General features: G+C 39.2%; 46 protein-coding genes (1 of these 46 running past the window's edge). 19 read left to right on the forward strand and 27 right to left on the reverse strand.

Annotated features, from left to right (window positions below):
* The 4 genes in view from BMY70_RS22630 to BMY70_RS22645 are tightly spaced (at most 56 nt apart) and all read left to right on the forward strand, a layout consistent with a single transcriptional unit that may run on beyond the window.
* On the forward strand, positions 1–954 hold the 3' portion of the coding sequence (locus BMY70_RS22630; RefSeq protein WP_090338563.1) for a hypothetical protein. It extends 420 nt beyond the left edge of the window; the window shows 954 of its 1,374 coding nt (coding positions 421–1,374); its start codon lies beyond the left edge, outside the window; the stop codon is at positions 952–954.
* Positions 955–1,005: 51 nt separating this feature from the next.
* Positions 1,006–1,587 carry a papain-like cysteine protease family protein gene (locus BMY70_RS22635; RefSeq protein ID WP_090338564.1) on the forward strand — a complete coding sequence of 194 codons (582 nt, stop codon included), beginning with the start codon at positions 1,006–1,008 and terminating at the stop codon, positions 1,585–1,587.
* 2 nt (positions 1,588–1,589) lie between these two features.
* Positions 1,590–2,162, forward strand: a complete 573-nt coding sequence (locus BMY70_RS22640; RefSeq protein ID WP_090338565.1) for a hypothetical protein — start codon at positions 1,590–1,592, stop codon at positions 2,160–2,162.
* 56 nt (positions 2,163–2,218) lie between these two features.
* Positions 2,219–3,511 (forward strand): hypothetical protein, encoded by a 1,293-nt coding sequence (locus BMY70_RS22645; RefSeq protein ID WP_090338566.1) that lies wholly within the window; start codon positions 2,219–2,221, stop codon positions 3,509–3,511.
* 183 nt (positions 3,512–3,694) lie between these two features.
* Here the strand turns inward: BMY70_RS22645 and BMY70_RS22650 are convergent, their stop codons facing one another.
* The 8 genes from BMY70_RS22650 to BMY70_RS22685 form a co-directional block, all read right to left on the reverse strand.
* Positions 3,695–4,198, reverse strand: coding sequence for a hypothetical protein (locus BMY70_RS22650; protein WP_090338567.1), 504 nt, complete (start codon positions 4,196–4,198; stop codon positions 3,695–3,697).
* 47 nt (positions 4,199–4,245) lie between these two features.
* Positions 4,246–6,324, reverse strand: coding sequence for a DUF262 and DUF1524 domain-containing protein (locus tag BMY70_RS22655; RefSeq protein ID WP_090338568.1), 2,079 nt, complete (start codon positions 6,322–6,324; stop codon positions 4,246–4,248).
* Between the two features lie 109 nt (positions 6,325–6,433).
* Positions 6,434–9,430 (reverse strand): type I restriction endonuclease subunit R, encoded by a 2,997-nt coding sequence (locus BMY70_RS22660; RefSeq protein ID WP_090338569.1) that lies wholly within the window; start codon positions 9,428–9,430, stop codon positions 6,434–6,436.
* 2 nt (positions 9,431–9,432) lie between these two features.
* Positions 9,433–10,716, reverse strand: coding sequence for a restriction endonuclease subunit S (locus BMY70_RS22665; protein WP_090338570.1), 1,284 nt, complete (start codon positions 10,714–10,716; stop codon positions 9,433–9,435).
* Complete coding sequence (locus BMY70_RS22670; protein ID WP_090338571.1) at positions 10,713–12,494, reverse strand: type I restriction-modification system subunit M; 1,782 nt, start codon at positions 12,492–12,494, stop codon at positions 10,713–10,715. The genes BMY70_RS22665 and BMY70_RS22670 overlap by 4 nt, the downstream gene beginning before the upstream one ends.
* A 66-nt stretch (positions 12,495–12,560) precedes the next feature.
* Entirely contained in the window at positions 12,561–13,613 is a 1,053-nt protein-coding gene (locus tag BMY70_RS22675; RefSeq protein WP_090338572.1) for a hypothetical protein, read from the reverse strand.
* Positions 13,610–15,136, reverse strand: a complete 1,527-nt coding sequence (locus tag BMY70_RS22680) for an AAA family ATPase (protein ID WP_090338573.1) — start codon at positions 15,134–15,136, stop codon at positions 13,610–13,612. The genes BMY70_RS22675 and BMY70_RS22680 overlap by 4 nt, the downstream gene beginning before the upstream one ends.
* Entirely contained in the window at positions 15,129–16,187 is a 1,059-nt protein-coding gene (locus BMY70_RS22685) for a helix-turn-helix transcriptional regulator (protein ID WP_090338574.1), read from the reverse strand. The genes BMY70_RS22680 and BMY70_RS22685 overlap by 8 nt, the downstream gene beginning before the upstream one ends.
* 184 nt (positions 16,188–16,371) lie before the next feature.
* Here BMY70_RS22685 and BMY70_RS22690 point away from each other — a divergent pair, with 184 nt between their 5' ends.
* Entirely contained in the window at positions 16,372–16,755 is a 384-nt protein-coding gene (locus BMY70_RS22690) for a helix-turn-helix domain-containing protein (protein WP_090338575.1), read from the forward strand.
* A gap of 46 nt (positions 16,756–16,801) precedes the next feature.
* Here the strand turns inward: BMY70_RS22690 and BMY70_RS22695 are convergent, their stop codons facing one another.
* Positions 16,802–17,215: a hypothetical protein gene (locus tag BMY70_RS22695; RefSeq protein WP_090338576.1), complete on the reverse strand. Its 414-nt coding sequence runs from the start codon at positions 17,213–17,215 to the stop codon at positions 16,802–16,804.
* Positions 17,216–17,333: 118 nt separating this feature from the next.
* Between BMY70_RS22695 and BMY70_RS31720 the strand changes: the two genes are divergently transcribed.
* Entirely contained in the window at positions 17,334–17,579 is a 246-nt protein-coding gene (locus BMY70_RS31720; protein ID WP_090338577.1) for a helix-turn-helix domain-containing protein, read from the forward strand.
* A gap of 465 nt (positions 17,580–18,044) precedes the next feature.
* Here the strand turns inward: BMY70_RS31720 and BMY70_RS22705 are convergent, their stop codons facing one another.
* From BMY70_RS22705 to mnmE, 10 genes are all read right to left on the reverse strand, one after another.
* The gene (locus tag BMY70_RS22705; RefSeq protein ID WP_090338578.1) at positions 18,045–19,976 is read right to left on the reverse strand and encodes a hypothetical protein; all 1,932 of its coding nucleotides are present in this window, start codon (positions 19,974–19,976) and stop codon (positions 18,045–18,047) included.
* A 533-nt stretch (positions 19,977–20,509) separates the two neighbouring features.
* Complete coding sequence (locus tag BMY70_RS22710; RefSeq protein WP_090338579.1) at positions 20,510–21,061, reverse strand: hypothetical protein; 552 nt, start codon at positions 21,059–21,061, stop codon at positions 20,510–20,512.
* Positions 21,062–21,262: 201 nt separating this feature from the next.
* On the reverse strand, positions 21,263–21,790 hold the full coding sequence (locus tag BMY70_RS22715) for a hypothetical protein (RefSeq protein ID WP_090338580.1): 528 nt from the start codon (positions 21,788–21,790) through the stop codon (positions 21,263–21,265).
* Positions 21,783–22,496, reverse strand: coding sequence for a hypothetical protein (locus BMY70_RS22720; RefSeq protein ID WP_090338581.1), 714 nt, complete (start codon positions 22,494–22,496; stop codon positions 21,783–21,785). Before BMY70_RS22720 ends, BMY70_RS22715 begins: the two co-directional genes overlap by 8 nt.
* Before the next feature lie 2 nt (positions 22,497–22,498).
* The gene (locus BMY70_RS22725; protein ID WP_090338582.1) at positions 22,499–22,861 is read right to left on the reverse strand and encodes a hypothetical protein; all 363 of its coding nucleotides are present in this window, start codon (positions 22,859–22,861) and stop codon (positions 22,499–22,501) included.
* Positions 22,862–23,214: 353 nt separating this feature from the next.
* Positions 23,215–24,417, reverse strand: coding sequence for a primase-helicase family protein (locus BMY70_RS22730; RefSeq protein ID WP_143072150.1), 1,203 nt, complete (start codon positions 24,415–24,417; stop codon positions 23,215–23,217).
* Positions 24,418–24,533: 116 nt separating this feature from the next.
* Positions 24,534–24,812, reverse strand: coding sequence for a helix-turn-helix transcriptional regulator (locus BMY70_RS22735; protein WP_090338584.1), 279 nt, complete (start codon positions 24,810–24,812; stop codon positions 24,534–24,536).
* Positions 24,813–24,934: 122 nt separating this feature from the next.
* Positions 24,935–25,975 carry a hypothetical protein gene (locus BMY70_RS22740; protein WP_090338585.1) on the reverse strand — a complete coding sequence of 347 codons (1,041 nt, stop codon included), beginning with the start codon at positions 25,973–25,975 and terminating at the stop codon, positions 24,935–24,937.
* A 15-nt stretch (positions 25,976–25,990) separates the two neighbouring features.
* On the reverse strand, positions 25,991–27,103 hold the full coding sequence (locus BMY70_RS22745; protein WP_090338586.1) for a site-specific integrase: 1,113 nt from the start codon (positions 27,101–27,103) through the stop codon (positions 25,991–25,993).
* 188 nt (positions 27,104–27,291) lie between these two features.
* Positions 27,292–28,659: a tRNA uridine-5-carboxymethylaminomethyl(34) synthesis GTPase MnmE gene (gene mnmE / locus BMY70_RS22750; protein ID WP_090338587.1), complete on the reverse strand. Its 1,368-nt coding sequence runs from the start codon at positions 28,657–28,659 to the stop codon at positions 27,292–27,294.
* 270 nt (positions 28,660–28,929) lie between these two features.
* On the opposite strand from mnmE, the gene BMY70_RS22755 reads away from it, so the two are divergent.
* From BMY70_RS22755 to BMY70_RS22805, 11 genes are all read left to right on the forward strand, one after another.
* Positions 28,930–29,511 carry a 7-carboxy-7-deazaguanine synthase QueE gene (locus tag BMY70_RS22755; protein WP_090338588.1) on the forward strand — a complete coding sequence of 194 codons (582 nt, stop codon included), beginning with the start codon at positions 28,930–28,932 and terminating at the stop codon, positions 29,509–29,511.
* On the forward strand, positions 29,511–31,409 hold the full coding sequence (locus tag BMY70_RS22760) for an OmpA family protein (RefSeq protein ID WP_090338589.1): 1,899 nt from the start codon (positions 29,511–29,513) through the stop codon (positions 31,407–31,409). Before BMY70_RS22755 ends, BMY70_RS22760 begins: the two co-directional genes overlap by 1 nt.
* A gap of 179 nt (positions 31,410–31,588) precedes the next feature.
* Positions 31,589–32,557: a thioredoxin-disulfide reductase gene (gene trxB / locus BMY70_RS22765; RefSeq protein WP_090338590.1), complete on the forward strand. Its 969-nt coding sequence runs from the start codon at positions 31,589–31,591 to the stop codon at positions 32,555–32,557.
* An 87-nt stretch (positions 32,558–32,644) separates the two neighbouring features.
* A complete protein-coding gene (locus BMY70_RS22770) occupies positions 32,645–33,721 on the forward strand; it encodes a M23 family metallopeptidase (RefSeq protein WP_090338591.1) in 1,077 nt (358 codons plus the stop codon).
* Between the two features lie 55 nt (positions 33,722–33,776).
* Entirely contained in the window at positions 33,777–34,508 is a 732-nt protein-coding gene (gene bshB1 / locus BMY70_RS22775) for a bacillithiol biosynthesis deacetylase BshB1 (RefSeq protein ID WP_090338592.1), read from the forward strand.
* 190 nt (positions 34,509–34,698) lie between these two features.
* Positions 34,699–35,265 (forward strand): peptide-methionine (R)-S-oxide reductase MsrB, encoded by a 567-nt coding sequence (gene msrB, locus BMY70_RS22780; RefSeq protein WP_090338593.1) that lies wholly within the window; start codon positions 34,699–34,701, stop codon positions 35,263–35,265.
* Positions 35,266–35,550: 285 nt separating this feature from the next.
* Positions 35,551–36,747 (forward strand): DUF4856 domain-containing protein, encoded by a 1,197-nt coding sequence (locus tag BMY70_RS22785; RefSeq protein ID WP_177197118.1) that lies wholly within the window; start codon positions 35,551–35,553, stop codon positions 36,745–36,747.
* Positions 36,748–36,826: 79 nt separating this feature from the next.
* A complete protein-coding gene (locus BMY70_RS22790) occupies positions 36,827–37,966 on the forward strand; it encodes an imelysin family protein (protein ID WP_090338594.1) in 1,140 nt (379 codons plus the stop codon).
* 69 nt (positions 37,967–38,035) lie between these two features.
* Complete coding sequence (locus tag BMY70_RS22795; RefSeq protein WP_090338595.1) at positions 38,036–39,385, forward strand: HTTM domain-containing protein; 1,350 nt, start codon at positions 38,036–38,038, stop codon at positions 39,383–39,385.
* Entirely contained in the window at positions 39,366–41,783 is a 2,418-nt protein-coding gene (locus BMY70_RS22800) for a TonB-dependent receptor domain-containing protein (protein ID WP_090338597.1), read from the forward strand. The genes BMY70_RS22795 and BMY70_RS22800 overlap by 20 nt, the downstream gene beginning before the upstream one ends.
* A 201-nt stretch (positions 41,784–41,984) precedes the next feature.
* A complete protein-coding gene (locus BMY70_RS22805) occupies positions 41,985–44,387 on the forward strand; it encodes an ABC transporter permease (protein WP_090338600.1) in 2,403 nt (800 codons plus the stop codon).
* A gap of 31 nt (positions 44,388–44,418) precedes the next feature.
* Here BMY70_RS22805 and BMY70_RS22810 read toward each other — a convergent pair whose 3' ends face one another.
* The 3 genes from BMY70_RS22810 to BMY70_RS22830 all read right to left on the reverse strand — a co-directional run bounded on the left by BMY70_RS22810 (position 44,419) and on the right by BMY70_RS22830 (position 47,852).
* Positions 44,419–45,432, reverse strand: coding sequence for a helix-turn-helix transcriptional regulator (locus tag BMY70_RS22810; RefSeq protein WP_090338602.1), 1,014 nt, complete (start codon positions 45,430–45,432; stop codon positions 44,419–44,421).
* A gap of 870 nt (positions 45,433–46,302) precedes the next feature.
* Positions 46,303–47,181, reverse strand: a complete 879-nt coding sequence (locus BMY70_RS22825) for a c-type cytochrome (RefSeq protein ID WP_090338608.1) — start codon at positions 47,179–47,181, stop codon at positions 46,303–46,305.
* A gap of 50 nt (positions 47,182–47,231) precedes the next feature.
* Positions 47,232–47,852 carry a YceI family protein gene (locus BMY70_RS22830; RefSeq protein WP_090338609.1) on the reverse strand — a complete coding sequence of 207 codons (621 nt, stop codon included), beginning with the start codon at positions 47,850–47,852 and terminating at the stop codon, positions 47,232–47,234.
* 286 nt (positions 47,853–48,138) lie between these two features.
* On the opposite strand from BMY70_RS22830, the gene BMY70_RS22840 reads away from it, so the two are divergent.
* The gene (locus BMY70_RS22840) at positions 48,139–49,146 is read left to right on the forward strand and encodes a helix-turn-helix transcriptional regulator (protein WP_090338615.1); all 1,008 of its coding nucleotides are present in this window, start codon (positions 48,139–48,141) and stop codon (positions 49,144–49,146) included.
* A 46-nt stretch (positions 49,147–49,192) separates the two neighbouring features.
* Here BMY70_RS22840 and BMY70_RS22845 read toward each other — a convergent pair whose 3' ends face one another.
* The 4 genes from BMY70_RS22845 to BMY70_RS22860 all read right to left on the reverse strand — a co-directional run bounded on the left by BMY70_RS22845 (position 49,193) and on the right by BMY70_RS22860 (position 55,105).
* On the reverse strand, positions 49,193–49,684 hold the full coding sequence (locus BMY70_RS22845; protein WP_090338617.1) for an anthrone oxygenase family protein: 492 nt from the start codon (positions 49,682–49,684) through the stop codon (positions 49,193–49,195).
* A 425-nt stretch (positions 49,685–50,109) separates the two neighbouring features.
* Entirely contained in the window at positions 50,110–51,129 is a 1,020-nt protein-coding gene (locus BMY70_RS22850) for a chemotaxis protein CheB (protein ID WP_090338619.1), read from the reverse strand.
* Between the two features lies 1 nt (position 51,130).
* Positions 51,131–54,307, reverse strand: coding sequence for a chemotaxis protein CheB (locus BMY70_RS22855; RefSeq protein ID WP_090338621.1), 3,177 nt, complete (start codon positions 54,305–54,307; stop codon positions 51,131–51,133).
* 273 nt (positions 54,308–54,580) lie between these two features.
* Positions 54,581–55,105, reverse strand: a complete 525-nt coding sequence (locus BMY70_RS22860) for a recombinase family protein (RefSeq protein ID WP_090338623.1) — start codon at positions 55,103–55,105, stop codon at positions 54,581–54,583.
* 406 nt (positions 55,106–55,511) lie between these two features.
* Here BMY70_RS22860 and BMY70_RS22870 point away from each other — a divergent pair, with 406 nt between their 5' ends.
* Positions 55,512–55,817, forward strand: a complete 306-nt coding sequence (locus BMY70_RS22870) for a MoaF-related domain-containing protein (RefSeq protein WP_090338627.1) — start codon at positions 55,512–55,514, stop codon at positions 55,815–55,817.
* Between the two features lie 87 nt (positions 55,818–55,904).
* On the opposite strand, the gene BMY70_RS22875 is transcribed toward BMY70_RS22870, so the two are convergent.
* The gene (locus BMY70_RS22875; protein WP_090338629.1) at positions 55,905–57,200 is read right to left on the reverse strand and encodes a purple acid phosphatase family protein; all 1,296 of its coding nucleotides are present in this window, start codon (positions 57,198–57,200) and stop codon (positions 55,905–55,907) included.
* Between the last annotated feature and the right edge of the window lie 471 nt (positions 57,201–57,671).

The following is a 57,671-nucleotide window of genomic DNA, read 5'->3' on the forward strand; positions in this document are numbered from 1 at the left end:
GACAGCGTAAAATTAATGATCTCTGCTCAACAAAATCTTATTCAAAATCCCCAAAAAAGAAAAAACATTGTTAAGGATCTTAAATATCAAATTGATCAACAAAGATCCGATCAAATTCAATCCTTTATAGAAAATTATGGTGTTGACGATGATGAGCTAAAAATTTTCATGGGCAGTGTAAAAAGAAATGGAAAAGAAATTCGAAATATTTACGGCAGTAGAATTAAGATAATACAAGATAAAAACATTGCTGAAAGGTCAAAAGCAAATAATACTTTTTTTAAGGATAATAAATTTTGGAGACTAAATGTATTTTTACAAGGTGGAATTAAGGCACGACAATTTAAAAGATTTTTAGGAGTTTCCACCCCGGATTTCTCCAATTCATTTAAAGACACGCTTTTCAAAGGAGAGCACTTAGGTATTGGAGTTAATCTCCTGTACAGGAATTTTTGGATAGGTGCAACATACAGTTTAGTCAAAACGGATAATTTTTCAATGCTTACATCCAAAGAATATACTTTAAGACGAACCGATACACTCTCAAATCAGACATTAATCCAAGAAAAAAAGTTGACAGCTTATGGAGGCAAATATTCAAGAGTCAATGTTCATGAGTTAAATATTGACCTAGTTGCTGAATTAAACCTCAATGACACTTCGAAGGTAATTATAAATCCATATTTGCGATCATCTTTATCGAGTAGTGACACGGCATATGTTAAAAATTTCACAAATATCGGCTTAGGGGTATATTTTTTAGGAAAAAAACGCAAATTTCTTGGAGGGCTCTATGTTGAGCTACCCGACATTGCGAATAATATTGAAAAAGCCAAACCGGTCGATGATATGAATCTACGGCCGCCATTGCGCAGACTAAGTTTCGGCATTGTCACTAAATTCAATATTTCCTCAATCTTTAATTTTAAAACAACAAATGCCAAGGCTGATTGATCGATTAAAACCACTCTATTGTAAATTCGAAACACTCAATATTTAACAAAAATGCCAGATATCTTACGTCAAGGGATAGAGAAATTTTCTATCGGATCGTTAGGCCTTATTAATTTAAAACCTGCTGAAAATTTCACCAGCATTTTAGGTGGCTCCACACCAGTGATGTTAACATTTAGCATCCAGAAACAGATTCAGACACAATGGTGTTGGGCTGCAACAGCAGTTAGCATCTCATTGTTCTATGATAATAGTAGTACTTGGACACAATGTTCATTGGCAGAGGCAGCATTAAATTCAGAATGCTGCCAATTCCCTGAACCGTGCAATAAGCCATGGTACTTACACGAAGCTTTAACAATTACGGACAATTTTATCAAATATTCCGATACACTGACTTTCAATGAGGTTGAAGATGAACTAAAAAATGGAAAAGTAATTGGCTGTAGAATTGGCTGGGTAGGTGGTGGCGGACATTTTGTAGTTCTTTACGGCTGTAAGTCAGTTGATGGTGTCAATTACTTTAGTATTGACGATCCAACTGATGGAAAGATAGAAGTTACGGAGGCAGCCTTTCTTTCTGCATATCAAGGTTCAGGCAAATGGACTCATACCTTCATTACAAAACCATAATCATGTTTAAATTCATAGAACTCCCGAATTCCGAACTGGCTAAAATATCACGAATTAGAAGACAAAGTCCAACGGATACTTTACAAATACACAACTTAATAGGTGGAGAAGAAAGTCAGGATTTAAGTTTTCCCCATGCTACATTTACTCTAGGACTTGACGAACTAAAAAATATAAAAAGCCCTGTACCACATCGTACCGGCACTAGGGTAATTGAAACGTCAAGTAGTAAATTTAATTTCATCTATGATCTAAACAATACAGCAGAGGGCTCGGAACCACAAATGTATCAGGACAAACTTTTTGTAAAAAGCTATGAAACTGCGTTCAAGACTATTTTAAATCAGGACACAGAGAACCAAAGTATCCAAGTGCGAACATTGAGAATCCCTGCTCTTCATATTGACGCATTGTGGTTGCATGATGCAAAAAGTCCGGCAAAAGACAAATTTGTACCTGTGCGTTCTCAAGGATTATTTAACAACAACAGTTTTTACAATAGAAAAGATTTTTTTTCTATACTGAAAAGAACTGCCATAGACTATAACATAGATGATGATCTAATGGGAGGATAAAATGTTAATGATTTGCCCTCTTTCTAAGCAAAACTGTCAACCTTAACACTTTAAAAATGCCAGGACAGGAAACCAATCTACCAAAAACTGAAGAAGAAATTCTTCTTGATAAAGAAGTTGCCAATGCGGAAAAGAAAAAGCAACTTGCTCAATTTTTGTTTGAAGCAGCCGAGTCAAAGAAGAAATTGCTTGACTTAGATAATCCTTTAACAAAACAGCAATTTGCAACTGCAAATGAAAGTATCGCTGCATCTAATTTAAAAGCACTTCAATCAGCAAGAGATCGTTGGAAAGGACCTGACGTAAAAGCCGTTGACGGGAAGATCACAAGCGAGGGAAATTCTATTGAAAATCACCTACTAGCTGGTAAGGCATTGTATGATTGCTTTGACAAACTTATAAAAATCATTGACAACCAACCGTTTTCAAAAAATAAAAATTTAAATCTAATAATTTACAATTCAGCTGACTTCCCGCAAATAGATCTCTATAAAGGAATGTTAGACCAAATCGAGTCAATAAAGCAATTGTTTATCGAAACGTTCAAAACATTTGACAGTACTATTTTTGATAAAGAGGATCTTAGTGGTGGGACCTTTGATCCATTACTATTGGGATTCGCTGCAGGCGGCATAATCAGAACCGTTGCCGATATTTTTTCGTTTTTCAAAATTTCAACAGATATAAATAATTATGACATCACCTTAGATGAAACTGCACTTATAGCAACTTTTTCGAAAGTGGTGCGTATAGAAAAACCTGACTGGAGTGTTTTCTACCCAGCTGCATACCCAGTAAATATTGCTAACGATAGTAGTTCCAAAAGGAATAACTTTACAAACTTATTAATTGAATTAAAAGAATTGGATGAAAAAGCAAAATTAAACATTCAATCTCTCGATGAAAAGTTGACAACGTTTCAGTCAGATCTATCAACAGAGACAGAAATAAAAAAGGTCGAAAATATAAAATCAAAAGTGCTAAAAATAACGGAATTGAAACAAAATTTACAAAAAATAACAGCAACCTATAATCAATTTGACACCCTACTATCTACCACAACGGCAGGTAATAATATGAGCATACTTACTACGATACTTCGCGCGGAAAAAATAGTTCAAAAATTTATTGAAGATGACTCGTATGTTATCAAATTGTCTGCATACTCTAATGGTAGTACTAGGAAAATAAATGGCACTTTTAGAGCAAGTAGTATTGAGTTTTCGGGCGGCAGCGAGGTTCACTGCATCATTTTTAATAAGGATGGAAGTGTTCTTTTTTCAGAAAACGTATATGAGTATATACCATACAAAAAGTCAGAAAATATATTACAGATAGTCTCGCTTTAAAATCATTTTCCGAAAAAAGAATGACTTTCTATTATTCTATTATGACTTTCACATCATAACGTGAAACTTTCCATAGTAATTATTACGCTAGTAGTCTGATTTGTACTTTAATCTTTAATTTTCCAATCAAATATTAAAGTACAAGGTCAGTCAAATATAGGTCACATTTGGTCTGAAAAATATTCACTTAAATAAATTGTTACGGCTGGAAAAAAACTTTTCAAAAAACGCCCAATCCTTCACCGTCCCATCTGGATTTAACAACCCAAGATACTTTCCATCACCCAGCCCAACCTGACGAATTGCATTTCTAGACCCTTCATTGGGTACCCAATTCTTTAAGTGATCCATAAAAACGGATTTGCCTGGACCAAAAAACTCTGTCAAATATGCCACCAAGTAAATGTCCACGAAATGAGGGCCAAAACTGTTTGGAAAATTATCTAAAATATGTGATTTAATAATTTCAATCCTTTGCGTTTCCGAATCAGCTGTTAGTAAACGAGACTTTATAGACTCAATATTATACCCATGATAACTTCTTAATTCCCAGTTCTTTAAATAATTCGTATCCCCTTTCGAAGCAATTAACTTCCGCAGCATGATATAAATATTACACACAGTAGGAATATTGTTTTCAGAAATATTTCTTCCACGTACGGTAATAGGAAGGTCAATCTTTGCCATATGAAATTTGATAAAAGTTAATTAGAGGATTGAGTTAAAGATAGGAATCAAACATTTTCAAATTGGGCATCGAATGCTTGTTGCACCAAATCCATCACATTATCCAAATCATCAAGTGATTGTAGGCCTACCTCAACATCACCATTACCCCATCTACCTAGATTAGTAACGTCCTTACACAAATTAAGTGGATCATGTATTTTGTCAAATTCAATATTTAAAGATAATCTTAGTCGAGACTTCTGAGGAACGATATCAACGAAATTTGTTACCGATTTAAAAGCAATGTAAAGTTTCTTAAATTCCTCTTTTACCGAACTGTCAACATTCATAACCCTCTTCCTGAGAGCAAAGTATAATTCAAGTTTGTCACCTTTTAAGAACTCATAACTATCTAAATCGTAATCTGCACTGCCCTTTTCTTCATTTCCAATGTAACGATTCATCACTTCATCTGTAAGATTTGGAAATTTCCATATCTCAATTGCTTTCCCTGCCAACTCTTCTGCTCTTTGTATAATTTGTTCCTCCGTCCAAACATCCACAGACTTCATATAACGGTTTAACCTTAAGGGCGAGTCATTAAATCCTCCCTCAATAACTTTCTTCCGCTGAAATGATCTATCGCTAAGTTCTGAATTATAACCAGTTAAAGTTAAATTACCTAGGGTGTGTAAGTAGGATTGCTGGACCTCCTTCCACGTATCACCCAACATAATTTGCCAATCCGTTGAAAGATCCGGGTTTTGTGGCATAACATGTTCAATGGTACAAGCATCAATGTTGACTAGCTCCTTGCGTCCATAATTCTCTAAATTATTTAGCAAATAATTCCGGGGACGGAAATTGTAAACATCCTTCAAAGCAATTTCTTTCCGGAACTCTATATCTGAAGGAAATCTCTTATAGCTCTCCATACCTTGGAATGCAGCCTGCAAACTTTCCACATAGTTTTCCTTTACAATTGCTTTATAAAGCGTAACGAAGGTCTTGTTTAAGCTATTTGTGGGAATTCCGCATATGGCTCGGCGGAAAACGTAACTTTCAATAAGACTGACTATTTCTAAAAATTCGCTTTTACTAATCAATCCGTCACAGAAATCATTGTATACAGGAAGTAAGAATGGATAAGAAACGTCCACTTTTAACTTCGATAGAGCCCGAAAGCCTCTTTGAAGATCTTGATCCGGCTCTTTATGTAAAACGATATTTACGTAATACCGGGAAAATTTCTCTATATCTTGGACAACTCCTGCTATTACATCGGGATCCTTACTATCTCGAACATAAATTTTAAATTGCTCGTAAACCCTATCAATTTGGGGTATCATTCCTGTTTTAACAGAAAGATAGTCCCTCATGAAGCTATTGAACGTAGAAGCATAATCGTTACCATATCCTCGTTCCATTGGATACCAATATTTTTCGTACAATTTCGTCTGTACCTTTATATCTTGACCCATTAAAACGTAATTACGGATTAAATCGGCCTGAGACAAATCAAGACCAGTAGAGTTCATACTTTCAAATATCAATTGCGGATTATCTTTATCCTTTTCAAGTGCAACGTCCACCACAAAGAGTCGCAAAATGCCATTATATATATCTGAAACATTTTCCGAGTTTATTTTTTCCTTGAAAAACTCAAAATTTTCCACAACACGTAGAGAGTAATCGCCCTCCGGCTGTATGCCATTTACTATATTAATGAAAGTCTCTTTATCTCTCTTCGTCAATAACAACTTGTACTTTAAATCGCCATCCTCCTCTGGATTTAGTAAATAATAGTTTTGAAGTTTAGAAAAATTGGTATCCAAGCTTGATTCATGCTTTTTCATAAAATCCGCCAGTGCAGCAATCAATAGCGACACAGTAGTTATACGCTGCTGGCCATCAATCACTAGTAGTCTTGGCACATCGGAGACTGTATGAATACTTTCCTGAAAGTAAACTACTGATCCGATAAAATGGCCTGGTAATGTTGGATCGGCACTAACTTTTAGAATATCATTAAGCAGCTTATTGCACTGACTAATTTGCCAGCTATAAGTCCGCTGATAAATAGGAATAACAAACTGTTTAGGACCTTTTATTACTGTCAAGAGGTTTGCGGAGGAGGCTTTCATCAATTTTTATTTGTTAGTCATAAATGATATGTGATAGTAATTGGCAGCATTCGCAAAAACGGTTTTAGATTTGAGGCGGAGGCATTTCAAAAACACGAAAGGCGATACATTATTTCTGTATTCCCCTCACCCTTTGGTCATATATATCATTGAACCATAGTCTCTTAAACATCATATTTGCCTTATCCTCAGATAGTTTGTTATATAGCTCCAATTTGGTATTTATGAAGTTTAACAGTTCATTATCAATTTCGTCATTAAACTTGTCCTGAATATTATCTTTACTATTTCTGGTGTTGAAGAAACCCATAAGCTCATCATTCTCGTAAATATTTTTACGCATTTTCTCGAACTCAACCTTATCCTCATCTTTCAACTCCAAACCGTATGTCTCGTTAAGTACTTTGATGATTTTCGTCAACCATTCATTCTCTTCATCTTCCTTTTTACCATCCCCTCCTGGTGTCATTCCCTGCATTGCCGTACTATTACTTTCCAGCGCTAAGTCAGTGGTAAACTGGTGTTGAAGTTTGTAACTATCCAGATCTATTTCTTCCAACACTTCCGTGGGCAAAGCGTTTGTATTGGCTGGTAATTTCTTAAACAAATCAGATAGAAAAACATAGTATTTCTCTAATTGAACATCTGTAAAAGTGATGATCTGAGATAAAAATCTATAAAGCCTTACAAAATCTTTAATGGTCGCTTTAAACGCTACTTTTTGATCGTCGCTCAATTCCGCACCATACCTGTCAACCACTTCATTTAGGATTGGCTGCAATTTTTCTTTGTGGTCACCTTTGGTGAAGAAAAGCCTGGCATATGCTTCAATATCGTTTTTATAAATGATATTAAACGCCTCTACTTTATGCTGTACATCGTAGAGACTATTCGGATCTGTTTGATCATTGAGCTCCATATAATTACTTCCGTAATATGCTTGAAAATCCTCCTGAACTTTCTCCGGATCATTTACGAAATCCAAAACCATTGTGGTATCCTTACCTGCAGTAGTTCTGTTAAGTCGACTAAGCGTTTGAACTGTGCTTGTTCCTCCCAGCTTTTTATCTACAAACATGGTGTGTAGCAGCGGCTCATCAAACCCAGTTTGATACATGTTTGCCACAATCAGTATTCTGAACTGCGGAAGTTTTAAAGCGTCAGGTATATCTATCCTACCGCCCAGATTATTCATGTTTTCTTTTGTGTAATCTTGTCCCGTTTCAGCGTCAGTAACAGTTCCGCTGAAAGCAACTAGTGCGCTATATGGTAATTTCATTTCACGCATAATATCATCAAACTTGCGTTTGAACCGCACTGCGTGAAGACGAGAACGGGTAACGAGCATCGCCCTTGCCTTACCCTGTATTTCATTTTGTGTTTGCGACACAAAATGCTCAATCATAATTCTTGCTTTTTTTTCAATTGCGTGATCCTGTAAATCTACATAAGACGACAGCACTCTAACTGTCTTTTTCTTATCGTACTCTTTATCTTCTATTTCCGTACGCTTAATTAGCTTATAGTACCGTTTCCAGCTCACATAATTTTTAAGCACATCCTTGATGAAACCTTCTTTAATAGCCTGTTCCATTGTATAGAGGTCAAAGGCTTCTCGCCGGCCATTACGTAGAGTACCAAACAATTCAATGGTTTTTTGTTTTGGTGTGGCTGTGAATGCAAAGAAAGAGATGTTATTCTGATCTCCCTTTTGCTTGATTTCATCTGTTATGATATCGTCCAAATCTTTTTCTAGGCCATCAGCGGTTTCGGCTTCTTCCAATGACAGAGCTTTTCGCAAATGCCTGGCTGACTCGCCTGCCTGCGAACTATGGGCCTCATCTATGATTACTGCATAGGTTTTTTCTCTGTTCTGCGCAACAACTTCTGAAATAACCGGAAATTTCTGTAGCGTCGTAATTATTATCCTTTTGCCTCTTTCTATGGCGTTCTTTAAATCCTGGCTAGTTTTGTTTTCACCTATATATTCCACTGTACCTGGCACTTGCTCAAATTGCCGGATGTTATCCTGAATTTGTTTATCCAAAACCCTTCTGTCCGTAACTACGATCACACTGTTGAAGAGTGATTTTGCATCATCGGGGTGTTGATAAAAATCGGATAAACGGTGCGCCAACCAGGAAATCGTATTTGATTTACCTGAACCTGCTGAATGTTGAATCAGATACTTTTTGCCAACTCCTTCCGCCCTTACTGCTTCTAACAAATTCTGAACAGCTCTCCGTTGGTGAAAACGAGGAAATATCAGAACGGGCTTTTCCTTTTCACGCAATGCTTTTGTTTGAGTGTCATAGTATTTCTCCTTATTGACTTGGAGATTAACATAATTCTGAATCAAATCAAGTAATGCATCCTTCCTCAAAACATTTTTCCACAAATATGAAGTCGCATAATCGTTGTCATCCTGATTAAAGAGCGCCTTATTAAACGGCAAAAAGAATGTTTCTCTACCCTTCAGTTCGGTACACATGCTGACCTGCTCAGTACTAACCGCAAAATGGACGAGACACCTTTTAAACTCTAATAACAGTTCCTTGGGGTCTCTATCTTCAATGTATTGTTCGACCGCATTGTGTAGATACTGACCTGTTAAGGCATTCTTCAACTCCATAGTCACAACCGGCAATCCGTTTACAAAAAGAACAATGTCAATTGAATTTTCATTTTTCCGGGAATACTTTAATTGCCTGATGATGGTAAACCTGTTTTTTAAATACCCTTCTTGGTGCTCAGGAGTTTTACTATGAGATGGTTTGAAATAAACCAGATCTAAGTATTGACCTCTGTCCTTTACCTTTTCTCGAAATACCTGTAGTGTTTTGAGTTTGCTCTTGTTGACCTGATCAGCGACCAGTTCTACTAATTTGGTATCAGTAGCAGCTCCATATTGATTAAAAAGAGCTTCGTATTTTTTAGGCTGCGTGTCTTTTATAAAACCTAACAGGTCTTCCGGTATAAGGCATAAGCCTTTGTCATAGCAGGAATTCCCCTTCTCTACATATTCCGTAAATTCGGGACGAGCAATCTTTGAAAGGTATTTCACCACATGATCTTCGAAATGTTTCTCTCTAGTACCTTCTGCCATAGCTATACTAATATTGGGTTATTAGGTTGCCAATCCCGCACATCGATTTTTCCGGTAACAGCTTCGAATACGATGGATTGTCGGTACTCTTTTAGTTTTATTAGTTGAATTTCCGTAGATCTGATTACCATATTCACTATATTATGCATTTGTTGAATATGATTAACGATTCTATTTTGCTCTTCCAGCGACGGTAAAATGATTACAAAGTTTTTAATATCCTTCTGGAACAAGTGTGGAACACCTTGACCCGATTTCAATCTATTGATTATCACTTGCATGTAGTCTGATTTCAATAGCCAAAATAAATACTCTGGACTTAAGTTGTTATGATCAACAACTCTAATAATTCCGATTGATGAATTCACAGTTGACGGTATTGGCAATTCTTTTATGATATTTACAATTCCAAGAGTAGATCCGTCTTTAACCAAAAGCACATCACCAACTTCTAATATTATCTCAGGAGACTCCAAAAATCGTGCTTCAGTTATAAAATTGATGTTGTTGAAGTCAATAAAATCATTCTTTATATCGGGAGTCGAAAGAAAACCGAAGCCTTTTTCAACATATTCCTCAGCCTTGAGTCCTTTCCATCCTAATCTTCCTTTCAAAGAGGCCAAGTACTTCAAGGGGGTAAGACTCCACCCTTCAGGTATTTCTCCCAACCATTCAATGTCACTATGCTTCATTTTTGCATCGGGATTAAGACCTTTGGTAACTGCTTCATTAATGACAGATTGTCTTTTTTCCTTGAGTAATTCTATCAGCTTCTCTTTTTGCTGAATTAGTTGGTCAATAATGGCGGTTTGATGGTCGAGGTATTTCGCGATTTGACTTTGTTCTTCCAAAGACGGCTTAACCACATATACACTATTTAGCTTCTCCTGAGTCATGCTAGGAACCGCGCTACTTTCTTGCAGTAAATCGAACGGAATTTGTTGTGATAAATAAAATAGATATTTTGGATTTACGTCGTCGTAGATTTCAGTATAAAATAATGTATCAACTGTCCAAAAAGGTTCTTCAATAAACTGCGGTTTATTAATAGTTCCTTTTCGGCCTAATAAGACAGATGGTTTATCATGAATAAATTGAAATGCCCTCCCAAACTCTCCACCGGTTCCTAGGATAGGATAGCCACCCTCATCAATAGAAACCTCCTTTTGATCTTTACCATTCTTAATTTTTGCCAACCTTTTGAATCTAACGATTTCCCATCCAGAAGGAAATTCTTTGATCCATTTAACTCCACTTTCATTATATTTGTCATACTTCTTCATCATCCCAACAACTCCTTTAAAAGTTCAGTAATCCCTTTTTGTCCGACACTACCAAACTCTAAATCTTCAATCTCACTTTTTATTTCATTGGATGGTCTAAGCCCCTTGTATTCATAAAAGTACTTGGTAAAGTTAATTTCATAACCAATACGAGTTTTCTCAAAATCAATCCATGCATCAGGTACGTGAGGTAATACTTCTTTCTGGAAATATACCTCAATGTCTTCGCTCAAAGGAATATTTTCCTTATCCCGCTTCTTTGTATCTGCCTTGACATTCCCTTTTCTATCTATGATAGGACTACCCATAGAATCATATTCCGGTTGCTCCACGGTTATCTGATAGTAGCCAAAATCATCGTTATTATAAATTTTGCAATATTGCCCAGGTCGATAATCGGCATAAAGCTCTACTAGCTTGTCAATATGAAAGCTTTCAATTTTATTACGTTTGTTACCCATACTGCGTTTTTCTGGACGACAAAAACCTTCAATTCCACTGGCTTTATCTTCGAGAACATTTGCATTAATAAGCTGGACCTTCCCCTTTCGATGCTTTGGTTTATTATTATCCAAAAACCAGATATAGGTATTGATACCGGTATTGTAGAAAAGGTCTTTGGGGAGTGCAATGATGCAATCAAGCCAGTCGTTGCTGATGATCCACTTACGAATATCGCTTTCACCACCACCTGCGTTGCCCGTAAACAGCGGTGACCCATTGGTAACCACGGCAATCTTCCCACCCTCCAACTCTAGCTTGCTAATCATGTGTTGCAAAAACAACAGCTGCCCATCACTGCTGCCCGGTAGACCTGCATAGAACCTTCCTGCGGGGTTTGCACTTTCATTGCGAATAAAATCCGCATCCTTTGCCCAGGTAACACCATACGGTGGGTTAGCAAACATATAGTGAAAATGCTTGTCCGGAAATTTATCTTCCGTAAAAGTATTTCCGTGTCTGATGTTATCTGCATTTTCGCCGGTGATAAGTGCTTCCGACTTGGCTATGGCGTAAGATTGCTCATTTATTTCCTGTCCGTAAGTCTTGAGATCAGGCTTATTTTTACTATCCACTAATAACTGGTCCAGAACATAGTTTTTAGCCAGGTTAATCATACCACCTGTGCCTAGAGTAGGATCGTATATCGTTCGGATAATACCTGGCAGCGACAAAGTCTCTTTCTCCGTACTGAAAATAATTTTTACCATCAACTCAATTACGTCCCGAGGGGTAAAATGCTCTCCGGCAGTTTCATTGCTTTGCTCGTTGGAAATCCGTATTAACTCCTCGAATACGTATCCCATGTTGTGATTATCTACCTTACTAGTATGCAAATCAACCTGCGATATGGCATCTACCATTTGGTAGAGTAGCTTATTTTTAACTAGCCGAGCAATCACCTTATCGAACTGAAAATTATCAATTATGTCTCTTACCTCTTTATTAAAACCATTGAGGTAATTGTTGAAATCAATTTCTATGGTTTTTGGATTTTCTTTGAGAGATTCCAATGTATGCCTGCTTGTATTATAGAATTGCAAGCCTCCTGCCGATTTACGAAGAATAGGGTCTAGCTTATCCTCACTTACCTTATCTTTGAAGTTTTCGTACGCTAATCTTACTTTCGCGTTTACATTTTCCAAAATGCAGTCCAATCTACGGATTACAACAAAGGGTAATAAAACATCACCTATCTCGTTCTTTTTAAACACATTCCAAAGCACTTTGTCGGTGATTTGGAAGATAAAACTTACGTCTACTTTATTATTATTTGCCATTACAATTATTTTCCCTTTCGTTGTCCATGCAAAGTAAAAGCCTACCTGTGCAGTGGAAGTGCATTGTTATACAAAGTTTAAAAAATGTGAGTTTCCGTTCTCAATACCAAATATTCGGGACGGATGGGTAATCTTTACGCTATCAATAACCTGTCGCTGAATTTTGTTTAATACCGAAGGTAAAAACGTTTGCCTCATATCATCATGCATTATAGAGTACAAATGAATACCTTCTCCTCGGTTAATAAAACTCCCTTGGTGGTCGAAATATGTAAGCCCGGCTCCGCTCTCAATGTACTGGTAGTTTGTTAAAATGTAACGATCATGTCTTGCTTGGCGAGCCATAGGAGATACAATTAGCCACAATTTGTATCGAGCACCACCAAGTTCTTGCCTAAAAAAGTCTTTTAAATATCTATAAAGTGGTTCAAATGACCTTGAACCTAAATCGAACCACTCTGATTCATGCTGATTTTGTTCATTTACAAAAGTAGAAATAACGATATTAATTTTATTCTTGGCTTTGGAAAGCAAAGATTTTAGAAGTGGTTTAAAATTGTGATCTAAATACTGTTGTAAGTTAAAGTCTCTTCTCTCAGGAACGAATAAATATGGTTCGTTAATAATTATTTCCGTAAAAGGCAAAATGTATGGCTCAAAATTCCTATAGTCTAAAAAATCGTTGCCTATGGTTAATAATCGATTCCCCCTGAAAAAATCTTTCTGGAAGTTCAACCGGCTATATATTTCATGTTCTTCTCCAACACCACCAAGCAAAAATCCATTACTATTTGCACATCCGCTAATTCTCTCGTTATCATTTGACAAAAGAATACTCTGTTTATTTATAAACCTTTCTTGCAAATTAGTTTTAAATGGAGGCAACAAAAAATGTTCTGCGTCATCTATATAATTAACAATAAAATCACCCGAAGCAAATTCTTTAGCCAAATGTTCAAACAAAGGATGAGATATTATCTCATCCTCACTTGCAGAAAACGTCAAACTAGATTCCTTCGAAATAAATCGTTTCATCCCATAAAAAAGCTCAGACTGCCTGTCGATTGAAAATATTTCAACAATATTTTCAATATCTGTGTATATAGGAATTCTGTTCATTTATTTTTCTTAAAAAGACTAATTGCTTGTTGAGACGAGACATCAAAAAAGCCAGAACCGAAGTTTTCTGTAAAAACACCATCCGAACGATAATTCATTGTCCACTGAGTCAATTCTTTATCAAAGTATATTACAGTAAATGGATTTTCGTTTGGTGCAACTTCATATTCCTTATTCTTCACTATCAACTGTGTTTTCCGAATCAAATACTCAGAGTGTGTCTCGACAATGAGCTTTACTTTATACTCTTCATAAACTTCATGAAAGAAAGTGGCCAGTATGCTTTGTAACGCAGGGTGTAAGTTCAACTCTGGTTCTTCAATAATTACGGTATAAATTTTACCATTGTTTTGACTTCTGTGTATTATAACAGCGAAACGGACTATAAGAAGCATTGCCTGAATCGACCCCATACCTTTATCAGCTAAGGGAATTCGTAGCCCTCCCGAATTTACAACAACCTCATACGCCTCACCTGCATGCATGACGATTTCAAAAGAGTCGCCTACTTCAAATTTAAGCATCCAGTCTCTAACAAATTTATAAGCATCACTTCCTTGGTTCCTATCAATACCCAACTGCTTGTATTCATGAATTGCTTGTGCTAGTGGATTGTGGCTATCCCTTATCGCAAAAAGTGCAGATTGTTTATTTAAGGTGGCCCCAAGGTAAATATTCTCCGTTCTGCTTTGAAAATCGAGCAAAAACGACACCGACTTTTCAATCATAAATTTACTGTCTCTAAAAGATTTTAGAGATTCAAATGATTTTGTAGGCCTTTTACCCCTTTGTATGTCATGATATTGGACTTCATATTCGCTAAAATGCTCTGTTATGGCTTCTTGCAAAACATCTCGGAGGCTAGTATTAGAAAAATGTGAATGAAGGCTAAACTGACCAGCATTCAATTTTGATCTGACCATTTTACGTAGGTCACTTATTTTTTTTCTTATTTGCTTCAACTCATGAATTAAGCCTATGTATTCCTGACTTAATTTCTCATTAACTTCATTTAAACTCTTAATTATCTCAGACTTTCGCTCTTCCAATTCGGCTAATAAATATCTTTCACTTTCGGGAATCTCCACATTATTCGTTGAACTTGTTTCGATTGTAATAGAATTCTCATTCGGTTTAATATTAAATGAAAACCCATTGAATGTATCATGAATAGAGAAACTAATAACGTCAGCTATTGTGCTATCACCATGACCAGTAAGTATAATTTGAAAACGAATTCCATCAAGTTCCAAAAGAAACTCTATAAACTCTTCTTTATTAATTTTCGCCGTTCTATTTAAAGCCCGGTCAAAAGTAACAATATTTACATCCTCGATATTTTTTTGGTTAAAAGACAAGGTTTTCAAGTTATCCGCCTTCAGGTAATCAATTATCAAAAGCAATGCTTTCACCAATGTAGACTTTCCGGAATTATTCTTTCCCACGAGAAAGGTTAATCCACTTAAATCAATGGGTTGAAATTCGGTGAATCTTCTAAAATTCTTAAAACCAATTTTATTCATTTATATTTAAGTCTTTGGAGTACTTAGTACTCGTATTATCACTTGTATATCTATTATTGCATAATTCAATTCGCTTGATTATCTTCTCTCTGAATGATAGAGGCTTAAGAACCTCTACACATTCACCTAATGACAGTATAAGCGATTCAAATTCATAATTTGGTATCAAATCTACGGAAATTATGGTGTATGCTGACTTTTGCTCTTTTAGCTTTTGCGACCCATGTATGGGTTTTGTATCGATGTAAGGATAAAGGCGATTCTCCACTTTTAATTGAATATGCTCAATACTTCCACCGTTAGGAACCGATACACCTACGATATCCTCAAAATATTCCTCAAAATCAATAGACTCATTTTCAAAGTAGGATGCAGCATCAGCCTCAATGTGTACGATACGATCAAGAGCAAAATTAGAAATCCCATGAAAATCAGCGTTGTAACCAAACAAAAACCATCTATTATTGTATTGTTTCAGATACCATGGGTGAAATGTACACTTCAGCTCTTCCAACTGCGTAAAAGCCTTGTAGGTTAAGCGCAATCCCTGCTTGTTCTGGATGGCATTGAATAAGTCCGTAAAGTGATTGAGTCCTTTTAAGTATGGATTGTGAGCAAATCCGACGGTAGAACCCGAGGGTCTTTTAAGATGAAATGTGTCTTGAAGCCTGATCTGGATTTCTTCCACCCATTCAAACTGTGGCAGTCCCTTAAACCTTGACAGTATAGATACTGTCTCATTCAACTGTTGCGCTTCTTGTCGATTCAGGCCTTGATTTTTGATGGAAAATGACTTGTCCTCGTAGCGATAGTATACACGTCGCCCTTCTTTGATCCTTTCTAATGGAATGCCCCACCCCTGCTCACTCTCCATGTAAGCAATATCGTCAAAGATTTGTCTCCGTTTAATTCCATCCCCAATGCCTGAAATTTCTAAAAGAGCCTCATTACACGCCTCTATGAGGTTATCGATAAAAAACTTTCGTCCGAAGTTACTGAAACATCGATCTAGGGCATGATATCTGACTGTAGCATGTTTGTTCGTTGCCAAAGAGATTGTTATTAGAGGAGTTCTCCCAAATATAATCGAATCTCGCTAAAAATTTAATTTTGACTACCAAATAATACTACCTCAAATCTGATTTTTACAATAAAAAACACCTAAATAATTAAGTTTTCACTCTAAGCAACTCATATAAAGTAGATTAAAAAGCTCTAAAAAAAAATCAAACATCATGAATCAACAGTCGAAGGAAATCATCAAGAAAATTGCACAGGTGCGAAGATCAAATGGCGTAAAACCAGAAGATATGGCTGCCGTTTTACAAATATCAGAGGATCAGTATAAAAAGATGGAACGAGGTGCAGGAGAAATAACGCTATCTCAAATATTCCTCATTACAGACATTTTGAAAATTCATGTAGGAAGCCTTTTTGAAGAAAATGAGCCTGCTACTCATACCAGTATTTCAAGAGGGATAACTGAAGTTACCATTACTATAAAATCCCCAGAACCTATTGACATCCAAAGTGAAATTTCAAAAAATATCGAAATGGTTAAACAAACACGAAGGGATGAGATTCTTAAAAGGCAAGGATTAGTTAGGCGCAGATGGTAATATTAAGAGATTGAGCAGATGTTCGTTTCTGCTCAATCCCACTTCTTTAAATACTTATAAGATATTCCTTGGTGGCATTCCCACTAGCCGATTGGTTCATAGTTAGTACCTGCTTACCATTTTTGAAAACCTTGAAACCGAATTGTGTAATTTCAGAAGAGCCGTTGTCTTCGATGCGCAAAACGAGCTTCAATTTACCGGAAGCTCCTTCCGTTTCGAATACGTAACTCGGATTCGACAGATCTTCATTTGAGAAAAGCACCTTATCATTGTAGCCTTTTAATAAAGTCCCTTTTTCAAACTCCAGCTTTTTTCGAACCGTCTTATAATTTTCACCTTGTGTGAATTCTACTTTGTAAGTTGGAACCGGGCTTGGTTCAATTATCGGATCTGTATTTTTTTTGCAAGACGTCAGAATTAAAATTAGAAAAATGACGGAATAACTAAGAAATCTTTTCATTGTTACAAAAATCAAAGGTGAAATATAGCTGACCCGTATTACGAGATGATTATATCAAAGATAATTATTGGGATTATAATCCCAATATAAATAAACACTTTTTTCTTCACTTTGGCGTGTGGAAAATCAAAAGCCAAATAAACACTATAGAGATGACGATCGTCTACGGAAAATCGGAGAGAAAATCCGATTTTGTCGCAATGAGAAAGGACTCACGCAAGCTGAGTTAGCACAGGAATGCGGAGATAAAGACTGGTCTCAAATTTCACGCATGGAACGAGGATTGGTAAATTTTACGGTTTCTTATCTTTTTTTGCTCGCGAAAATTTTGGATGTTCCGGCGGCGAAGTTTTTGGAGGAGTGATCTGGATTAAAATTTACTTAATATCAACGTTAAACATCTTTTAAAAACCGTCATACTAAAAATTATTAATTTAGCACAATTTCTCGAAGTTAGTCAAAGTGTTTTGCAGACATTTAAATATACAAAATCAACATTCGGTACCCCTAGTCCTTTATTTTAGCTATTCCAAATTTACAGGTGGAAACTGTTTAAATTTTAGAATCAAGTATTAACCCTTAAACATTTTTCAAATTTCATCTACATAATCAATTAAGAATAAGTCCCGCGCCGCTTTTATGTGTGATTTGTTTAGATTTCTATCATAAAAAATGCTCAACAAGACCTTTTCAAACCATAATGTTATTAATGTTGATGGAACGAGCAACACTGGATATTCTTTATATAGTGCCCCGAGGTAATTAAAAGTCATTATCCAATTCCATTCATTTTTACTTAAAATAAGGGTCCAGAAAAGACCGAGAACTCCTATGGAAATAGATAAAGCAATCCATCACGACGCCACTTCCTCATCTTTTTATTGATAAATTCTTCTCTTCTTAATTTGATTATTTTATCCTCGTTCTTTTTCAACCTCAATACCTCGTCTTCGAGCCTCTTAACCTCATCATCACGTTTAATTTGGTCGAAAATGTTTAAGTCATTTTTTGATGTCCTTTGTTCCTCCTCACGTTTTACCTGAACTTTTTTTAAGCTTGCCGAGTATACTTTCTCTATATTTTTAAGGTGGTCTATCTCTTCTTGAAATCTGGCAATTTCATCCTCTTCCGCACGCTCGCTTCTTTCGATTTGAAACTTTTCAGATTTCAATTGATTGTTTTCTTGTTGAGTAGATTTAAGTCGTCTGTTTAGTTCGGATTCTATAAAATCAGCTTGATATATATTTTCTCTAAAAAAGCCATTTAGGAAGAATTCATCAGTTATGAAACTTAGCAAGGTGTCTTCGTCCTCTAGTCCCATGTTTCTGTAATATGCGACAAACTTTTGAACTTCCTTTGATTTTTCAGAGCTTTCAAAGAAAGTGAATGTTGCTATTGCAGTTACGAATGCCTTTTTATGGTCTTGTGTTTCAATTGGAAGGATCTGATAAAGTTTTTTTAAGAGAAAGGATGGCAAATAAAAGTTAGGAAGAACATAATCATGAGATTGTTTTGATAATTCGTATTTATCATACTTTATTAGAAGCTTATCAAGAGTTAACCCTAGATACTTCTTCTGAGACAAATTTTCGGGATTTGTTTTAGTAGCAGCTTGCAGATAAAGTATTGCTTCCCGAAGAAACACATCGTGATGTAGTTGCTTCTCGGATTTGTAAATGGATTTTATGGAATTTCTTTGTTGATAAGCATCATTTATAATATTGATATAGTGCTGATATTCACCAATACACTTCTCCAAATACTCCTCGGATATTTTAGCAAAATCTGAATTAAATTTTGTGATGTTGCTGACTTGAAGTGTCTTTTCAGAATAGTCAATTACTTCTGTTGGATGCAGGGTTGCTTCTGAATTATTTAAGAGGTTTTTGTAATATGCTTCGGAGAAAGAATCCAGTTTCCCTGATCTAAGCATCGCCGAAATTTGTGATTTAGTGAATTTTTCCTTTGGGATGTTATTTGAAAACTCAGATTTCTGCCCCTTCAATTCTTTCAGTGTAAAGGGCGTATATCTAAAATCGATTCTAAGTTTAGAGAGGTTAACTAGTTTTATAAGTTCATGAGCAGCTTGATTTTCTGGATGTTTATGAAGATTAAGTATCGAAAATAAAAAGTTGGTATCCACAAAAATGACCCAATTAAATATCTCCTTATCTATGACCTCTAAATGCAAATCGTTTGGAAGCCCAAGAGAATGAAATGACACAGTTTTGTTAGCAAGAGAATCCAAGTATTCAATATCCTGGCTCGAAAGACTATTTGTAAATTTCAAGACTACCTCTTTAAATAAAATTCTTTCATCTTGAGATAATTTTTCTAAGGCATTTTTATAGGAGTTAGTCTCTCGAATATCTGAGTCAATATTATATAATCGAAAATGGTTTACGGCCGATTCACCATATTGGTAAAATGTATCTAAGATATATTCATTAAATACAATCCAAAGCTTATTAATTTTTGAATCTATTTGTAACTCAGGATTTGCAATTTGCTTAAATCTTCCAAATCTACTTTGTTGCTCTTCTTTACTTTTAATGTCGAGTGCCTGCAAATCCAAATACTTTTCAGCAGTAAGTGAAATTTTCCCATCACTTGAAAATAACTGACTTTCCTTTAGCTGGAAGTTAATTGCTTCCGTTAATTCATGATGATTTGGATTTATTTTAAATATATCCTGAATTAAACTGACGATTGATGATAACGAAAGAGGTTCACCGTAGGAATATAAAATACTATCAATCATACTGTATTCTGTCGAGTATCGGTAGCTGACAGATTTAGTATTTTTCCAATAGTAATTACCTTATCCTGCATTCTTGTTACTGTTGAGAGGAATTTGTACGCCAGATACGTCTGCGGTCAATATACATGATTATACCAAGTTTTCCTAGAAATATATCCAAGCATTGTTAACGACAATAACTTCCGCCGGATGGTAAATTTTCCGCACACTCTCAGTTTAAAATAATTCTTATGTGCATAAGTTGTCTATTATTTTTCCATACAAAATACAGGTAAAGTCACTCGTTCTATTGCTACTATGAAGAAAATGCTTTTCAGGTGCATTTCTGTATTTATTCAAATTTGTGCTATATACAAGTTCAAAATAGCACCAGATTGTTTGTCGTGTGAGTACTTATTTCAGTAGAATTGAAGGCCGATTCTTTGCTAATGTTTAACAATATGGTTAATCGTATGAGAATTAAAATTATCCCAGTCAAATAACAAATGGGAAAAAAGATAAAATTCCATTTCCCATTTGTTCAAATCATTATATCAATCCTCCAAAACCCCAAACTGCCCAGCAAATTCTTTTAACCTTACCTCAATCTCAGAAATAGATCCAAGCAAATGGATAATGCCCTCAATGTCGGCTGACTCCTTTTGTAGATTCAAAGCAGCCTTTTTCAAGTCTTTGACATCTCTGACAAGGTTTGGAATCAAGCTTTTACTCAGAACCAATTCATTGACATTGTAATGTGCTTTTTGAACTGTCTTTCTCAACTCAGCTGCCATTTCCAAAAACTCTTTACTAACCAGTACATCGTATTCCGTACGTTTCGCTATTAGTAACATACTTCCTGTCATTTTAAGTAAGTTTTTCATTTCGGCCCTTACTTCAGGGTCTATCTGTTTAGATATGGTTACAGCTTCTCTATCGAGCAACTTTTCGCGAAGGAAAACTCCAAAATCAACTACATAACCTTCGTGCTCCTTCCTGAGCTGCTCTACCTCCAACGGTGTTAGCATCAGAGTCACATTGTGTCTCCGTTCTTCCTCTGGCAGCCTGGGTCTCCCACCCTTTTTTCGAAATTTCTTTTGTTCCATAATTATTTACAATGAGCCGTAGGGCGAATTGACTCCCAAAGGGCAAGCGGTTTTCCCGTGGACAGAATACGCGCAGCAGTATTTTGACCATGGGAAAACATAGCTTGCTATTTAAGAAAAAACTGAAAATTAGAATTCTAACGAAATCGGTTGATTCCGTTAGAAAATGTTAGAAAATTATTGAGTTGACTCGAAACGGATTTAATTTCTGCCTAGTGGGATCAAAATTCGCTTTGTTCTTCCGTCGAAAACATATTCTTTTCCTATCAACATATCGCCTGCACCTTTGTTCGCCAAAGATAGTGTCAAGAAATACTGCCCTTCTCGTCTGACTATCTCACCATGCTCCATAAGAATCTTATATGAACTTACATTTTCATAGGACTGGGCAATTCTTTTAACCGTCAAATATTCATCAGTGTTAGTTTTGTAGCAGAAAACAAGTATCGCTACTAAACTTCCCATTGCTGATACCGGAGCTGAAATACCTAAACCAAATTTAAACGCTTCTTGATGGGTACGAAAATTAATCTGGTGCACCTTACCTTTAATAATAGTTGACGCTTCTTCCAATTTTTTCGTAGCATTTTCAACCTTCTCATTGAATACAAGAAAATTTTGAACGATCTCATTTAAAACCATCGAAGACCAGTCGTCCATCAAAATCCCATACTTAGCAGAGAAGTGGCCTTTGATTTTTGTCTGTATTTCTTTATCTATTTTATCCATTTTTAAAATTTTCTTTAAGTTCTTTTTTCAAACGAATTCTGGCCCCTGGTGAATAGTCAGTTAAAGAATATCCCTTACGACAACCGTCTTCAATCAATCCTCCAAGAAGAGTCCCCGATTCGAAAGCCCCAAAGACTTTAAATGTCAAATTCATATGCTTACAATTACCCTCCAACTCAGCCAGCAAGTCAGGAAATTGATTGAAAGTCTTCAAATTAGCCCGTACGATAATCTTAAACTTTCCATCTGTAACATGAACCATTTTCTGCAGATAGTCGACCGAAGCTTTGTAAGCCCCGCCTCCACCTATAATAATATTGAATATCACCTCAAATCCAAGCTCATCACAAAACTCTCGAAAGGGAATATCTCTGTGGATTAGAGCTGGTATTTGTTCCGATTCTGGAGCACCCAAATCCATATAGAACTTTTCAAAATTACTCTCCACAAGACTTTCCATATACCCTAAAAAAGTATCTCTGACTAACACATCACGGTTATCTAATAATGAAATTGTTTCCAGGCGATCTTGGCCTAAATGCTTCAACTGCCGCGAAGATGTCTGTGTCGAACTATCAGCATCAACAAAAAGCGAATTTTCCTCAGGCACTGATAATGATTGGCAATAGGTGAAAAATGACTTTCCGGATCCACCCTTTGCTTGGGCAACGATCGCTATAACACGTTTCTCTGACGTTTTTTTCATACTTATTTCTGAAATTTTGATTTTAAATTCTGATTTCGCCCCGTATCTAACTCATCCGGATCTGACCATTTAATGGATGGATTAATTTGTTGCAATTCTACTTTTTCCTCAACGCGTGTCGTCATTGGCGAACGAATTTTTACCGAACTCTTTTTCAATTTTCCCTGAAAATAGAATCGACAATACTTGATATCAGCTATGGAGACAAGATTGGCAGCACCTAAGTCTTTGTTGATCATATCAGCTATGAATACGGAAGAAAGGCCTGTCACAAAATAATCACTGTAGAGATCAAATAGAATCCGTCGTCTTTTACGGTCTTTTTTATGAAAAAGCTCCGTAACTAAATCCTGGTCTATGTTCATATAAGCATTATCATTCCGTCTTTCCTGGAAAGAAAAGTACGTTACTAAAATTGATTTGATTCTTTCTTTATTTATAATTTCTCAAAAATGAGGCCGCTAAAAATGTTTCCGAAAAAAATCCGGCAGTAATCAAGTAAAAATCCGATGAGTTGATGAATAATTCAATTAATGTATTGATAATAAGGTATTTATACCTCATCAAAACCTCATCATTCTCATCAAATAGTCATACGGCAGCGATAATCATTCATCAAGTTCATCAATAAAATTCTAGATGATGAAAATTTGATGAAAACATAATATACTATTAATCAATTCTTTAACCACGATAAAATTAACTCTCATCAATCTCATCAGAGTTTACTTTGAAGCTCTTCGTAACCAATAGAGTAATAACGACCGGTTAATTTGATTTGTCCAATTATACCGTCTGAATTGAAGGCATAGGTTAAGTAACTTAATGAATTACCCTTTGGCGTCAATGCCCACGACTCTTTTAACAATCGAATCACCGCAGCCCTATCAGGTTTTAATCCACTTTTCATCATCATATTTATGACATCATTTGGAGTAAAGTGTAGTTCTTCAACACCAGCTGTTTCCATAATTTCCTTCATATAAAGTAAGACTTCTACCTCTAATCTACTCCTGTTTGCATTCATTATCCTTTCCAAGGCCGCTGTACGATACATGGATGGATCAAACCACATCCGGCCAAGCTTTTTTTGCACAGACAGTTGCCTATTATTTATAAAATTTAGAAAGGCAGGGATTTCCTTGATAAGTTGGTCCATCAAATATTCATTTTCCGATGTAAACGGCTTAACATTTCTAACCCAATAACGTGTCTCCTCCGGCAGGATAATTATAGGCCTTAAATCATCATTACTGCAAAGGACAAACTTCACGAAAAAGTCTACCTCATGCCTATTCTGGTTTTTTGCCTCGGACTTGTAAACGGCTGCGGTTGACAATGCCTTAATACGTTCGCTATCCTCTATACGTTGAAGCAAAACCTCGTCCACACCAACGATTAGGGCGCTCGCCCAGTCGGAATTAAACTGACTCCTAAAACTGTCGTTATCATTTAGCGTCATATTGTTTTGGAAGATAGCTTTTAAGAAATTTAACCAAGTCGTCTTACCTGTGTTTCTTTGACGCGAGACAAGTAGCAGAATGGGTAACTTTTCGGTGGTTCTTATGTAAAGAAGGGTCAAATAATCAAGTCCCAATTCATATTGATCTCCGAAAATGTGCCTAATGAAATCTAGTGTTAGTTTGCAATCTCCTTTATTATTAGGACGATGACTGATTTCAAAGTATTGATTATAAAATGTCCCAATTGTCTGCCTGTAATTGATATGTTCCGGAAAGGTTATAAATCCGTCATATTTGGGAATTTTAGAAATTGTTTCTTTCGTTTCATCATGTTTAATCGCATCCAATGTCCACGGAATAAGTTTACCCTGTTGGATGCCACGAAACGATGGCACGTCGACGATTTTATAATAGCTAGTTCCGATACGTAAATACGGTATCTGACTACGGGCTTTCATAGTGCGCATGGCATAATCAAATAGTGATAAAAACTAGATTGATAAATCATATTTTCCTACCTTCGCCCTGCGATACTTTCGGGTACGATACATGATTCTTACATGGGTCGTACCCATTATTTTTTACCTTTCGTAAGATAAGCTTGTGCCTCTGCCTCTATTTCGCTCTCTGGTTTTGAACGATTTTGAAGTAGCCAGCTTTCCAATTCCGTTCTCAGAAAAAACACCAACTTCCCAGATGGTTTATAAAATGGAATTTTTTTAGCAGATGTCAACTTGTATAAATAAGATCTGGAAATGCCAGAATACTCTGATGCTTCCTCGAAAGTTAATATTCTTTTTGTCCAAAATGACTCTCCCATCACTTGGAAATTACTGTCCATTTCTCTTTTCATTTGTTTGTTTTTGTTAATAGATAGATTCTGTAATCAATTATAGATCGACAAGGGCAAATTAAGTAGTCAAAAGAAAGTAATACAACCCAATATTAGCTACAAGTTGGTAATTGTGGGGTTCGTTAATATTTTTTTTCGAATACCTCTTTAATGATATTGTCAATAATTTCCGTCTTCTGAATCACAATATTATTTCTTTTATGATCAGAGATAATTTTGGCTAAATCCTTGTTATTAAACAATTTGCCATTTTGATCAAGAAAAATACCTTTACTTACGAGACTTTTCCAGTAAACACTTCTAATCCGTTGATTATCAAATAATACCATAAATAAATACGCAAACAGATTATTGTAAGATTGCCATTTAATCTTTAGTTGTTTTCGGAAATCATCGTGGTATGTTGGGATAAAGAAGGAAGCATTCTTAAGTTCGGTTTCATCAAAAAAAACTAATAAGAATTGATCAATTGAAGTCTTTTGATCCAGTAAACCACCAGCTGCTAACCTTACCCCCAACTCTCTAATCTGTGAAATAGAACAAGTTGTAACAATTTTATCTGACGGTTTAGTTACAATAACCCTTCTCTCTTTTTTAACAACAACCTGACTCAACTTCTGAGTGAGAGAATCAAAGTCAATCATTAATTTCACATGGTGACGACTGTATGCTGCTGTATGAACGATTTGTTCTAAGTATGGGATTTCCTGAAAAAATTGTAAGCGTTCAGTGGCACTCGGTTTGTAATCGCTCGCAGAAAAAGTTTCAAAGCGCTCATCTGCTAACTTGTTGTCAGAAGCAAAACGAGAAATCAAATAAAAGATAATTCCACGTCGTTCATCCTGATTTTTAGAATCAAGTAAACCCAAATATTCGATTATCATCTGCCCGGATCCATCTGAGTTTATTAAAGGAATTAATATGTCGAGTGATTTATTTACCTCATGCTGTAAGATTGACATTTGGTAAGTCTCTAAAGAATAATGCAACTTTAGTTTGACGTCGCTCTCCAGCTGCTCTTCGTAATAATCTAGAAATTTTAATATGAAATCCGCAGCACTACGAAAGCTTTGTTTGAAATGCTCAGGGAAGTCCTTTTGCTTTGACAATATTTCAACTGTTGAAGGCGATCCTTGCCAATGACTGTGTGTATGTACCAACATAATCTTTAAATTAAGCTATATTCCCAAATCTGGGATTCTATTAACCGCCTCTTGTTTCTTTTTGTCCAGTACCTTCGCATAGATCTGAGTCGTTTTTATGTGCCTGTGCCCTAATAATTTAGAAGTTGTAAAAAGGTCGGCTCCCAAATCAAGCATCATAACCGCAAAAGTATGTCTGCCACAGTGAAATGTAATTTCCTTGGTAATTCCCGCTCGGATACACCATTTTTGAAGTTCCATATTGTGCCATGCAGAATACTTAAGACCTTCAAAAACCCTATCCTCTGGTTTACTCCGTTCACCGAGATATACAAGAGCTTGCTCATTAATATCTAGGTATTCCTGTCCCTGCGTTTTTTTCTGCCTAAACACAATTCTCGGAATTCCATTTAAATCTTGCACCTGGCTCCAAGTCATCTTGTTGATATCCGACCATCGAATTCCAGTTAGACAACTAAATAAGAAAGCTCGCTTCATTACCGGGTATCTGCATTCTGCTTTTGCCATTGCCTTTACTTCCTCAAAAGACAGGTAGTCGCGTTCCGGATCGCCTGGTTTAGGAGCTTTAACCGAGGAAGTTGGGTTTACTATCAAAATTCCCTTGTCATGTGCGTGGCGCAAACAAGTAGCTAGTTTATTGTAATAGCTGTGTTGTGTGTTTTGGGAAAGTAATTTATGACTTTTGGTTTTGGTTACCCTTAGGTAATTTTTGAATCCTTCAACAAATTCGGTATTGATATCATCAAACGTAGTATCATCCTTGCAATATTCTTTGAGATGTTTCAAAGCACTCTCCCAATTTCCGTAATTGCCTTTCTCTTCTTTACGCAGTTCAGATAAAGAACTGAAATATTCTAAGAAATTGGTTTTTGTCTTCGTGGGGCTAGCGAAACCATATTCGTTATTTTGAATCTGAACAAGTTTCTTTGCTTTGATTGCCTGAGCAAGTTGAAGGGTGCTTCTATTTTTCTCCTTATCACCTGCGGTTTTGGGGTTTGCTATCAGGTAAAGTTTAAGGAACTCATATTTCCTCTTACCGTTAAAGTAAATGTCCAGGTAAAGGCTAATGTTGCCATTGGCAAGGACCTTTTCCCGGACATGAATTAATTCTTTTTGTTTCTTTCCCATTTTGTTACTTTTGTTACTTGATACGAACGAGTAACAAAATAGTAACAACAATCGGAAAAATAAAAATATGTTACGGAAAAGATAAACCGATTAAAAAATCTAAAATAAATTATAACTAACTGAAAATTAATTATTTAATTCTTTTAGATTCTTTTCCCTTCCTTTAATTAATCGTCAAAATATAACATTTATTTGCCGATACAAAACTTACTAAATATATTATCCAGCAAATCATCCGTAATGATCGTCCCTGTAATTTCACCCAAATGATGAAGCGATAAGCGGATATCCTGAGCCAGAAAATCTCCTGTGATACCTGTATCCAAGCCATTGATTACTTCATTCAAAGCATCCTGGGTTTTTAGCAAGTGCTCGTAATGACGAAGATTTGTTACGACAGTATCCGTAGCTGATTGCCCGTATACGCGTGTTACTAAAATATCAGTTAATAGTTTTAAACCTTGCTGATTTTGCGCTGATATTCCAATCAAACCGGGATTTTCCAGACGCAGCTTTTCAAATAAGACCTGATTGATATCGAGTTTATTCAACACCCAAAGCGTATCCTTTTTATCTGAAACCTCGGTTGACAGCTGCTTATTTTGCAAATAAGTTTCTTCGCTGTCTGATAGAAAAATCACAATATCTGCCTTCTCCATAGCACCTCTCGACCGTGCAATACCAATCGATTCTACCAAATCTGTCGTTTCTCTTATCCCTGCCGTGTCGATAAACCGGAATTTTAATCCGTCCAGTACTATGGTGTCTTCGATTACATCACGTGTCGTCCCGGCAACGCTGGTTACGATCGCTTTTTCTTCGTTTAAAAGCGCATTCAATAAGGTGGATTTTCCCACATTCGGCGACCCGACAATGGCAACAGGAACACCTTCTTTTAATGCATTTCCAAAGTCGAATGATTCGATCAGTGGAGCAATTGTTTTTCGGAGTTTAAAAATTAGTTGTCTTAAATCGTCGCGTTCTGCAAATTCAACATCTTCCTCGCCAAAATCCAGTTCGAGCTCGACAAGTGACGCGAAATGGATAAGCTCCGTACGCAACGAAGCCAGTTTTTTTGAAAAACCCCCTCTCAATTGATTCAGAGCCGTCTTGTGGCTTGCTTCCGAATCTGCTGCAATCAGATCTGCAACTGCTTCCGCTTGCACCAGGTCGAATTGTCCATTTAAAAACGCTCGTTGAGTAAACTCTCCGGGACGAGCAATCCTTGCTCCTTTTTTAATAAGTAGTTTAAGAATCTGTTTGATAATATAATCAGAACCGTGGCACGAAATTTCAACGGAATCTTCTTTTGTAAAGGATTTAGGCGTTTTAAAAACCGTCACCAAAACTTCGTCTATTAATTCAGTATCGGATTGAATTGTACCGAAATGCGCAGTATGGCTCTCGACCAGATTTAGATTTTTTCCTTTGAATATATCGTTTACGATCGAAATCGAATGAAGTCCTGAGACCCTTATTACTGCAATGGCGCCCACACCTGAGGGTGTTGCCAGAGCACAAATTGCTTCCTGCTGATGTATTGTAGTATTAATCATGATACAAAGATCGTATTCCTTCCTCTATTTATTCAACTCTGCAAAAGATTTACCTGGCATCAACCTAACACCAGGTCCAGAAATTTGATTTAACTGCCCCAAAAAAATTAAAAACAAGATCAGGCACCAGTGAAACTTTTGCTGATTTTAAATTATTTATCAAATTCCTTTGTTACCCTTTATCTTTGTACTGAATTTATTTATTGCTTATCTACTTTTTGAATTTTGCTAACTGAAACATTACCCATCGTCACTAGTCAACTTCCGGTCATGGAAGCTTTTTACACATTGCAGGGAGAAGGCCAGCATAGTGGAAAGGCTGCTTATTTCATCCGTTTAGGCGGATGTGAAGTAGGTTGCCACTGGTGCGATGTGAAGGAATCCTGGGATGCCGATGCACATCCGAAACTGGAAATAAATACGATAGTCGAAGGCGCGCTTGGATACCCTGGCCGCCTTGCTGTGATTACTGGTGGAGAACCACTTATGTATAATCTTGATGCACTGACTGACGCTCTGCAGCAAGCCGGCTTTCAGACAAATATTGAAACTTCGGGTGTCTATCCTTTTACGGGACATTGGGATTGGGTTTGTTTTTCACCTAAAAAATTTAAGACGCCGCATTCTGATATATATATAAATGCAAACGAATTAAAATCAATCATCTACAACAAAAGTGATTTTGAGTTCGCTGAGCAGCATGCAGCACTCGTAAATCAGGAATGTACGCTTCTATTGCAGCCTGAATGGAGTAAGCATGAGCAAATGCTGCCGTTGATAATAGATTATATTAAGGACAATCCGAAGTGGAAAATGTCGTTACAGACTCATAAATACATGAATATTCCATAATGCGCCGCTTTCTGCTGATCCTGCTTTTTTCAGGTTTTATAGTACCGTACCTTCATGCGCAGGACGCGCAATTGTCCCGCCGTGGGAAAGAAACATTTGATAAAGCCCAAAAAGCATGGCAGGCAAGGCAGATCAGCGAGGCACTTTTGTTATTTGAAAAGGTAGAAGAGACGGATCCGGATAATGCAGAGGTTCATCTTCGTCTTGCTCAAATTTTTGAACTTCAGAAAAAACCGGAACTTACCAAAAAACACTTCGCAAAATTTGTGGCGCTCCGGCCTTCTGATCCGCAGTCCTCATCGGCATATCAATGGTTGGGAAGCAATCTATTCCGAGCTGAAAAATATGATTCGGCTCTTGTCTATTTTGAGAAGGCGCTTTCTATGGCGCCGGCCAAATCAAGCTTATCAAGACTTGCACAGAAAAGTGCAGCATCTGCCCGATTTGCGAACAATGCGACTCAACATCCTGTAAAAGTCCACAAAAAGTCGATGGGAGATACCGTTAATTTTTTAAATTCTCAGTTTTTTCCAGTCATGACCGCCGACGATGAAACCTTAATTTTCACCGGATTAACAGAAAATAAGGACGAAAATATTTATATCACACACCGCATTCCCGGTGGCTGGGACGTACCTGAGGAAATTTCTAAAACCATCAACACAGACAATAACGAAGGAACCTGCAGTATTTCAGCCGATGGAAGAACCTTGGTACTTACTGCCTGCAACCGTCCCGACAGCTATGGTGGCTGTGATTTATACATCTCAAAAAAACAGGGGAATGAATGGAGTGTCCCACAAAATTTGGGGGAAACGATCAATTCAAGAAGTTGGGAGTCTCAACCTTCTTTATCTGCGGATGGCAGAACTTTGTATTTCGCTTCCGATCGCCGTGGTGGACAAGGGAAACTTGACATCTGGTACTCCGTGTTAAAAAATAAAAACATATGGTCGGAGCCAAAAAATCTTGGCCCCGCTATTAACACTCCGGATGATGACAATGCGCCGTTCATTCATGCAAACGGAAGGACTTTGTTTTTTGCTTCCAATGGCTTGCCGGGCATGGGCGGATTTGACATTTTTCTGTCTCAAAAAATAGACACGAGCTGGTCAGCCCCTAAAAATATTGGCTATCCCATCAATACGCAAACAGACCAGGTGGCACTTTATATTTCTGCAAATGGAAAGAAAGCGTACTATACCGACGACAATTCTGATAAAACCGCCGGAAGGTCCCTGCTTTATACTTTTGATTTGCCTGACACCCTCAAAAATCTGGTTACACCAACCCGTTATGCGAAGGGGAAAATTTTTGATAAAAAGACCCAAAAGCCGCTGTCTTCCAGTATTGAATTGTATGACCTAAAAGTGCAGCAGAAGGTTGCAGAGTTCTCGTCGGATGCTCTGTCCGGTAGTTTTTTAGCCGTACTTAACAAAGGGAGTGAGTATGCATTTTATGTTTCAAAGCCCGGTTATCTTTTTAAAAGCCTTACTTTTTCAGTCGCAGATACGGTATCGTCCGTAAATCTTGAAATCCCCCTGGAAGCTATTGAAAAAGACCGCGCAGAGGTTTTGAATAACATTTTCTTTAACTCCGGAGAATTCACACTTGATGATAAATCAAAAGTTGAACTCGACCGCATGGTGGAATTTCTCAGAAATAATAAACAGATCAGTATCGAAATTTCAGGCCACACGGACGATGTAGGAACTGATCAGGTAAATCTTGAACTGTCGAAAAAACGGGCGCAGTCGGTAATGGATTATTTGCAAAAATCCGGGATTGAGGCTGTACGTCTAACTTCAAAAGGATATGGAGAAACGAAACCCGTGACGAAAAACGACTCCGAAGAAAACCGTCAGAAGAACCGGCGGATCGAGTGGCGGGTTTTATAACGAAATTTGCATAAAGGGGTTAATTTTCGCACTTTTGTAGTTTAGGATATGTTATACCTACGTGAGCGTAAAATATAGAATGCTCCTAAGATACGGTCACTTGAACCTAAAAATAATAGGTCTGTGAAGTAAAAATGATGATTTTAAGAAATTTGAATAATATTAAGTAAGAAACTAACATGACATCTGAAAAAGTAGATTGCCTTATTATTGGGTCCGGGCCTGCCGGATATACAGCTGCTATATATGCTTCAAGAGCCGGACTTAATCCTGTTTTGTATCAGGGAGCACAGCCAGGCGGTCAATTAACGATAACAACAGAAGTGGATAATTATCCCGGCTATCCTGATGGAATTACAGGACCTGAGATGATGATAAACTTCGAGAAACAAGCCAAACGTTTCGGTGCGGATATCCGTTACGGGATGGCCACTGCTGTCGATTTTACATCTTATCCCCGTAAGGTGATCATCGATGGTCAGAAAGAAATTTTGGCTGACGCTGTTATTATATCAACGGGTGCTTCTGCTAAATGGCTTGGGCTGGAAGACGAAGAAAGGCTGAACGGCCACGGCGTATCTGCCTGTGCGGTATGTGATGGATTCTTTTTCCGTAATCAGGATGTAGTTGTGGTCGGAGCCGGTGATACGGCTGCCGAAGAAGCCAGCTATCTCGCTAAATTGTGCCGCAAAGTATACCTTGTCGTTCGTCGCGACGAAATGCGTGCTTCCAAAATCATGCAGAAGCGTCTTGAAACGCTTCCAAATATTGAAATTCTTTGGAATACTGAAACCGTTAAGTTAAATGGCGAAGAAGGTCTTGAAAGTGTTTTGGTAAAAAATAACAAAACCGGAGAAGAAACTTTGCTGGACGTAACCGGATTTTTTGTTGCGATTGGTCATAAGCCCAATACCGATATTTTCAAGGGATATATAGACATGGACGAGACCGGTTATATCAAAACGGTAAAAGGTTCGGCACATACAAATGTTTCCGGTGTTTTCGCTTGTGGCGATGCTCAGGACAATGTTTATCGTCAGGCAATCACCGCTGCGGGAACAGGTTGTATGGCGGCTCTTGATGCTGAACGTTTCCTGATGGAGCGTGAGGTTGAAATTATTGCAGACGATATCCTGGAAACAAACTAAGAACTAACCCAGACGAAATTAGACCTTAAAGTCGGGCTACCAGCTTGTGAAAAACACAGTTGGTAGCCCGATATATTATCGATATTTATGAAAGAAAAGCTTATTGTAGGTTTGCTAATGGTCGTGTGTTTGAGTCCCTGGAACACGCAAGCGCAAGAGCGAGGAAAGTTTAAGAAAAACCCAAAAATCAATCAGGCAGGAAGTAATGCCAACGAAGGCCCGACAAGAGTGGGAACGCCACAACCGGAAGATGAATTTCAGGTTGAAACCTCTACATTAAAATTCCAAAGCCAGTTTGAACCCGTAAAACCTCTGAATCCGGTTGTCAGCGAAGATACCGCAACGATTGACGAAGGAGAAACGGATGTTGTCGAAGTTGTAGATTCACTTCTTGTCGGAGACGAATGGGTAAAATCTGCCGAGTATTATGTGATATGGGACGCGCGGACAATTAACCCGTATGGTCTGAACCCTCTGGATTTTGATGAGCCGGTTGACCTTACCCTATATAATCCCGCCGTTAACCGCATGTGGAGCACACCAATGCCAAAAACACCTACGACCTCAAATTTCAGTTACCGCTGGGGTCGCTGGCACAATGGAACAGACCTTGATCTCGAAACCGGCGACACGGTAAGATCAACGTATGATGGTATGGTCAGGATTGTTGCCTGGGATGGAAGCGGTTATGGAAAATTTATTCTTGTGCGTCATTATAATGGATTAGAAACGTTATATGGCCACCTTTCCAAGCAATTGGTTGAATCCGGACAGCTTGTTAAAGCGGGTGAAGTGATTGGCCTTGGGGGCAACACCGGCCGTAGTTCTGGCTCGCATTTACATTACGAAAACCGGTATGAAGGAAATCCGTTTGATCCCCGGAATATTTACGATTGGGAAAATGCACAAATTAAATCGGACCACTTTTTGTTGACCAGTAATGCATGGAGTCATCTTCGTGGCGGACGTGCTGCTAAAAGTGAATTTGAATCCGGTGATGCGCCCGTAGCATATTCGCGTTCGATTCTACATAAGGTGCGATCAGGAGATACACTTTCGTCCATCGCGGGCAAATACGGCGTATCAATCTCAGCCATTGCAAAAAAGAATAGAATATCCACACGGTCTACATTGCGTTTAGGACAAAAACTTAGAATTAAATAATAATGAGCCGGATTTATTCCGGCTTTGTTTTTGATATACCCATTATAAAATCCAAATGAAACTTGATATTCTTGCTATAACTGCCCATCCTGATGATGTTGAGCTCTGTTGCGCTGGTACACTGCTGGCCCAAATGGCGCTTGGTAAACAGGTTGGGATTGTAGATCTTACCCGCGGCGAACTCGGGACCCGCGGAACGCCGGAAGGACGTATCCAGGAAGCTGCAGATTCAGCTGCAATCCTTAATATTAAAGTACGCGACAATGTTGGTCTCGCTGATGGATTTTTCGCAAATGTAGAAGAACAGCAAAAAGCAATCATCCCTTATATCAGAAAATATCAGCCGGATATCGTGATCACAAATGCCATCGACGACCGCCATCCCGATCATGGCCGCGGCGGAAGAATTGTGGCAGACAGCTGCTTTTATTCAGGTTTACGAATGATTGAGACTTTTGATGAGCAAGGTAACAAACAGGAGGCATGGAGGCCTCGCCTTGTCTTTCACGCCATTCAGGACCGTTATATTAAGCCCGATTTTGTTGTTGATATAACCGATTATCACGATCAGAAAATTGAGGCCATCCGCGCATTTAAAAGCCAGTTTTTTAACCCTGAATACAATGCAAACAGTAATGAGCCGCAAAGTTATATCTCCTCCCCTGACTTCCTTAATTTCGTCATCGCCCGTGCACAGGAAATGGGTCATGCCGTCGGCGTTAAATTTGCAGAAGGGTTTACAACTTCAAGAATGCTCGGTGTGAAAGATCTTTCCTCGTTTATCTGACGGACATTCAATTTTTCAAAATAAAATGCCTGAAATCTCTTACGATCTCAGGCATTTTTACGTTTACCCATGTGTGTAGTTCTGTCTATTAGTCAGATTGAAATAAAAATGGAACAACATAAAAAAGCAATTTGTTAAATCTTTGTGCGCACCGTTGTCGTATATTCTAAAAGCACTAATCCGATTTTCGATGAAAAATAAATTAGCATTGGTATCTTTAATTTTGCTGGGAATCTGCTTTCAAAGCTGTTACGCTCAGTCAGAAAAACAGCAATCCGAGCAGAAAAATCCGGTATATTCCCGTACCGATACAACAAAAGTAAATCAGTCTGAAAAAGACTGGAAAAAGATCCTGTCCCCGGAAGTATATGATGTAGCGCGGCTAAAAGGCACAGAGCGGCCATTCACGAGTAAGTTTGAAACTTCAAAAGAAATAGGAACTTATTACTGCGCAGTTTGCGGAAATCCGTTATTCCAAAGCGACACCAAATTTGATAGTGGATGCGGTTGGCCAAGCTTTTACCAACCAATCAGCAAAACTTCGATTGTATATCATAAGGATAAAAGCCTTGGAATGGAGCGCACAGAAGTAACCTGCGGTCGCTGCAAGTCGCACCTAGGCCACGTTTTTGACGACGGCCCACCACCAACGGGACTTCGCTATTGCATCAATGGCGTAGTGCTCGATTTCGAAAAAGCTAAAACTGCTGAGAAAAGTTATACCAAGAAACAGAAAAAAGCGACTAGCGGCAAGTAGATACAAACAGCAATCTAACCAGTTAATATTAAAGGTTGTCTAAATAAATCTCCGAAATCCGGAGGGTTATTTAGACAACCTTTTCTTTTTTATATGTCAACAAATCAATCATTTGTATTAAAATGGAATAAGAAATAATTATTACCTCTTAATAAATTTTAATGTTTGGAATCGAAACAATTTGTTCTAATTCTAAATAATTGATATGTTTGTTCGCTCGTTTAGTATTAGTCTAAATAACTGTTACTGTATAAAGCATTCATCCCTACCAAAAATTATGTTAAAATGTTGAAACCAAACTTTACCTTCAAATCCTTGCTATTTGCAACCATGATTGCTGTAAGCCTTGCATCATGCAGTGACGACGATGATGAGAATCCCGTTGTTGTCCAGCCGGACCTGCGCGCAAAAATTGATTATGCGAAGATTACCCCAACTACTCCTTACAAAGCATTATTCGTGGATGCAAAAGGTGATACAACCGTCGATCTTACAGTTGGAAACAATCGTTACAAAATGTTCCAGGCGCTTAACTATTATCTTGGCTCGCCGGTAAGGGATTCAAAAACGGCAGATGCTACATTGATGAAAAACATGTTTGCAAATACTTCAAACCCATTTTTCAACATTGATGCTGCTCCTATAAAGGTGGTTGGTGCTACATTGAACGCTGCCGGTATTTCGTTAAAGGAAAAAACAGCTACATCCAAATCAGCAAACGAAGTTGCAGCTACCAATTCCTACCTTGAAACAAGCTTTGCCGCGCTTGCAGAAGCAAGTAAGTCTGTTTCCGCAGAAGCCACTAAGGGCGTGGCCGGAAAGGCAGGTACTTATTTGCTTGATAAAAATGGAATTGAGCATGCTCAGATCATTCAAAAAGGTCTGATCGGTGCGCTTCAACTTGATTATATCAGCAACGTACTGCTTGTGAAGGGTTTAGAAGCTGACAATAAATCGTTGGTTTCTGGCAAAAAATATACCGCTTTGGAACAAAACTGGGATGAAGCATACGGCCTTCTTACCTTAAATCCTGTTTATCTTCTTGGAGCAACAGATGCAGTAAGAACGAGCCCTGAATCGTTTATTGGCTCTTATATCTGGGAATATAATAAAGCCAATTATGCAAAAATACATCCTGCGTTTGTTACCGGACGTGCAGCAATTGTCAATAACGATGCCGCAATGCTGAAAACACAGGCGACTTTCATCAGAACAGAGATGGAAAGATCAATCGCAATGGCTGCTCTTGGTTATTTAGGAAAATGGAAAAGTGGAACTACTGATGCTGCCCGCGCTCACGCAATGGGTGAAGGCCTTGGATTCATATATTCCCTGCGTTATTGCACAATCAACGGTGCGGATGCTGCTTTTTCTGATGGTATCTTGTTAGGACTTATTGGTTCCGCGAACGGATTCTGGGATTTGACTCCTGAGAAAATAAACACTGCTTCTGCTGCGATCACGGCAAAATTCAAGCTATAATACCTTCCCGAAGCAAACATTTTTTACTGAGTGGATCTGTGCGTTACTGCACCGGTCCACTTATTATTGTTTAAATAACATGAAATCATTTACATTCAAAAAACGGTTGTTTCTTGTTCTGCTAACCGCCTCGCTTTGGGGATGTTCGGGTAGCGAAGATAAGACTACCGAACCGACCGACGTTCAGGAAACCAACCGAAAAGCCATGCTTACAAACCTGGCTGATAACATTATCATTCCATCGTATGCAAACTTCAAAACCAGGCTGGATGCTATGGTTTCAAAGTCGGATGCATTCGTAGCAAAGCCCGAAGCTGCGCAGCTTACAGAATTTCGCCAGGCTTGGTCGGATGCTTATACTGAGTGGCAGAAGGTGGAAATTTTTGAATTCGGCCCGGGCGAGACGTACGTGATCCGTAACTATTTTAACATTTATCCTGCCAACGTCACAGGAATTACTTCGGATATTGCTGATGCTTCACCAAATCTTGAGGTACCCGCTTCATACGACAGACAAGGTTTTCCAGCGCTTGATTATCTGATAAACGGCGTAGGTGCTGATGATGATGCGATACTAAAATATTATTCAGGAACAGACGGTGCAAAACGGCTCGCACATGTAAAACGGCTGACTGAGAGAATGTCCTCGCTCCTGGACAGAGTTACAACAGACTGGAACGGAAGCGCTCGTGAAACATTTGTTTCAAAAACTGGTCTGGATATAAGTTCCTCGACATCTCTGATGGTGAATGCAATCGTGCTTCATTATGAGCGATATATTCGTTCCGGGAAATTTGGTATTCCTTCGGGTGCCATGCTTAACGGCGTTCCGGCACCGGAAAAGGTGGAAGCATTTTACAAAAAAGACCTTTCATTAACATTGGCTAAAACTGCTCAGCAGGCATACGTCGACTTTTTTAACGGAAAAGGAGTAAAGACCGGGAACGAAGGTTTATCACTTAAAAGTTACCTGGACGGACTCGGTGCGAAGGACAGTGCTACCGGAAAAACGCTTAGCGAAATTATAAACGCACAATTTGAAGCAAGCAAAAAGAAACTTGACGCGCTCAGGCCAAATCTTTACCAAGAAGTAAAGACGAATAATCAGGCGATGAAAGATACCTATACCGAAATGCAAAAATCAGTGCGCATGCTGAAAGTCGACATGACTTCGGCGATGAGCATAACAATTACGTATACCGATAACGATGGAGATTGATCTGAAAGACGATGTTTTGAACAAACTGTGCCTGAATTTATTTTCAGATAACTTTCAGTCGGTAAAACAATGATCAGACTTTTACAAAGACCAGTTTCGGCAGCTCCTCTTGCGGTTTTCCGAATTGCTTTTGGCGTTATGCTCTTTTTGAGCATGGTGAGGTTCTGGAGCAAAGGATGGATCTACGAGTTGTACATAAAACCGAAGTACTTTTTCCCGTTTTATGGTTTTGAATTCGTTAAACCGCTTGGAGAAAATACTTACTTTTTATTTGCCCTTTGTACGATTTCCGCGTTGCTGGTCGCTTTTGGACTTTTTTACAAATTTGCATCAACATGCCTTTTTCTGAGTTTCACATACATTGAGCTGATCGATAAGTCGACCTATCTGAACCATTATTACTTTGTGAGTGTGGTTTGTTTTTTGCTGATTTTCTTACCGGCACATGTTTATTTTTCCGTCGATTCTTACCGCAGCAAAGAGATCCTGGCTGACAAAATTCCGGCATGGTGCATAATATCCTTACAGCTTCTGGTAGGAATTCTGTACTTCTATGCAGGACTTGCAAAACTTAACAGTGACTGGCTCCTTAATGCTTTACCATTAAAAATATGGCTTCCGGCCCGCAATGATATGCCGTTAATTGGTTTTCTTTTTGACTATAAATGGATCCCTTTCGCGTTCAGCTGGTTTGGCTGTCTTTACGATCTGACCATACCATTTTTACTAACTTATAGAAAAACCAGGCCCTTTGCATTTCTTGCCGTCGTGATTTTCCATGGGCTGACAGCCGTGCTTTTCCCGATCGGCATGTTTCCGTATATTATGATCGTAGCAGCACTGATCTTTTTTCCCTGGGATTTTCATCTGCAAATTATCAAATCGGTCTCGGCATTATTCCATCTGCGGGGCACTTTCATAAGCCCCGGGAAAACCTATTGTTTTTCTGCATTTAGACATTCTGTACTACTTGTTTTTTTCTCCATTATACTTCTGATCCAGATGATCCTGCCTTTTCGCTATCTGCTTTACCCAGGAGAATTGTTCTGGACTGAGGAAGGTTATCGGTTTTCCTGGCGCGTAATGTTGATGGAAAAAGCAGGGTATACTCAATTTCAGGTACGGGACAATTCAGGCAAAAGTCTGATTATAAATAATAACTTATTCCTGACCACTTTGCAGGAAAAAATGATGTCGACACAGCCTGATATGATTTTGCAATATGCACATATCCTGCGTGACCATTACGCCAGACAGGGATTTGTGAACCCCAAAATCTACGTAGATTCCTACGTTGCGCTGAACGGCAGGTTGGGAAAACCTTTAGTAAGTCCTGACGTCAATTTGGCTGAGCAAAAAGAATCTTTTCAACACAAATTATGGATAACTCCCCTGGAAGATGAAATTAAAGGTCTATAATATATTCTTGTTTAGCATACTATTTACCAGACTGCTAGCCCAAAACCAGCTTTCCGGTACTGTGGTTTCTCAAAAAGATGGCTTGCCGGTTGCAGGCTGCACCATTGTTATTTCGAAAGGGTCTTTTTACTCGACCACGGACTCATCGGGAAAATTCAAAATTTCAAATATTTCGAAGGGAAATCATATCCTGCATATCTCCCACCCTGACTTTCGGTCTTACCAAAAGGCTTTCAAAATGGAAGAACGGGCTACTGAGTTATCGATTTTTCTGGAAAGTCGGGAGCTGGATCTTCAAGTGGTAAATGTCACTGAAAAGCAAAATGATTTCGGATATTCAACGATGCGCGGCGTTGAAAATATGGGTATTTATGAAGGCAAAAAAACGGAAGTAATTATTCCTGAAAAACTTGTCGCTAATCTCGCAACGAATAATGCGCGGCAGGTTTATGCGCGTGTTCCGGGTCTGAACATTTATGAGTCCGACGGAGCGGGAATTCAGCTGGGTATCGGCGGGCGCGGGTTAGATCCCAACCGCAGCTCAAATTTTAATGTCCGTCAAAATGGTTATGATATCAGTGCTGATGCTCTTGGCTACCCGGAAAGCTATTATACGCCTCCTGTTGAAGCAGTTGGCAGGATCCAAATTGTTCGCGGAGCGGCCTCGCTTCAGTATGGCACGCAGTTTGGCGGACTTTTAAATTTTATCATGAAAAAACCCGTCCAAAATCGGAAGCTGGATCTGGTTGTCCGGCAAAGTACGGGCTCTTTTGGATTCTACAATTCATTCACCAGCGCCAGTGGAACGGTCGGAAAACTTAGTTATTACGCCTTCGCACAATACAAACGGGGCGATGGCTGGAGGGCTAATTCTCATTTCAACAATGTGACACTCTTCTCGGATATTGATTACAAAATTTCAGAAAAAACAACAATAGGAATTGATCTGACTCATATGAACTATCTGGCTAAACAGCCGGGAGGGCAATCGGATGTCATGTTTTATCAGGATCCCCGCCAAAGCAACCGGGAAAGAAACTGGTTTAAAGTGAACTGGAACATGGCAGCTTTTCACCTGGACCACAAGTTCAATCCTATGAATGATTTTAATCTTCGTGTATTCGCATTATCGGCATTTCGCTATTCGCTTGGTTTCAGGCCGAACCGCGTTGCGACAGTTGACGACAACAGCGAAAGAGACCTGATTAAGGGAGATTTTACAAACTGGGGTGCGGAAGCGCGTTATTTGAAACGGTATTATACAGGCAAAATGCTTTCGGTTCTTCTGGTTGGATCCCGATATTATCACGGTTACAATCACAGTTTGCAAGGCACAGGAAGTAAGGGAAAGGATGCAGATTTTAACTTTGTAGATGCAGAAAGACTGGTAACCTATGATTATCGGTTCCCTAATAAAAACCTCTCGCTTTTCGCCGAAAATGTGCTGTATCTGAATGACAAATTTTCGGTGACACCGGGTATACGCTTCGAATATATCCATACAATTGCCGACGGATATTACGGAAATATTTCAAGAGACCTGGCAGGAAATATTATCAACATAAGCAAAACCGAGGAATACAGAACAAACGGCCGACAGTTTGTTATTGCAGGTTTGGGGCTAAGTTTTAAACCGTCGGCTTATCTGGATCTATACGGAAATATTTCTCAAAATTACCGGTCCATCACGTTCAGCGATATGAGGATTTCGAACCCCTCGTCGGTAATTGACCCGAACATGAAAGATGAAAAAGGTCACTCGCTCGACATCGGTATTCGCAGTTTTCAGACTTCTCTTTACAATTTCGATGTAAGCGGATTTTACCTGAACTACAACAACAGAATAGGTGAAGTCCAGTTTTATGACGAAAATGACCGAGTACTGCGAAAGCGTGGGAATGTCGGGCGGGCGGTCATTATGGGAATTGAGTCATACGGAGAAGCTGATTTCCTTAAACTATTCATTCAGGATTCTCCATTTAGCGGCGTTGTTTTCACTAACGTGGCCTTCATACACTCTACCTATAAAGCAAGTGAGATCGTTGGCGTAAAAGGCAAACAAGTAGAATTCGTGCCGAAAATAAATATAAAATCCGGACTGCGGCTCGGATACAAAAATCTGAAAGCAGCCTTTCAGTATACCCAGTTATCCAACCAGTTTACCGAAGCAACCAATGCGGTCGACGGAGGCGTTACCGGCGTTGTCGGACTTATTCCTTCCTACACGATCATGGATGTGAGCCTATCCTATGAATTCAAAAAATTCAGGATTGAAGGAAGCGTGAACAACCTTGCCGACAGCATGTATTTTACCAGACGCGCTACCGGCTATCCGGGGCCAGGAATTTTACCCTCTGATGGCCGCGGATTTTACGTAACCTTGCAGATGAAGTTATAGTCTTCTTTAACTTTAAGATCAGATTAGAAAAAGCGCAAACTTCCGGCTCCGGTTTTTGCGCTTTTTGTTTGTCAGGATCATCGGGTTTTAATGTCAAAAGTTAAAAAGCGTTAAATGGCTTCGGGCGATTAGATAACCAGACTGTGTTCTGTTAATTTTGAAGTGCCCCAAGTTTCTTTTCAACTTTATCTTACACCGATCATGCTGAACAATTACTTTAAAATCGCCTGGCGCAATCTGATAAAACGGCGCTTCTTTGCGTTTGTCAGTATCCTGGGGTTATCGGTCGGAATGACATTTACATTTCTGATCGCAAGTTTTGTCTGGGGTGAATTGAAGGTTAATGAAAACCTAAAAAATGCTGATCGACAATTCCTTCTTCAAAGTAAATGGAAAAAGGAAGCAATGGGAACTGAGATCGCCACACTGGGTCCTATCGGGAAAACTTTGAAGGAAGAATATCCTGACCTGATCGCTAATTATTATCGCTATGACGGCATTACGGTTGCTGTTTCCAATGGTGACAAACATTTCAGAGAAGAAATTCAGGCTGGCGATTCGACGCTGCTCACCATGTTCGGTTTTCCTCTTCTGCAAGGAAATGCAGCCACTGCACTACAGCAACCCAATTCAATTGTGATAACAGAGGAAAAAGCATTCAAGTACTTTGGAAAAACCGATGTTCTCGGAGAAATCCTTTCACTGGATAATTTCCTTGGTCAAAAACAGCAATATAAAATCACGGCAGTTTTAAAAACGCTTCCCGAAAATTCGGTGAATAATCTCCTGAAGTCTCCCGCAAGTATTTTTATAACGATGGGAAGTTTGCAGGGCCGGCAGGATGCAGAAAATTGGAATAATCCATACATGGTCACGTTTCTGGAACTTAAAAAGGGTATAAAAAGGGAGCAACTTGACAAACCGATCGCCGGACTTTTAGCCACACATACCCCGGAAAATATTAAAACCAATTTGTCTGTATATGCCACACCGCTAAAAGAATTTTACCTGAACCAAAATAACGGACTAGCCAGAAAGATGATCTACACGCTCACTGGTGTTTCGTTGTTTATTCTCTTAATGGCGATTGTTAATTTTATCAATATTTCGATTGGCAATGCATCCTCACGATTGAAAGAAATCGGAGTGCGCAAAATTCTTGGCAGTTTGCAGTCGCAGCTCATAAAACAATTTCTGGCAGAATCTCTCATTTTAGCCACTTTTGCCCTGATTTTTTCACTTGGATTTTATGAGATATTTCGTCCCTACTTCTCTGAGATGTTAGGGAAACCAATTCAATCTGCTTTGTCATTGTTCCCATATTCCGTATTTATAATTATTTTTTTCGCCATCCTGACAGCAATCCTGGCTGGAATTTATCCTGCCTTCATTGTTTCCTCGCTACCGGCAATCGAGTCAGTCAAAGGAAAACTAAAATCTGTTAAGGAAAATATTTTGTTCCGAAGACTTCTGATTGTGTCGCAGTTTTCAATTGCGCTATTTGTTTTTTCCGCTGCTGCTCTGATCTCCAGACAGGTCAGTTATTTTTTTAACAAAGACCTGGGTTATAGCAAAGAGTCGGTAGTGTATGTTGCCGCACCGCGTGAATGGACTTCAGAAGGAGTTACCAAAATGGAAGCTAAACGTAATGAACTTTCCCGGCTCAAGGAAGTAGAGCAGGTTAGTTTATCCTATGAAATTCCTAATGGAAACTTTGGCGGCAGCAATGGCATATACAGAATGGGGCAAGATTCGACCGCAGCGGTTTATACTCAGATACTATCGACCGACGAAAAGTTCGCGGATACTTACAAGTTAAAGATGGAAGCCGGAAATTTCTTTTTTGCCAAAGACGGAAATTATAAAGCAGACGAAATTGTCTTGAATGAATCGGCAGCCCGAGCACTTGGCTTCATTGATGCACAAGCCGCAATCGGACAACAAATTCGCCTACACTTCTCACCAACGCCCTTTATGGTTGGCGGGGTTATTAAAAATTTTCATTTTGCTTCCATGCATGAACAGATTAAACCTCTCGCGTTCATGCATACTAAGACGGCCGGTATTTACAGATACCTTTCATTTAAAATCGTTCCGGGTAATATCGCAGACAAAATGACCGCTATCGAAAAAAAGTGGCGCGAACTGATGCCGGACGCTCCCTTTGAATATGTATTTATGGACGACAGCCTGATGAAACTTTATAAAACGGAGTTACAGCTGAAAAAAGCATCCGGAATTGCTACCGTTCTTTCTGTCGTGATCGTTTTGCTTGGCATTTTAGGAATGGTTACGCTTAACGTTTCTAAGCGAACGAAAGAACTGGGAATCAGAAAAGTGCTTGGTGCTTCGGGTATCAGTATCGTGACGTTATTTCTAAAAGAATTTTTAATCGCCACCGCATTATCGGCGGTAATCGCTTTTCCGCTGGCTTACGTAAGTTTAAGCAAATGGCTGCAAAGCTATGCATACCGAATCAATATCGAATGGACAAATTTTGCCATTGTAGCCATGATTTTTTGCTTAGTTGTTGCCGCGGCCGTAAGCCTGATGACATTCAGAGCCGCATTAATGAATCCGTTAATGGCAATCAAAACCGAATAAATCCTCTTTTGCCAGTAGAATAAAAGCGTTGTCAGGCATTCGTCTGATAGCGCTTTTTGCTTTCATGAAAAGACGAAGGGCTTACACCGATAAAATTTTTAAAAGCCGCAGAAAAGTGCTGCGAATATTCATATCCCAAAATATCGGCTACCTCGTCCACAGAGAGGGCATGATCCCGAAGCAAATTCACAGCATATTCCATTCTGATCTTTCTAAGATAATTAAAAACCGAGCTGCCAAATAGCATTTTAAATCCTTTTTTAAGCTTGAACTCATTCAAAAGAAATTCGCGGCTTAGTTGGGAAAGGCTCAGGTCAGATAGAAAATTCGCGTCCAGATATATTTTTAACTGATGAAGTTTCTCTGCATCGTCTTTTCTGATGTCATAAGATTTCACCTGCGGCTCTTTAAGCTGATCCAATTGTAGTGCAACCAGTTCCAGCGCTTTGGACTGAATCAACAGGCTTCTCATAGGTCCGGGAGACTTTATTGCCTGGATTTCCCGGATCAGATTCCACATCGCAAGTGTAATTTTCAAGGTCCGGTCAATACCAGAAAATGCACGCTTTAAGTCCAGGCTCTTTTGAATATTTTCACTCCACGCATCGTCCGCTCCGATGGAAGAAGCAAAAAACTTCCGGTCAAGACTAATATGAAAAACTTCAATATATGTATTCGACTTGACGCTATTGTAATAATCACCTTCCGGATGATATATCAGATAATGCTCACCCTTCCGGGTATCCAGATTATAATCCAGTCCCGAATATCTGATCTCATTAAGACCCGTTAGCTGAAAGTTGAAATTGACAGTATCAATCGGTACATCATTAATCATCTTGACGGCCTCATTTGTTTTCCAGCGCAGGTCCATCACATGCATGTGCGGGAGGGATATATTATTGTATTCCAGCAATCCAACCTGCGGATGATAATGGCTTGCATAATATTCCGGCGGCGTACAGGGCTGGTCTCCTACCCGAAGAGGATTTGGTAACCTGCTAAAATCATAAACGTCATAGGTATTTAGAATTGCACTGGCCATCCCTTGTCTTATTACTGGTTAGCAGGTTATCTTACAGCTCTATAACAAAGGTAGCGCGCCTCGTTTTTTTTTCACAACGCTATTTAAATATATTGACTGAACGGATTTTTCACCCTTGCATCTTTCACAAATTCCTTAAACGGCTTTGCGCCTGACATACAATTGGTGAAACTATATTTCATGCCCTTCAATCTTGGTTTGTGTGCATTATTTCTTCTTTCAATAAGGTGGCATGCAACAAAGCATAACGCTAAAAACCAAAAAATCAGAAAACAGACTTTCTTATTCATAACACTGGATTTTGATGACGTAACAAAGTTCCCTATCGTTCGTTTTTTTTACCCTACGCGGCCCGGGACGAAAAACAACGGAGTAAGGATTCGTACAACGCCGTATGCTAAATATGATACTTTTTACCGAAAACATCTGTCTCGGGCCTGATGATCAACTCGAACCCACGATCTTTATAAAACGTCAGCGCGGACGAATCCTGCTTATTAAAATCCATCCGATCAACGCCTTGTTCATCGGTTAGGAATTGGAGTAAAAATTTCCCAATACCTGTCCGGGCATATGATGTAATTCACAATAAGCATTTCAATTTTGCCATCGCAAATTCCCACATAACCTGTTATTTCAACTGCTTCATTTCTAAAACAAAACAAATTTACAGCCGTCAGATATCCATTTATAATCAAAGGTTTAAAGTAAAAAGTATCAGATTTTTTCAAGACTGTCATCATTTCGTTTATAAGCGCAGGATATCAGCCGTTATACTCCCCGTTGGCGTCAACAGCAGTTTTCAAAAACGTTACTTTATCCGGGACAGACAGGTTCATCGGCTTTCCAGGTAATTATATCATAACTGATTTATAACCTTGAGTGCAAAAACTGATACAAAGACGCCAGCTCACTATCCTTATATTGAGCAGTCATTTGCCAGGGCATATAATCATTGCTCATCTGATGCCCGGCAGGCGTTTTGCCTGTCCGGAGCGTCCGGATAAATTGCAGCTGCGTCCACTTACCCGGATTTCCACTGGTTGTGATATCAGGAACAGGTGGCAAGCCCGGTGCCAAAGGATCGCCCCCTTTGAAGTCGGCACGGTGACAGCCGCTGCATGAAACGGCAAGGTATTCCCCCTGTCTCACACCAACAATTGTATCTGCCCTTGCGATCATCGGTTTTGAATGGTCGATTTTTTCAACCGAAAGAAGCGGCATTTTATCGAAATAACTCATAACATTCGCAACCGGCCCCAGCTTAATGGAAGGCAACTCATTGTCGACGGCCGGAACAGTTTTACAATAAGAAATGATCGCTGCCATATCTTCTTTGGACAATAGGGTTGTCTCATGTGACGGCATGAAAATCAAAGGTCTTCCATTTTTAGCAATACCGTGCCGCAGTGCTGCAACCCAGTCTTCGTCACCGTAATTATCTGGCAGGCCGCCTTTACCCGAAGTAAGATTACTGGCTGGCAGCATCCCGACTGCGCCGTCATCCATCATTATTTTTCCTGCAAGATCTTTGCCGTGGCAATCCTGGCAGCCTTTGATAGCCACCAGATGTTTTCCCTTTGCAAGCGTTATACTATCTGATTTCATATCTAAAACTTCCTTATCAAAACGGTACAGTTTCAAGGATCTGTTTTTGATATTCGTAGCAATCAGCCCGTATCCGGCCGCCAGTATGACAATGACAGACAGCAGGGCAATCCCTGTCCATTGTAATATTTTAAGTATCATGGCTCATGTTAAGATTTGGATTATCCGGAATACTACCGGATAATCACATTTTATTTTTTAGAGGCAGACAGTTGCAGATGCACTTCGATCAGCGGCTCAATGTAATTTTCTGGTGCGAGCTCAGGATCACTTGCGTAAGTTATCCCCCACTTTGTCCGGTCGAATTTTACATTCGCTTCCACCGATAACAAGTCACCCGCCACAACTATTTTTGCAGGAAATGAAACCGGATTCTTTTTACCCAGTATTGTTAGAGAACCGTTAACCAGATAATTTGCACCAGCAACTACTCCTTCTTCGGTTCCTGAATAGGGTGAAACATTTAAAATTTCATAGGTTACATCAGGATGCAAAGCCATATTAAAAAAGTCAGGGCTTTGAAGGTGGTGCACCAGCTGTTCCTTGATCTGCTCAGTGGGCAAATTCAGGTTTATGATGGATGAAACCGGAATCTTAAATGACCCGCCCGCCACTTTGCCATTTTCCACTTTGATATCATCACTCTCTACTTTTATAGTACCATTGTTGAAATACCCTGTTTTTAAGAAACCCTTCCATTCCGCAACTGACTGCGTGTTCAGGCTAAATCTGGTAGAATCCGGCAGATCATGATCGGTACAACTCCCTAAAAACGCCGATGTTACTGCAAGCAGCATAATTTTCTTTTTCATGACTAATAATTGGATTTTGATTAATTGTTTAACTGATTTAGTATTTGTTTTTTATTTATCCTTTGATTTTGACGACGCAAAGTTGATCAAAGAAAAATCGGTCAGCCTACGCAAAATGGAAAATGAAGTACGCAAAACGGATTTTTTTTTAAAATACAGGTTATCAGGCCAATACCGGTTAATAACTAATAAGACATTCGTGATACCAAAGCGAATTGGAGCGATTGTAAAGTTTTATTTTTGCATTGTTACTTCATTTTTCAACAAAGAAAAAGAATGAGTTTTTATGGCTTTTGTGATTAATGCTTCTGACATCATTGATTTTGAAGCGATGCCAACACCCAGATCAGTGTCTGAAATAATTCCATCCAGATCCGCAACGAGCTCCCCATCTTATCATCATCCGGCTATTGGAAAAATCAATTTTTCACAGCTTAGCACGCCCTACATGCAAGTAACTGACATGCAATTTGAACTTCTGAGCGATTTTGAGCTTCGTGACGTAGATTCCACCAACACGATCAACATTAATTTCTTTTTGAGCGGCAAGCTCGACACAACATTTTCGGGTCTATGCCATGAGCTTAATATGCGGCCGAATTTTCATAATCTTGTCTATTCACCTGAGGGAAAAGATGTGAGCCGGGTAAGCGGCGCACAAAAGGTCGAAATGCTGCATATTAGTTTGCAGCGTGATTTTTTTGTGTCATGCCTGGGAACCTGCGATGCCTGGAGCGAACGTATTCTGGAAGATCTTCGTCAGGAAAGGCCTTTTTCCGGAAGTAAAATAAACCCTGAAACCACCCCGCATATGATGCGGCAGATCGATACTTTCAGGTTCAATACCGAGACCGGTCCAATGCGTAATTTGCTGATGCAATCGAAAATTCTCGAATTACTGGCTTTGCAGATGGATCAGTTTCGTACTCCAGCTCCTATGCACGAAGATATCCGTCATGATGAAGCGGAAAAACTTCATCACCTGAAAACATATCTGGACGCGAATTTTCTTTCGGAATTAAACTTAACGCAGCTTAGCAAAGTTTGCCTGCTAAATGAATTCAAAGTCAAAAAAGGTTTTAAGGTACTTTTTGGCACAACCGTTTTCAATTATCTACGCAAATTAAGAATGGAACACGCCGCTCAAATGCTGGCGAATTTCAAGGTAAGCGTCGAAGAAGTCGCTGATGTACTGGGTTATGAACATGCGCAGCATTTTTCTATCGCCTTTAAAAAATACATGGGGGTAAGTCCCTCAATTTATCAAAATAAAGGAAAATCCATGTTGAAATAAGATTGTAACATAGAAGGAAATAGCTATGTCCGGACTTTCTCAGAAATTATCTACGAATCACGCCAGCCAGTATAACAAGTAATAAAGACGCAACAGAAGCAAGTGTCCGTATCCTGTGAAATCTATTCCACGGCTGCTCAAACTTTGCGCGCTGCTGAGAAATCAAATCGGTGGAGGCAGATGACAAATCGAAACTTGACAAAGCATCGTTTAGCGGGATATTTCCAAAAATCGTGATGCCAAAACTCCCGGTCCAATAGAGCAAAGTTGCTCCACAAAGCAGCCAGAACCTATCTGATAAACCTTCCTGAGATACCAAATACGTATTAAAAGGCAACAAAAGCATTGTTCCAAGAAAACTGGCCAGAAAAACAGGGTTAACAATCGCAATGTTGATATATTGCATTGCTCGGATATAATCTGCATCAGGAAGTTTGGAAAGTCCGGGATTGACCGAACAAGAATAGGCATAAAATAAACCAGCGATCATCGCTGCGGCCAGAGTTGTCGGAATAAGAATCAAGTTCGGAAGCGTCATCGTAGCTGAATTATTTGATTTACAGGGCGAAAATAACCGACTGGCAGTTTTAAAAATAGAACAAAACCGACATGTGTTCGCCTGATTTCAGCCTGCGCCTTTCTTCATCCGAAGCGTAATTATGATGTAGTCTTTTTCTGGCAAATATTTCATTTCCGAACCGGCAGGTAAATGCATCGCAATTCCTTGGTGTCTGTTTCGCTTCTTTGAAAATAATCAACCCGTCTTAGATCCGGAGATTTGTTAACATTTTTTCTTTGATGCGCGCGGCCTTTCTGAACATTTCCAGGGTGTAATAGCTTAATAAAATTGATTTTGCAGTATAGATGTTTATCTACAAAAAATAGCACTACTTATGAAAAGCAAAAGTGAATAGCGAAAATCATCAATCCTTGATTTCGTTTTTATTTATAGATAAGGTTTGATCAGTAAGAAGTAGAAGTTTCATGACGCTGTAAATCAGCGAGAATAATTTTAAGCGTGTCAATATGCTGCTGCATCTCTTCTTTTCTCTCCAGATGATCCATTGATAGAGAAGTGTATCCTTTTTGCGCATAATCTACTTCAAGTTTACGAAGAAGGTGTTTACGTTCTTCCATCATACGAAGCGCTACCCACAAAGTTGCGCTCGCTGTTTCGGCCTGCTTGACTACCAGATCCTGCTCTGTATAAGCATGCCCAATATGGCACCGGTAGCGGTTGATTACATCGCCTTTTACTGCCCACAGATTCCCGCCACAGTCTGGACAGGCAAATACGCTCTTGTCTGCAATTTGCTCAACCGCATCAATCCCTACTGCCGTTTTTTCTGCAATTTGAGATTCTAATATTACCTCCTGAGGAGCTTGAACCGGAACCTCTGAATCCTGACCAAAGCTGGTAAGCTCAGTTAGGAGCCCTCCTATTAGTCCGAGCTCACTGACAAAGTCTACGTCCATGTTGTTGATTACCGAAAGCGGCATGTCCGGATATTCAGCCTGATTGGGGTCTTGCACAATACAAGCGCCGCCGCTTCTTTTGATGGCCCACATTCCCGAAGTTCCATCATCAAGCATACCGCTTAATATAATTCCGATGGCATGTGATGTATACGCCACGGCAGCTGAACGAAACAACACATCAATTGAGGGCCGAAAGCGATTTTCCTGAGGGCCTGCACCTAATAAAATTTTGCCGTCTTTAACCAGCAAATGCTGATTGGGAGGTGCAACATAAATATTTGCTACCTCAATGTCATCGCCACTTACAGCTATTCTGCACTTCATTGAAGTGACTTTGTTTAACCGATGCACCACAAATTCACCAATGCCTTTGCGAGATAAATGGAGCACGATACAGTAGGCAGCATCTAATCCGACCGGGAGTGTCTGTACCAATTCGGCCAGCGCGTTCAGTCCGCCAGCGGATGCACCTATAACGACAATAAATCTGGGTTGGGCAGCCATATCAGTTGTTTAAATAAATAGTGAACTTACTTCCAGCATCCGGCTTGCTTTCAACTGTGATTCTACCACCAGCAGCATTGACTATCTTACTGGCCAGGTACAAACCAATGCCATAACCGTCACCATCCGTATGCAGCCTGGTATATTTATTAAAAATGGTGTCAAGATGAGCTTTTTCCATCCCCATTCCATTGTCTTCTACACAAAGCAGGGTGTGGACGCCATCCTCAGTAATACGGATATGAATGACCGGAGGCCGTTCCGCGCGGTATTTAATGCCGTTTGCGATCAGGTTATACAAGATGCTCCGAAGGTTCTTTTTGGAGAATACAACTTGTTTTACCTGTACGTCCCTTTTGATTATTGCCCCACTGGATTTGATACGCTCAGCCAGGCTCCAGTCTATGTTGTCCAGCAATTCATCAACATCAACAGGTTCTGCCTGCTGGGCATCGTTTTCAATTTTGGCTATCTGTGCAATCTCGCTGATCAGCGAACGGAATTTTTTGACCGAGCCGTTAATAATCGGTAGGATTTCTTTTATTTCCGGATCGTTGGTATCTATCGAACCGATCAGTGAAATGCTGCCTTCAATGGTGTTTAACGGATCCAGCAAATCATGCGATGCAGTATAAACAAAATTATCCAGATCTTGATTGATCCGCATCAGGGCTTCATTTTTTTTGTCGAGCTGCTGCTGGACTGTTTTAAGCTCTGTGATGTCATTGAAGGTGATAATAGCACCCGAAGTCTTGTTGTTGACCTGTTTGATATAAGGCATGGTCATCACCTGGAACCACCGGCCATCCCTGGTCTCTATTTCTTTGGTGATCACCGGGTTGCCAGAGAGTATAGCACTTATATCTTCGATAATGGTTTCGACTTTAAAATTAGTGGAGATGTTACTCAAGGGCCTTCCTACATCAGTGTCGAGCAGATTAATTAATTTGGCCGCACCGGGGGAGAATTTGATCAACCGCAATTGATCATCCAAAAAAAGTTGTCCGTTGATATTACTCCGGAAGTAGTTATTGAGATCATCGTTGAGCTCGGCAAGCTCTTTGTTTTTAAGTTGATAGTCCGAGTTGATGGTATGCAGTTCTTCATTGATTGATTGCATTTCTTCACTCGTACTCTGCATTTCTTCATTGGCAGACAGCAGCTCCTCGTTAAAAGACTGCATGTTTTCTTCCTGCGAATACAATCTTTCATTCGACGCCATACGGTCTTCTTTCAGCTCCCTGACCTGTTGTTCCAGACTCTTGGTGTACTGATCGAAATAGATCTCTTCGTTAAATACCAAGGTATTGTTCGAAGTTGTTTCACTCGGAGTTTCTTCGTTAATCCGGACCACTAAAAACCCATTGCTACGGCCCTTATAGATCATTGGGCTAATGGACATGGTAACACTTATGATTTGTTCACCTTGTTGTATATTAATTCCTTTGACTGTAGCTCCTTTATCGTTTTGAACGACATTATTGATATTCGCATTATAAGCGATCGCAAGCGGGCCTGAGAGCAGCTCGGTAAAATCATTAGGCATGATCTTCTGAAGCAGAAACCTTGTCGTATCTCCATAGAGTTTTAGTATCCTTTCATTTTGATCAATGCAGATTACAAGCTGACCCAGGTCTCTCATGACAGTCTCATTCACAGCATCACCAATAGTACGGTCTGTGGCTTTATAAATTTGTTCTTTTGCATGTGGCGCATCGGTTAGCTTTTTGTAGGAAACCTCCGGCATCGAAAATGATTCAAACCTTATAGGATGGTGAGATCCCTGATTTTTGTAGACCTTAAATTTTTTGCTGATGACCTTCAGACTTTCCATGATTGGAAGCGGGTTCTCGCTTGAACCCAGAAAAAGATAGCCCTGCCCGCGAAGACCAAAAAGCAGCATCAGGTAGATTTTCTTTTGAAGCGCCGGCGTCATATAGATCAGCACATTACGACAGCTTATAAAATGCATGTTACAGTACGGTGGATTTTTGACCAAGTCATGCTGGGCAAAAATGACCATTTTGCGCAGGGCGGGCTTCACCCTGTAATCATCACCTTCAACTTGAAAAAATTTAGTCAGGCGCTCCGGCGATACATTGGCCAAGGTATTTGGCCTGTACAAGCCTTTTCCTGCCTGCGTCAATGCAGCACTGTCTATGTCGGTCGCAAAGATCTTTACCACATGCTCGTTGACTTTATCTCCTAGCCCCTCACTTACCAGCATAGCTATTGAATAAGCTTCCTCCCCAGTGGCGCAGCCGGTCACCCACATTCTTATCTCCTGCTGGGTTTCCAGCTCTGCAATAATACCTGGAATTACCTGGCTTTCCAGGAAGTGATAAGATTCCGAATCCCGGAAAAAACCGGTCACACTGATCAAAAAGTCCTTGGCTAAAACTTCCAGCTCCGCGGGATTTGTTTTGATAAATTTAATATAGCTGCCCAGCTCACCAAAATTATTGGCCGCTACCCTTCTTTTTATTCTTCTTAAAATGGTGGAATGCTTGTAATCTGTAAAATCCAGAGGCAATTCTTTGCCGATAAGCTCAATGATTTCCCCGACATACTCTTCGTCATGTATAGTGGAAGCCAACAGATCCAGCTCACGTCTGACATAGTCCTCGATCACAGCAGGCATCGCTTCGGGTTCTAAAATAAAATCTACCATTCCGGTCGATATAACGTTGGCAGGCATAGAGTGGAATTCAGTCCCGTCAGGTTCCCTCGCGATTACCAGGCCACCGGCTTTTTTGATGGCCTTCGCACCGTCGGTGCCGTCAGATCCCAGTCCTGAAAGTACAATACCTATTGCCTTGGGCCCATAATCTGCTGCAAGCGATGCAAAAAAAGTATTAATAGTCAAATAGTTGCTGCGATCAACCTTTTTGTCAGTCAAATACAAGGTATGTCCCCGCACGGTCATAACTTTATCACTTGGAATGGTATAAACCTTGTTCCCTTCAATGGACATGCCGTCTCCTGCCTGTTGCACAACAAGCTTGCTGTGTTTGGAAAGCAGTGTCACCATATGGCTTTGAAATTGGGCCGATAAATGCTGTACGATGATGTAAGATACTCCATCAGACGGGGTATTATCAAAAAAAGTGTTGAGGTCGTCAAGGCCGCCAGCCGAAGCGCCTATTGCAATGATATGGTGCGGTTCTGCTGTGAACATAAAATGTTGGGTAAGGTGAAAATTAATAAGGAAATGTCAATCACAACTGACCGAAATTAAAGAGGAAGTGAAAGCAGGATTCGTAGATACTAAAACCCGGAAATCTTGAAAAGTCCATTAAAGTACGTTAAGGATATACCAATGGCCAATTTCCCTCTATAACAAACGCAACTGATAATGTTTCTAAATTCGTTACGCTGCCTTGAAGTTGGTTTTTCTTAACAAGATAATTATGATAAAGACCTCATTTATGGACAATCCTGTTTTTGTATTTCAAGAATTTGTGCAGGTTAGCAGCATGTAAATGGGGTCTGGAAAATTGTTTGCCCTGTTCTTGGCGCTGACCATACCAGCTTTTAAGCTCTGACTAGTCAATGAACTCTCAAATAGTGCCAATGAAGCTATCACATGAAAAATAAATTCATCACTCTGCGTGATAATGTCAATATTCCTCTGATAGGAGATAAGATTGATACCCGTACTTTGAAATTCTTTCACGGCATTAACCAGTACCTGGGTCGGACAGGTTATCCGCGCGGGGGTCGGTGCTGCTATACGGCCAGTCTGGGCCATGTCCAGTTTTCTCTTTTTAGCAGCCGTTATTATCAATTTGTGCCGGGTCCTGTGCTGGGATGTTGCGGAAGTATAATCTATAAATTTCCCGATAACTTCGAAATTACCTTTTGCAGCGTATTCTATGGATGCTGGTAACTGATTTTCAGGATCCTGCCCTTTATCCGGAGAGGATACCATGGCATATACCACTCCCTGTTTGATTTGAACTGTCTGGTTTTTCATATGATTTACCTATCAAAAAGGAGTATCCTATACAAAGATACTTTTTAAACGGTAGGAACAAGCTTTAAACTTTTTATAAAGGATGAATTCTGACAACCTTTCTTATAATACGTTTTCATTATTTGTACTTGTCCGAAATAATATAGATTATTCAAAATTTCAAGAAATTTCCATTTTTCTGATGATCGCTCATCCAGATTTTTTAAAAATTAAAAATTGTGGGGTCCAACCTTTCGAACAGCACTTTTTAAAATACCGGAACATGATTTTTGATGCGATTCACAAGGCAGTGGCCGCTGATGAGAAAATAGTCAAATGTCCTGAATGCCCCTTCTGATAGTCCCAAATACCGTTCTAAATCCGATAATTTAATTATCAAATTTGAGAAAGATTAAACGGCATAATCATGGATATTATCGGAAAAAATTTTCAGGTTCAATTTGGTGAAACAAGAGCAATTCTTACTTTCCAAAGTGAAACAACTTTAAGTTTTTCAATTAAGGAGATTGAAGGCAAGGCTGTTGAAACCTCCGAAACAGTACAGGTAAAACTTACAGAACTCAGACCACGGCTTTATCTGGTGACTTGGAAGGAAAAAAATGGAAATACCGTTTCCCAGGTGCAGGATTATGAGCTTGGCGTTGTGTATTCAAACTGGACAACGCCTGACGGAGAACTTAAAAGCTTGAAAGGAACGCTTTCGAAAGTCTAGAAAAGTTAGGATTCAGACTACCAAAACGATCCTGGCTTAAAACGAAGTAACTTAAATATGCCAAGCTGGCTGAGGGACATTGGTTACTCATCGCCGCTCTTTCACATTTGCCGGGATTTTGTCTATAATTTTATTACCCTTTCCTTTTTGTTTAATCAGATCAAAAGCATCATAAAGTTCTCCTGTGGCGGTAAAAGTTTCAAAATTCAGTTTAGTATCGTCGATCGTAATGACATGAAAAAGCTGTGTGTAAAGTGCTGACCGATCCTTCCAGTCTCTTTTTTCGACATTTGAATCGGTCATTTTTGGTCCGCTCACAGATACAACATACATTGTTCCGGATACTTCGTTTTTGACGGACATAGGAATTTTTGTCATCCCGCGGGCATAAGTGTGGTCATGCCCCTGCAACACCAGATCAACTTTATACTGATCAAACAAGGGCTTAAAAGTTTCACGCATTCGTTTATTGTCCCGTGTTGATTTTGGTGAAAAAATCGGGTGATGAAACGTCACGCAGGTCCACTTGTTAGGATTATTTTTAAGAATATCTTCAAGCCATATCCGCTGTTTTTCGAGATATTCGTCAGATACTTCAACCTGGTCTGAGTTTAGCGAGATAAATCTTGTTCCTTGTATATCTGCGTAGTAACAGGTTTCTTCGAGACCCTTCGGACCATTTTCAGGAAGCGTGAATTGCGGTCTCCAAAAAACCGACGTTGTATTCAGGCCTTCGGGTGTTTCAAAATGATCATGATTTCCAGGCGTAGGAAACCCAGGAATCATACTGTGAATAAAGCCGCCAGCCTCAAACCAGTCTCCCCATTCAACATCTCTGTTCGCCTTATTGATCAAATCGCCCGCATACATCATCAACCTTGCATCAGGTGCTTTAGCATAAGCTTCCCTTGCCACACGAGACCACATCGACCGGATATTCGTCTGTACATCGCCATAATAAACGAACGAAAACTTCTCCCCCGCCTTCCCCGCCGTATTAAAATGTATCCATTCACTCCAGATGGATCCCTGACCGACACGGTAGGCATACTTTGTATTTGGCACAAGATCCTTAAAAATGACAGCATGATACATCGCAGTCGGCGTATCATCGAATTCCAGTTTTTGTGAAGTCGCTTTTATTCTTGTTGCCTTTTCAACAAACCTCGGATCCGCATCGGCGATTGCAAGTTCCGCAAAACTTTCATTCACAAACGTACTCGTCCGCCAGTTAGCAGCCATTGAAGTCGACGGATCCTGGGTTACATTTAAAATAATCCGGTCCGGTAATATTGCCGGTTGATAGGGATTGTCACTACGCTGAGATTTTGCTGCAAAACAGCCGATTGAAAAAATTAAAGAAAGAAAAATTTTAGGAGGCATCAGAATTCTATTTAATTAAAAGACCGGATAAACAGTTGCCTGTATCATTCGGTTACATGCAATTGCGTTATATTATGTATACGCCTAAAAAGAAATTTGGGCTACTTTATCAGCAGGATTATTTGAGATACCACATCAGGATATATTTGCTATCTGCGCTTTCTTGTCATAATAAGGCTCCGCCGTTGCCCGATCATTGAAATTCGCCGGGTTGAAGCGCCTCTGCCAAAATGAAACAAACCTCGGAGGTAATCAAACTTGGCTTAACCTGTTGTCTAAACTCTTTCTGAACATGGTTCCCAGCCGCGAGATACGATCCTTGCCGCCAATGTATGATGCTGGGTCGCCAATCGCATTGGGCACACCGGCTTACTGATTTTTATCAATTGTTAAAACAACGGTAGTCTTAACTTGCGCATTCCATTCGAAATGACTGTATTCTTCACGCCCACGGTAAAATCAGAACTGTGG

The sequence above is a fragment of the Dyadobacter koreensis genome, from assembly GCF_900108855.1.
GTDB lineage: Bacteria > Bacteroidota > Bacteroidia > Cytophagales > Spirosomataceae > Dyadobacter > Dyadobacter koreensis.

Excerpts from the sequence above, each read along its gene's own strand:
- BMY70_RS22635 (WP_090338564.1), top strand. The coding sequence starts at position 1,006 with ATGCCAGATATCTTACGTCAAGGGATAGAGAAATTTTCTATCGGATCG.
- BMY70_RS22640 (WP_090338565.1), top strand. The coding sequence starts at position 1,590 with ATGTTTAAATTCATAGAACTCCCGAATTCCGAACTGGCTAAAATATCA.
- BMY70_RS22645 (WP_090338566.1), top strand. The coding sequence starts at position 2,219 with ATGCCAGGACAGGAAACCAATCTACCAAAAACTGAAGAAGAAATTCTT.
- BMY70_RS22650 (WP_090338567.1), bottom strand. The coding sequence starts at position 4,198 with ATGGCAAAGATTGACCTTCCTATTACCGTACGTGGAAGAAATATTTCT.
- BMY70_RS22655 (WP_090338568.1), bottom strand. The coding sequence starts at position 6,324 with ATGAAAGCCTCCTCCGCAAACCTCTTGACAGTAATAAAAGGTCCTAAA.
- BMY70_RS22660 (WP_090338569.1), bottom strand. The coding sequence starts at position 9,430 with ATGGCAGAAGGTACTAGAGAGAAACATTTCGAAGATCATGTGGTGAAA.
- BMY70_RS22665 (WP_090338570.1), bottom strand. The coding sequence starts at position 10,716 with ATGATGAAGAAGTATGACAAATATAATGAAAGTGGAGTTAAATGGATC.
- BMY70_RS22670 (WP_090338571.1), bottom strand. The coding sequence starts at position 12,494 with ATGGCAAATAATAATAAAGTAGACGTAAGTTTTATCTTCCAAATCACC.
- BMY70_RS22675 (WP_090338572.1), bottom strand. The coding sequence starts at position 13,613 with ATGAACAGAATTCCTATATACACAGATATTGAAAATATTGTTGAAATA.
- BMY70_RS22680 (WP_090338573.1), bottom strand. The coding sequence starts at position 15,136 with ATGAATAAAATTGGTTTTAAGAATTTTAGAAGATTCACCGAATTTCAA.
- BMY70_RS22690 (WP_090338575.1), top strand. The coding sequence starts at position 16,372 with ATGAATCAACAGTCGAAGGAAATCATCAAGAAAATTGCACAGGTGCGA.
- BMY70_RS22695 (WP_090338576.1), bottom strand. The coding sequence starts at position 17,215 with ATGAAAAGATTTCTTAGTTATTCCGTCATTTTTCTAATTTTAATTCTG.
- BMY70_RS22705 (WP_090338578.1), bottom strand. The coding sequence starts at position 19,976 with ATGATTGATAGTATTTTATATTCCTACGGTGAACCTCTTTCGTTATCA.
- BMY70_RS22710 (WP_090338579.1), bottom strand. The coding sequence starts at position 21,061 with ATGGAACAAAAGAAATTTCGAAAAAAGGGTGGGAGACCCAGGCTGCCA.
- BMY70_RS22715 (WP_090338580.1), bottom strand. The coding sequence starts at position 21,790 with ATGGATAAAATAGATAAAGAAATACAGACAAAAATCAAAGGCCACTTC.
- BMY70_RS22720 (WP_090338581.1), bottom strand. The coding sequence starts at position 22,496 with ATGAAAAAAACGTCAGAGAAACGTGTTATAGCGATCGTTGCCCAAGCA.
- BMY70_RS22725 (WP_090338582.1), bottom strand. The coding sequence starts at position 22,861 with ATGAACATAGACCAGGATTTAGTTACGGAGCTTTTTCATAAAAAAGAC.
- BMY70_RS22730 (WP_143072150.1), bottom strand. The coding sequence starts at position 24,417 with ATGAAAGCCCGTAGTCAGATACCGTATTTACGTATCGGAACTAGCTAT.
- BMY70_RS22735 (WP_090338584.1), bottom strand. The coding sequence starts at position 24,812 with ATGAAAAGAGAAATGGACAGTAATTTCCAAGTGATGGGAGAGTCATTT.
- BMY70_RS22740 (WP_090338585.1), bottom strand. The coding sequence starts at position 25,975 with ATGTTGGTACATACACACAGTCATTGGCAAGGATCGCCTTCAACAGTT.
- BMY70_RS22745 (WP_090338586.1), bottom strand. The coding sequence starts at position 27,103 with ATGGGAAAGAAACAAAAAGAATTAATTCATGTCCGGGAAAAGGTCCTT.
- mnmE (WP_090338587.1), bottom strand. The coding sequence starts at position 28,659 with ATGATTAATACTACAATACATCAGCAGGAAGCAATTTGTGCTCTGGCA.
- BMY70_RS22755 (WP_090338588.1), top strand. The coding sequence starts at position 28,930 with ATGGAAGCTTTTTACACATTGCAGGGAGAAGGCCAGCATAGTGGAAAG.
- BMY70_RS22760 (WP_090338589.1), top strand. The coding sequence starts at position 29,511 with ATGCGCCGCTTTCTGCTGATCCTGCTTTTTTCAGGTTTTATAGTACCG.
- trxB (WP_090338590.1), top strand. The coding sequence starts at position 31,589 with ATGACATCTGAAAAAGTAGATTGCCTTATTATTGGGTCCGGGCCTGCC.
- BMY70_RS22770 (WP_090338591.1), top strand. The coding sequence starts at position 32,645 with ATGAAAGAAAAGCTTATTGTAGGTTTGCTAATGGTCGTGTGTTTGAGT.
- bshB1 (WP_090338592.1), top strand. The coding sequence starts at position 33,777 with ATGAAACTTGATATTCTTGCTATAACTGCCCATCCTGATGATGTTGAG.
- msrB (WP_090338593.1), top strand. The coding sequence starts at position 34,699 with ATGAAAAATAAATTAGCATTGGTATCTTTAATTTTGCTGGGAATCTGC.
- BMY70_RS22785 (WP_177197118.1), top strand. The coding sequence starts at position 35,551 with ATGTTGAAACCAAACTTTACCTTCAAATCCTTGCTATTTGCAACCATG.
- BMY70_RS22790 (WP_090338594.1), top strand. The coding sequence starts at position 36,827 with ATGAAATCATTTACATTCAAAAAACGGTTGTTTCTTGTTCTGCTAACC.
- BMY70_RS22795 (WP_090338595.1), top strand. The coding sequence starts at position 38,036 with ATGATCAGACTTTTACAAAGACCAGTTTCGGCAGCTCCTCTTGCGGTT.
- BMY70_RS22800 (WP_090338597.1), top strand. The coding sequence starts at position 39,366 with ATGAAATTAAAGGTCTATAATATATTCTTGTTTAGCATACTATTTACC.
- BMY70_RS22805 (WP_090338600.1), top strand. The coding sequence starts at position 41,985 with ATGCTGAACAATTACTTTAAAATCGCCTGGCGCAATCTGATAAAACGG.
- BMY70_RS22810 (WP_090338602.1), bottom strand. The coding sequence starts at position 45,432 with ATGGCCAGTGCAATTCTAAATACCTATGACGTTTATGATTTTAGCAGG.
- BMY70_RS22825 (WP_090338608.1), bottom strand. The coding sequence starts at position 47,181 with ATGATACTTAAAATATTACAATGGACAGGGATTGCCCTGCTGTCTGTC.
- BMY70_RS22830 (WP_090338609.1), bottom strand. The coding sequence starts at position 47,852 with ATGAAAAAGAAAATTATGCTGCTTGCAGTAACATCGGCGTTTTTAGGG.
- BMY70_RS22840 (WP_090338615.1), top strand. The coding sequence starts at position 48,139 with ATGGCTTTTGTGATTAATGCTTCTGACATCATTGATTTTGAAGCGATG.
- BMY70_RS22845 (WP_090338617.1), bottom strand. The coding sequence starts at position 49,684 with ATGACGCTTCCGAACTTGATTCTTATTCCGACAACTCTGGCCGCAGCG.
- BMY70_RS22850 (WP_090338619.1), bottom strand. The coding sequence starts at position 51,129 with ATGGCTGCCCAACCCAGATTTATTGTCGTTATAGGTGCATCCGCTGGC.
- BMY70_RS22855 (WP_090338621.1), bottom strand. The coding sequence starts at position 54,307 with ATGTTCACAGCAGAACCGCACCATATCATTGCAATAGGCGCTTCGGCT.
- BMY70_RS22860 (WP_090338623.1), bottom strand. The coding sequence starts at position 55,105 with ATGAAAAACCAGACAGTTCAAATCAAACAGGGAGTGGTATATGCCATG.
- BMY70_RS22870 (WP_090338627.1), top strand. The coding sequence starts at position 55,512 with ATGGATATTATCGGAAAAAATTTTCAGGTTCAATTTGGTGAAACAAGA.
- BMY70_RS22875 (WP_090338629.1), bottom strand. The coding sequence starts at position 57,200 with ATGCCTCCTAAAATTTTTCTTTCTTTAATTTTTTCAATCGGCTGTTTT.